Source organism: Georgenia muralis (assembly GCF_003814705.1).
GTDB classification, from domain to species: domain Bacteria; phylum Actinomycetota; class Actinomycetes; order Actinomycetales; family Actinomycetaceae; genus Georgenia; species Georgenia muralis.
Genome location: NZ_RKRA01000001.1, coordinates 2,732,509 through 2,790,179, shown reverse-complemented (window position 1 = coordinate 2,790,179; position 57,671 = coordinate 2,732,509). Strand labels below are relative to the sequence as shown.

The 57,671-nt window shown below is 71.4% G+C and carries 44 protein-coding genes and 3 rRNA genes (2 of these 47 only partly in view); 12 read left to right on the top strand and 35 right to left on the bottom strand.

Features of this window, described 5'->3' with window-relative positions; all coding sequences use genetic code 11:
- Together EDD32_RS12515 and EDD32_RS12510 are read left to right on the top strand one after the other, a co-directional pair.
- Positions 1–1,093: the 3' portion of a bifunctional copper resistance protein CopD/cytochrome c oxidase assembly protein gene (locus tag EDD32_RS12515; RefSeq protein ID WP_123917963.1), read on the top strand. 1,070 nt of this gene lie to the left of the window's left edge; only the last 1,093 of its 2,163 coding nucleotides appear in the window; its start codon lies beyond the left edge, outside the window; it ends in the stop codon at positions 1,091–1,093.
- Between the two features lie 214 nt (positions 1,094–1,307).
- Positions 1,308–2,681 (top strand): IS1380 family transposase, encoded by a 1,374-nt coding sequence (locus EDD32_RS12510; protein ID WP_425459484.1) that lies wholly within the window; start codon positions 1,308–1,310, stop codon positions 2,679–2,681.
- Positions 2,682–2,832: 151 nt separating this feature from the next.
- On the opposite strand, the gene EDD32_RS12505 is transcribed toward EDD32_RS12510, so the two are convergent.
- Positions 2,833–4,047 (bottom strand): IS110 family RNA-guided transposase, encoded by a 1,215-nt coding sequence (locus tag EDD32_RS12505; RefSeq protein WP_123914369.1) that lies wholly within the window; start codon positions 4,045–4,047, stop codon positions 2,833–2,835.
- Between the two features lie 227 nt (positions 4,048–4,274).
- Between EDD32_RS12505 and EDD32_RS12500 the strand changes: the two genes are divergently transcribed.
- The 4 genes from EDD32_RS12500 to ccsB are packed head-to-tail and all read left to right on the top strand — an operon-like array spanning position 4,275 to position 8,410.
- Complete coding sequence (locus EDD32_RS12500; RefSeq protein WP_123917961.1) at positions 4,275–4,862, top strand: TlpA family protein disulfide reductase; 588 nt, start codon at positions 4,275–4,277, stop codon at positions 4,860–4,862.
- A gap of 1 nt (position 4,863) precedes the next feature.
- On the top strand, positions 4,864–5,685 hold the full coding sequence (locus EDD32_RS12495) for a cytochrome c biogenesis CcdA family protein (protein ID WP_342771406.1): 822 nt from the start codon (positions 4,864–4,866) through the stop codon (positions 5,683–5,685).
- Between the two features lie 5 nt (positions 5,686–5,690).
- A complete protein-coding gene (gene resB, locus EDD32_RS12490; protein ID WP_123917959.1) occupies positions 5,691–7,424 on the top strand; it encodes a cytochrome c biogenesis protein ResB in 1,734 nt (577 codons plus the stop codon).
- Positions 7,424–8,410, top strand: a complete 987-nt coding sequence (gene ccsB / locus EDD32_RS12485; RefSeq protein WP_123917957.1) for a c-type cytochrome biogenesis protein CcsB — start codon at positions 7,424–7,426, stop codon at positions 8,408–8,410. Before resB ends, ccsB begins: the two co-directional genes overlap by 1 nt.
- 34 nt (positions 8,411–8,444) lie before the next feature.
- Here the strand turns inward: ccsB and EDD32_RS12480 are convergent, their stop codons facing one another.
- Positions 8,445–8,897, bottom strand: a complete 453-nt coding sequence (locus tag EDD32_RS12480; RefSeq protein ID WP_123917955.1) for an arsenate reductase/protein-tyrosine-phosphatase family protein — start codon at positions 8,895–8,897, stop codon at positions 8,445–8,447.
- A gap of 186 nt (positions 8,898–9,083) precedes the next feature.
- On the opposite strand from EDD32_RS12480, the gene EDD32_RS12475 reads away from it, so the two are divergent.
- Positions 9,084–10,235, top strand: coding sequence for a heparan-alpha-glucosaminide N-acetyltransferase domain-containing protein (locus EDD32_RS12475; RefSeq protein ID WP_123917953.1), 1,152 nt, complete (start codon positions 9,084–9,086; stop codon positions 10,233–10,235).
- Positions 10,236–10,258: 23 nt separating this feature from the next.
- Here EDD32_RS12475 and EDD32_RS12470 read toward each other — a convergent pair whose 3' ends face one another.
- The 12 genes from EDD32_RS12470 to EDD32_RS19805 form a co-directional block, all read right to left on the bottom strand.
- Complete coding sequence (locus EDD32_RS12470) at positions 10,259–11,713, bottom strand: IS256 family transposase (protein WP_123917951.1); 1,455 nt, start codon at positions 11,711–11,713, stop codon at positions 10,259–10,261.
- Positions 11,673–15,269 carry a MobF family relaxase gene (gene mobF / locus EDD32_RS12465; RefSeq protein WP_123917949.1) on the bottom strand — a complete coding sequence of 1,199 codons (3,597 nt, stop codon included), beginning with the start codon at positions 15,267–15,269 and terminating at the stop codon, positions 11,673–11,675. The genes EDD32_RS12470 and mobF overlap by 41 nt, the downstream gene beginning before the upstream one ends.
- An 840-nt stretch (positions 15,270–16,109) precedes the next feature.
- Positions 16,110–16,322 carry a MerR family transcriptional regulator gene (locus EDD32_RS12460; RefSeq protein WP_123917947.1) on the bottom strand — a complete coding sequence of 71 codons (213 nt, stop codon included), beginning with the start codon at positions 16,320–16,322 and terminating at the stop codon, positions 16,110–16,112.
- A gap of 33 nt (positions 16,323–16,355) precedes the next feature.
- Positions 16,356–17,675 carry a site-specific integrase gene (locus EDD32_RS12455; protein WP_170175280.1) on the bottom strand — a complete coding sequence of 440 codons (1,320 nt, stop codon included), beginning with the start codon at positions 17,673–17,675 and terminating at the stop codon, positions 16,356–16,358.
- Positions 17,676–17,924: 249 nt separating this feature from the next.
- Positions 17,925–18,272: a metal-sulfur cluster assembly factor gene (locus EDD32_RS12450; protein WP_123917943.1), complete on the bottom strand. Its 348-nt coding sequence runs from the start codon at positions 18,270–18,272 to the stop codon at positions 17,925–17,927.
- Entirely contained in the window at positions 18,269–18,757 is a 489-nt protein-coding gene (sufU, locus tag EDD32_RS12445) for a Fe-S cluster assembly sulfur transfer protein SufU (protein ID WP_123917941.1), read from the bottom strand. Before sufU ends, EDD32_RS12450 begins: the two co-directional genes overlap by 4 nt.
- A complete protein-coding gene (locus EDD32_RS12440) occupies positions 18,750–20,075 on the bottom strand; it encodes a cysteine desulfurase (protein ID WP_123917939.1) in 1,326 nt (441 codons plus the stop codon). Before EDD32_RS12440 ends, sufU begins: the two co-directional genes overlap by 8 nt.
- Before the next feature lie 16 nt (positions 20,076–20,091).
- Complete coding sequence (gene sufC, locus EDD32_RS12435) at positions 20,092–20,850, bottom strand: Fe-S cluster assembly ATPase SufC (RefSeq protein WP_123917937.1); 759 nt, start codon at positions 20,848–20,850, stop codon at positions 20,092–20,094.
- A gap of 27 nt (positions 20,851–20,877) precedes the next feature.
- On the bottom strand, positions 20,878–21,228 hold the full coding sequence (locus EDD32_RS12430; RefSeq protein ID WP_123917935.1) for a non-heme iron oxygenase ferredoxin subunit: 351 nt from the start codon (positions 21,226–21,228) through the stop codon (positions 20,878–20,880).
- Positions 21,225–22,433, bottom strand: a complete 1,209-nt coding sequence (gene sufD / locus EDD32_RS12425) for a Fe-S cluster assembly protein SufD (protein ID WP_123917933.1) — start codon at positions 22,431–22,433, stop codon at positions 21,225–21,227. The genes EDD32_RS12430 and sufD overlap by 4 nt, the downstream gene beginning before the upstream one ends.
- Positions 22,433–23,878: a Fe-S cluster assembly protein SufB gene (gene sufB / locus EDD32_RS12420; protein WP_123917931.1), complete on the bottom strand. Its 1,446-nt coding sequence runs from the start codon at positions 23,876–23,878 to the stop codon at positions 22,433–22,435. Before sufB ends, sufD begins: the two co-directional genes overlap by 1 nt.
- Complete coding sequence (locus EDD32_RS19805; protein ID WP_123917929.1) at positions 23,878–24,648, bottom strand: helix-turn-helix transcriptional regulator; 771 nt, start codon at positions 24,646–24,648, stop codon at positions 23,878–23,880. Before EDD32_RS19805 ends, sufB begins: the two co-directional genes overlap by 1 nt.
- A 271-nt stretch (positions 24,649–24,919) precedes the next feature.
- Between EDD32_RS19805 and EDD32_RS12410 the strand changes: the two genes are divergently transcribed.
- The 3 genes from EDD32_RS12410 to EDD32_RS12400 are packed head-to-tail and all read left to right on the top strand — an operon-like array spanning position 24,920 to position 27,709.
- The gene (locus EDD32_RS12410) at positions 24,920–25,903 is read left to right on the top strand and encodes an ABC transporter ATP-binding protein (protein WP_447926012.1); all 984 of its coding nucleotides are present in this window, start codon (positions 24,920–24,922) and stop codon (positions 25,901–25,903) included.
- A complete protein-coding gene (locus EDD32_RS12405; RefSeq protein WP_123917925.1) occupies positions 25,900–26,706 on the top strand; it encodes an ABC transporter permease in 807 nt (268 codons plus the stop codon). The genes EDD32_RS12410 and EDD32_RS12405 overlap by 4 nt, the downstream gene beginning before the upstream one ends.
- 25 nt (positions 26,707–26,731) lie before the next feature.
- Positions 26,732–27,709, top strand: coding sequence for a COX15/CtaA family protein (locus EDD32_RS12400; RefSeq protein WP_123917923.1), 978 nt, complete (start codon positions 26,732–26,734; stop codon positions 27,707–27,709).
- A gap of 706 nt (positions 27,710–28,415) precedes the next feature.
- On the opposite strand, the gene EDD32_RS12395 is transcribed toward EDD32_RS12400, so the two are convergent.
- From EDD32_RS12395 to argH, 20 genes are all read right to left on the bottom strand, one after another.
- Positions 28,416–28,760 carry a NifB/NifX family molybdenum-iron cluster-binding protein gene (locus EDD32_RS12395; protein WP_123917921.1) on the bottom strand — a complete coding sequence of 115 codons (345 nt, stop codon included), beginning with the start codon at positions 28,758–28,760 and terminating at the stop codon, positions 28,416–28,418.
- Positions 28,761–28,812: 52 nt separating this feature from the next.
- Positions 28,813–29,442, bottom strand: coding sequence for an NUDIX domain-containing protein (locus tag EDD32_RS12390; RefSeq protein WP_123917919.1), 630 nt, complete (start codon positions 29,440–29,442; stop codon positions 28,813–28,815).
- Complete coding sequence (locus EDD32_RS12385; protein WP_123917917.1) at positions 29,439–31,211, bottom strand: CTP synthase; 1,773 nt, start codon at positions 31,209–31,211, stop codon at positions 29,439–29,441. Before EDD32_RS12385 ends, EDD32_RS12390 begins: the two co-directional genes overlap by 4 nt.
- Positions 31,212–31,302: 91 nt before the next feature.
- Positions 31,303–32,484: a glycosyltransferase gene (locus tag EDD32_RS12380; protein ID WP_123917915.1), complete on the bottom strand. Its 1,182-nt coding sequence runs from the start codon at positions 32,482–32,484 to the stop codon at positions 31,303–31,305.
- Positions 32,485–32,528: 44 nt separating this feature from the next.
- Positions 32,529–34,130 carry a murein biosynthesis integral membrane protein MurJ gene (gene murJ, locus EDD32_RS12375; RefSeq protein WP_123917913.1) on the bottom strand — a complete coding sequence of 534 codons (1,602 nt, stop codon included), beginning with the start codon at positions 34,128–34,130 and terminating at the stop codon, positions 32,529–32,531.
- Positions 34,127–34,996, bottom strand: a complete 870-nt coding sequence (locus EDD32_RS12370; protein WP_123917911.1) for a hypothetical protein — start codon at positions 34,994–34,996, stop codon at positions 34,127–34,129. The genes murJ and EDD32_RS12370 overlap by 4 nt, the downstream gene beginning before the upstream one ends.
- Positions 34,993–36,105 (bottom strand): copper transporter, encoded by a 1,113-nt coding sequence (locus EDD32_RS12365; RefSeq protein WP_123917909.1) that lies wholly within the window; start codon positions 36,103–36,105, stop codon positions 34,993–34,995. Before EDD32_RS12365 ends, EDD32_RS12370 begins: the two co-directional genes overlap by 4 nt.
- Before the next feature lie 20 nt (positions 36,106–36,125).
- Positions 36,126–37,328, bottom strand: a complete 1,203-nt coding sequence (steA, locus tag EDD32_RS12360; RefSeq protein WP_123917907.1) for a putative cytokinetic ring protein SteA — start codon at positions 37,326–37,328, stop codon at positions 36,126–36,128.
- 4 nt (positions 37,329–37,332) lie between these two features.
- The gene (gene recN / locus EDD32_RS12355) at positions 37,333–39,054 is read right to left on the bottom strand and encodes a DNA repair protein RecN (protein ID WP_123917905.1); all 1,722 of its coding nucleotides are present in this window, start codon (positions 39,052–39,054) and stop codon (positions 37,333–37,335) included.
- On the bottom strand, positions 39,051–39,890 hold the full coding sequence (locus tag EDD32_RS12350) for an NAD kinase (RefSeq protein ID WP_123917903.1): 840 nt from the start codon (positions 39,888–39,890) through the stop codon (positions 39,051–39,053). The genes recN and EDD32_RS12350 overlap by 4 nt, the downstream gene beginning before the upstream one ends.
- Entirely contained in the window at positions 39,887–40,837 is a 951-nt protein-coding gene (locus tag EDD32_RS12345; RefSeq protein WP_123917901.1) for a TlyA family RNA methyltransferase, read from the bottom strand. Before EDD32_RS12345 ends, EDD32_RS12350 begins: the two co-directional genes overlap by 4 nt.
- A gap of 1 nt (position 40,838) precedes the next feature.
- The gene (locus EDD32_RS18850) at positions 40,839–41,000 is read right to left on the bottom strand and encodes a hypothetical protein (RefSeq protein WP_170175279.1); all 162 of its coding nucleotides are present in this window, start codon (positions 40,998–41,000) and stop codon (positions 40,839–40,841) included.
- A 38-nt stretch (positions 41,001–41,038) separates the two neighbouring features.
- A complete protein-coding gene (locus tag EDD32_RS12340) occupies positions 41,039–42,112 on the bottom strand; it encodes an HAD-IIA family hydrolase (protein WP_123917899.1) in 1,074 nt (357 codons plus the stop codon).
- On the bottom strand, positions 42,109–43,059 hold the full coding sequence (locus tag EDD32_RS18845) for a hypothetical protein (protein WP_211338810.1): 951 nt from the start codon (positions 43,057–43,059) through the stop codon (positions 42,109–42,111). Before EDD32_RS18845 ends, EDD32_RS12340 begins: the two co-directional genes overlap by 4 nt.
- Positions 43,060–44,434: 1,375 nt before the next feature.
- Positions 44,435–44,551 (bottom strand): 5S ribosomal RNA (rrf, locus tag EDD32_RS12330).
- 140 nt (positions 44,552–44,691) lie between these two features.
- Positions 44,692–47,807: ribosomal RNA gene (locus EDD32_RS12325) — 23S ribosomal RNA — on the bottom strand.
- A gap of 295 nt (positions 47,808–48,102) precedes the next feature.
- Positions 48,103–49,626 (bottom strand): 16S ribosomal RNA (locus EDD32_RS12320).
- The 16S, 23S and 5S rRNA genes sit together here, the layout of an rRNA operon.
- 852 nt (positions 49,627–50,478) lie before the next feature.
- Positions 50,479–51,753 carry a tyrosine--tRNA ligase gene (gene tyrS, locus EDD32_RS12315; RefSeq protein ID WP_123917897.1) on the bottom strand — a complete coding sequence of 425 codons (1,275 nt, stop codon included), beginning with the start codon at positions 51,751–51,753 and terminating at the stop codon, positions 50,479–50,481.
- 128 nt (positions 51,754–51,881) lie between these two features.
- Positions 51,882–52,532, bottom strand: a complete 651-nt coding sequence (locus EDD32_RS12310) for a DNA-3-methyladenine glycosylase (RefSeq protein ID WP_123917895.1) — start codon at positions 52,530–52,532, stop codon at positions 51,882–51,884.
- Positions 52,529–54,025: an argininosuccinate lyase gene (gene argH / locus EDD32_RS12305; RefSeq protein ID WP_123917893.1), complete on the bottom strand. Its 1,497-nt coding sequence runs from the start codon at positions 54,023–54,025 to the stop codon at positions 52,529–52,531. Before argH ends, EDD32_RS12310 begins: the two co-directional genes overlap by 4 nt.
- A 300-nt stretch (positions 54,026–54,325) precedes the next feature.
- On the opposite strand from argH, the gene EDD32_RS12300 reads away from it, so the two are divergent.
- Positions 54,326–54,628, top strand: a complete 303-nt coding sequence (locus EDD32_RS12300) for a hypothetical protein (protein WP_123917891.1) — start codon at positions 54,326–54,328, stop codon at positions 54,626–54,628.
- Here EDD32_RS12300 and EDD32_RS12295 read toward each other — a convergent pair.
- Positions 54,606–55,937, bottom strand: coding sequence for an ISL3 family transposase (locus EDD32_RS12295; protein WP_425459468.1), 1,332 nt, complete (start codon positions 55,935–55,937; stop codon positions 54,606–54,608). The two genes, EDD32_RS12300 and EDD32_RS12295, sit on opposite strands and share 23 nt — an antisense overlap.
- A gap of 144 nt (positions 55,938–56,081) precedes the next feature.
- Between EDD32_RS12295 and EDD32_RS19535 the strand changes: the two genes are divergently transcribed.
- Positions 56,082–57,671, top strand: the 5' portion of a protein-coding gene (locus EDD32_RS19535) for a cupredoxin domain-containing protein (protein ID WP_246006115.1). The gene runs 198 nt beyond the window's last position; 1,590 of the gene's 1,788 nt are visible here — the first part of the coding sequence; its start codon is at positions 56,082–56,084; the stop codon falls past the right edge of the window.

Here is a 57,671-nt window from a genome sequence, read left to right as displayed (position 1 = left end):
CACGCAGTGGCGACCAGAACCGCTGACCGCGTTCGCCGCCCTGGCCGGTCTGGTCGTCTATCTACGCTGGGCGCGACGCCTGGCCCGCCGGGGCGACGCCTGGCCCGCCGCGCGCACCGTCAGCTGGGTCGCGGGTCTGCTGCTTTTCTTCTGGGTCACCAACGGCGGACCCGCGGCCTACGGGAGCGTGCTGTTCAGCGGCCACATGGTCCAGCACATGCTGCTGGCCATGGTCATGCCCATCTTCCTGGTGCTCGCCGCCCCCGTCACCCTGGCCCTGCGGGCCCTTCCGGCCCGCAGGGACGGCTCCCGCGGGCCTCGGGAGTGGCTCCTGGCGGTGGTGCACTCCCACTTGGCCAGATTCTTCTCCCACCCGGTGATCGCCGGCGTGAACTTCGCCGGGTCGCTGGTCGTCTTCTACTACTCCCCCCTCTTCGAGTACGCCCTGACCAGCCACGTCGGGCACCTGCTGATGGTCGTGCACTTCACGGCCGCCGGGTATCTCTTCGCCAACGCCCTCATCGGCGTCGACCCCGGCCCCGCGCGTCCGTCCTACCCGCTGCGCCTGCTGCTGCTGTTCGCCACGATGGCCTTCCACGCCTTCTTCGGCATCTCCCTGATCTCCCAGACCACGGTCCTGGCGGCCGACTACTTCGGCCAGCTGAACCTGAGCTGGGGCGGCGACCTTCTCGCCGACCAAGAGACCGGCGGAGCGATCACCTGGGGCATCGGCGAGATCCCCACCCTCGCCCTGGCCATCGCCGTGGCCCTCGCGTGGGCGAAGGAGGACGACCGCGCCGCCAGACGCTCCGACCGCAAGGCAGAGCGCGACGACGACGCCGAGCTGCGCGCCTACAACGACATGCTCGCCGCCCGCTCGGGACACCCGGCACCCGAGGCAGACCACGATGATCCCCCCAACAACCCGGGCCACCAACATGACCGCCGAACACCTCCGTCGCGCATGTCACCGAACCAGCCCGTCCGGCGGACCGTTGACCGTGCAGTAACCCCCTCCCCCGCCGGACAAGCCCGCCGCCGACCCCGAGCGGGCACACCGCCACCGACCCACCCACACGAGAGTGAGAGATGACACACCCACCGGCGCCCAGCCGAACGAACGCCACGCACGACACCGACGAGGAGACGACCTCGAGCGCCACTGCCCGGCCGCAGCGGTCCCTCAGCCCTGATCCACCGGTGTGGGTCGGTGGGTGAGCGTGGCGTAGAACGAGAATGCCCTCCTGAGCAGGGAGGATCGGGATTGCGACGTCTCGATCAGCCTGTCCAGGAGGGACACCTCGTAAGTGAAACCTTCTCACACGATTCGACCGGTCTTCGATGAGTCCAATCTGGTGTCGGCGGCGGGTCTGGTCCCGGCGTTGCGGCTGGCGGAGTCCGCGGGTTTGTACGGCCTGCTCGAGGGGTTGACGGTGCCCTCGCCCAACGCGGGGGTCAAGACGGCGGGCGTGGTCGGTGGGATGCTCGCCGGTGCGGACTGCATCGATGACCTGGACCTGCTGCGTCATGGCGGGATGGGCCGAGTCTTCGCCGGGGTCCGGGCGCCCTCGACGCTGGGCACGTTCCTGCGCTCGTTCACCCACGGTCACGTCCAGCAGCTCGACAAGATCAGCGGCGCGCTGCTGGCAGGGCTCGCTCGGAAGGTTCCCGCCCTGGTGAGCGGCGCTGGCACGGAGGACATCGCGTTCGTCGATGTCGATGACACGATCCGGGAGGTTCACGGGTACGCCAAGCAGGCCGCGGCGTACGGCTACTCCGGGGTGCGTGGCCTGAACGTCCAGCTCGCCACCGTCTCCACGGAGGTGGCGGCGCCGGTGATCGTGCGGGCCCGGCTACGGCGCGGGAACGTCGCCTCGCACACCGGGGCCGGCCAGCTCCTCGCCCAGGCCCTGGGGACCGCCCGGACCGCGGGCGTGGCCGGACCGGTGCTGTGCCGGGCGGACTCGGCGTACTACGGCCACGCCTTCGTCGCCACCGCCCTGCGCCACGGGGCGTGGTTCTCGGTGACGGTGCGGATGAACCCCCAGGCCAAGGCGGCCATCGCGGGCATCGGCGAGGACGCCTGGACCCCGATCAAGTACCCCCATGCGGTCTGGGATGAGGCCGAGCAGCGGTGGGTCTCCGACGCCGAGGTCGCCGAGGTCCCCTTCGTCGCGTTCACCCGTCGCCGCAAGGCCGAGCGCGTGACCTGCCGGCTGATCGTGCGCCGCGTCCGACGGCTCCAGCCCCTGGCCAGTGACGGCAGCGAGCAGGGCGAGCTGTTCGCGACCTACCGCCACCACGCGTTCATCACCAACTCCGACCTGGACACCATTCAGGCCGACCAGCGCCACCGCGGGCACGCGGTCATCGAGCAGGTCATCGCCGAGCTCAAGGACGGGCCCCTGGCGCACCTGCCGTCGGGGAAGTACGCGGCGAACGCGGCGTGGGTGGCGATGGCGACGATCGCGTTCAACATCGCCCGAGCCGCCGCCGTCGCCGCGAACATGGCCACGGCCCGGTGGGCCACCCTGCGCCGCCGGATCGTCAACGTCCCCGCCCGGATCGCCTCCACCGGCCGCCGGCTCATCCTGCACCTGCCCGCCCACTGGGCCTGGGCACAGGCCTGGACCGCGCTCCACACCGCCGCCACCGGACCACCACCGGCCACCGCGACCTGACCACCCAGCCCCCACGGGCACGAACCGAGGAACCCGACGTGGAAGAGCCGGCACAAACCGGCAGCCCCACCACGCCCAAAGACCCGCGATCCCGAGCACGCCACCAGATCAGCGACCACCCCACCACGTCGGTGGATTCTCAATGACTTTGTCAAGCCGTTTGGGCCATCGGTTCTCGCGAGGGTGGGGCGAGTTCGAAGGGTCGGTTGTCGCGGAGCAGGGCCCATAGGACGTCGACGCGTCGGCGCGCCAAGGCGATGAGCGCTTGGACGTGCCCGTGGCCTTGTCCGCGCTTCTTGAGGTAGTAGTCGCGGTTGGGGCCCTCGCGCATCATGGCGGCTGAGGCGGAGAGGTAGAACACTCTGCGCAGCTTGCGCGAGTAGCGCATCGGCCGGTGCAGGTTCCCGGTGCGCCGGCCAGAGTCCCGCGGGACCGGGACAAGCCCGGCGGCCGAGGCGAGCCGTCCGGCGTTCGCATAGGCGGCAAGGTCCCCTGCGGCGGCTACCAGCTCGGCACCGAGGATCGGTCCCATGCCGGGCAGGGACTCGATGATCTCGGCCTGGGGGTGCGCGCGGAAGGTGGTGGTGATCCGGGCGTCGAGGTCGGAGATCCGCGCGCCGAGCGCCAGGAGCTGAGCGGCGAGGTCGGCCACGATGCTGGCCGCCACATCCTGCCCGGGCACGACGGTCTGCTGGGCCTTGGCCGCACCGAGCGCAGCTGCAGCGATCTGGTCGGCGCTGCGCACCTTCCGCTTGACCAGCCATGCCCGCAACCGCGACTCACCCGTCCGGCGGATCGCCTGCGGCGTCTGGTAGCCCGTCAGCAGGACCAACGCACCCCGGCTATGGGCGTAGTCGAAGGACCGCTCCAGCGCAGGGAAGTAGCCGCTGAGCACGTCGCGGAGCCGGTTGACCACGCGGACCCGGTCACCGACCAGGTCGGTGCGGTGGGTCACCAGTAGCCGCAGCTCGGTCACCAGCGCGGTGGCGACCTCGACGTCCTGTAGATCGCCGCGGTGTCGCAGGGTCTCGGCGATGACGTAGGCATCGCGGGCGTCGGTCTTGGCCTCACCGCGGTAGGCGCTGGCCATCTGGTTCACCGTGCGGCCGGGGACGTATCTCACCCGCTGACCGTGGGCTGCCAGCAGTGCCAGCAGCAGTCCCGACATGGTCCCGGTGACGTCTACTCCCCAGACGACCTCGTCGGCGTGGCCAAGGACGCCGGCGATCGCGTCGAGGATGGCGGCCTCGTCGTTGACCACCTTCGTCGACCAGACTGTGGTGCCGGCCTCGTCGATCAGGCAGATCCAGTGATGACCCTTACCGACGTCGACACCAGCCCACCCGGGCGCGATCCGTTGCTTCATCAACTCCTCCTTCGAGCACACGAGCGATTGCCATGGCCCGAAGGAACACCCCGCCGACAGATCCGTAAACAGCGACCAGGACGCGCATCTCAATCAGCAGTCAAGGCGCCCCAGGAGGAACCGGGCGGCCAATCCATCGGAGCCATCAACGGGCGATCAAGGCTCAGCCACACCCAGCCCTCCCGGGCCACCCAAGAACTTACGGATCAGGGCTCAGTCGCCGTGCCGTGATCAGCGCCGGCCTCGGGGCAGCCGCCGCGTTCGTGCTCGCATCCTGCGCCCCGGGCAGCGGCACACAGTCCCCCGCCGCGGCCGCGGCCGCCGCCTCGGACGCCGGGTACGTGGCCGGGGACGGCACCTTCGCCACCTGGGCCCCGGACCAGCGCGCCGACCCCATCTCCCTGGTCGGCACCACCTACTCCGGGGAGAGGCTCGACCTGGCGGACTGGCGCGGTGACGTCGTGGTGGTCAACTTCTGGTACGCGGCCTGCCCGCCATGCCGCGCCGAGGCACCGGACCTGAAGGCCATCCACACCGACTACACCCCGCAGGGGGTGAAGATGCTCGGGATCAACCCCCGCGACGACGTCGGCACCGCTCAGGCCTTCGAGCGCACCTTCGAGGTGCCCTACCCCTCCCTGCACGACCAGGACGCCCGCGGGGTCGCCGCCTTCGAGGGGCTCGTGCCCCTGCAGGCCATGCCCACCACCGTCGTCCTGGACCGGCAGGGGCGGGTCGCCGCCCGCATCCTGGGCCAGATCGACCCGACCATCCTGCGAGGACTCATCGACGACGCCCTGACAGAGGAGGTCTGAAGTGAGCCTGGACCAGATCGGTGACGCATTCGCGAACCTAGTGCTGACCGGGCCGATGCTCGCGGCCCTGCCGATCGCGGCCATCGCCGGGGTCGTCTCCTTCGCCTCCCCCTGCGTCCTGCCGCTGCTGCCCGGATACGTGGGCTACCTGGGCGGGATGGCCGGCGCGACAACGGGTCCCCGCGCCGCTCTGACATCGCCAGCAAGCACAGTCACCGGCCGTCGAGGACCGTCCCGACGCGCCGGCACCGCCCAGCTGCTGGCCGGGGTCCTGCTCTTCGTGGCCGGCTTCACCGCGGTGTTCGTGCTGCTCGGCGTGGTGTTCTCCTGGGCCGGCATCCTCCTCGCGCCGTGGCTCGACGTCGCCACCCGGGTCCTGGGGGTCTTCGTGATCGTGATGGGTATGGCATTCCTGGGGCGCCTGCCCGTGCTGCAGCGCGAGGCCCGCATCCACACCCTGCCCCGCCAGGGCGTGTGGGGTGCCCCGCTGCTCGGGGTCGTGTTCGGGCTGGGGTGGGCACCGTGCATGGGCCCCACCCTGGCCGCTGTCCTGACCCTGTCCTTCGGGGAGGCCGACCCGGCCCGCGGCGCCGTCCTGGTGCTGGCCTACAGCCTCGGGCTGGGCGTGCCCTTCGTGGTCCTGGCCATGCTGCTCTCCCGCTCCACCCGCGTGCTCGCCCTCCTGCGCCGGCACCGCCTGACGATCCAGCGCCTCGGCGGGGCCCTGCTCGTCGTGCTTGGGATAGCCATGGTCAGCGGACTGTGGGGCCTGCTGTCGGGATATCTCCAGGGCCTGGTCGCCAACTCCCAGACGCTGGTGTGAGAAGAATGAAGACCACAACCGAGGTCGACGCGACCAACCTGAGCTCCAAGGAGGGGCAGGGACAGCAGGACCCCCAGGGCGCCCCGGCCCCGCCGGAGGGGGCGCGGCTCGGCCTGGCCGGTTGGCTGCGATGGATGTGGCGTCAGCTGACCAGCATGCGGGTCGCGATCATGCTGCTGCTGCTCCTGGCCGTCACCGCGCTGCCCGGGTCGCTCTTCCCCCAGCAGCCGCAGGACCCCGCACGGGTGGACGAGTACTTCACCACCTACCCGCGCCTGGCTCCCTGGCTCGAGCGGCTCGGCTTCTTCGACGTGTACAACTCGCCCTGGTTCGCCGCGGTGTACCTGCTGCTGTTCACCTCGCTGATCGGGTGCATCGTGCCGCGCATCCGGGTGCACTGGCGGGCCCTGCGTGCCCAGCCGCCGCGTGTGCCCCGCAGCTTCCACCGGTTCCCAGTGCGGGAGGAGCGCACGGTCACCGAACCCCGCCCCATGGTGCAGGCCAGCATCCTGGCCGCCCTGAAGGGTCGCTACCGTGCGGCAGTGACCACCGAGGGCATCACCGCCGAGCGGGGGTACCTGCGCGAGAGCGGCAATATCGTCTTCCACCTCTCCCTCATCGGCGTCCTGCTCTCCCTGGCGGCCGGGCAGCTCTACAGCTACCGCGGGCAGTTCATCGTCGTCGAAGGCGAGTCCTTCGCCAACTCCGTCCTCGACTACGACACCTTCGACCCGGGCACCTTCTTCGACCCCGACTCCCTCGAGCCCTTCACCTTCACCCTGGAGGAGTTCCAGTCGGAGTTCACCGTCGACGCCCTGGCCCGCGACTTCGCCGCCACCGTCCGCGTGACCGAGCCGGACGGCACGACCCGCCGGGAGGTCATCAAGGTCAACGACCCCATGAACGCCGGCGGTGCGAACGTGTACCTGATGGGCAACGGCTTCGCCCCGAAAATCACCGTGCGCGACGGTGCGGACGAGGTGGCCTTCTCCGGGCCGGTCCCGTTCCTGCCGCAGGACTCCGTCTACACCTCCAGGGGCGTCATCAAGGTCCCCGACGTCAGCGCCGGCGAGCAGCTCGGGCTCACCGGGGCCTTCCTGCCCACCGCCATGATGGCTGAGGACGGCTCCGGGGCATACTCCGCCCACCCCCAGCCCAACGCCCCCCTGCTGGTGCTCACCCTCTGGGCCGGTGACCTCGGCCTGGACGAGGCCGTGCCCCAGAACGTCTACGTCCTCGACACCGACGACATGCGCCAGGTCTACGAAGAGGCCGAGGACGGCTCCCCCGGCTCCGCCGACGGCGGCCAGCAGCCGGTGACCCTGTTCCTCTCCCCCGGTGAGAGCGTGGAGCTGCCGGAAGGGCTCGGAACCGTGACGTTCGAGTCGCTCCCCCGCTTCGTCGGCCTCGACCTGCGCTACGACCCCTCCCTGCCCTACCTGCTGGGCTCCTCCGTCGCAGCCATGCTCGGCCTGTTCGCCTCGCTGTTCGTGCCGCGCCGACGCCTGTGGGTCAAGCTGGCCGACACCCCCGACGGCGGCACCGTGGTCTCGGGAGCGGCACTGGCCCGCGGGGACGACCCCGGCCTGGCCCGCGACCTCGCCCGGGTGCTGCAGCACGCCGGCACCCCGGCCGACCCATCGCCCAGCACAGCATCGGCAGCGCAGGACAGGGCCGGGGCACCCGAACCCACTCCCTCCAACCCCGCCGGCAACAGCCCGGCCCGGAAAGGACACTGATGCCCGAGACCGCCCTGGGCCAGATCAGCCTGGTACTGATCTACGGAGCGATGGCCGCCTACCTCGTCGGCTTCATCGCCTTCGCCATCGACCTCTCCGGCTTGCGCGAGAGCGGTCCCCGCGACCGGCGCCGCCGCGCCGCCGGCATCGCGATGACCACCACCTGGCTCGGCTTCGCCCTGCACCTGCTCGGCGTCATCACCCGCGCCATCGCCGCCGCCCGGGTGCCCTGGGCCAACATGTACGAGTTCTCCATCCTCTTCACCCTCGTCGCGATGGTGATCTTCCTAGCGCTGCAACGCGGCCGGGACATGCGCTTCCTCGGCACCTTCGTCCTCGGCCCCGTGCTCCTCATGCTCGGTATCGCCGTCTCCATCCTCTACGTCCGCGCCGACGGCCTCCAACCGGCCCTGCAGACCTACTGGCTCGTCATCCACGTCTCCATCGCCACCCTCGCCGTCGGCGTCTTCTCCATCGCAGCGACCCTTTCGACACTCCAGCTCGTCCAGGAACGCGCCGAGCTCCGCCGGGCCCGCACAGCCACTCCACCCCAGTCGCCCACCTCCCCCGGGTCAGAAGCCGACGGTGCGACGGTGACGGCCACTCTGGCCCAGGAGGAAGGGCGGACCAGGTCCCGCGGTCTCTGGGGGCGTCTGCTCGACGTCGTGCCCTCCTCCGACGAGCTCGAACGCCTCGCCTTCCGGCTCAACGCCGTCGGCTTCATGATGTGGACCTTCACCCTCGTCGCCGGCGCGATCTGGGCCGAGCACGCCTGGGGCCGCCCCTGGGGCTGGGACGCCAAGGAGACCTGGTCCTTCGTCATCTGGGTGATCTACGCCGCCTACCTTCACGCCCGCGCCACCCGCGGCTGGGAAGGACGCCGGGCCGCCTACCTCTCCATCGCCGGCTTCGTCGCCATCCTCGGCAACTACTTCCTCGTCAACCTCGTCTTCAACAGCCTCCACTCCTACAGCGGCATCGGATAGCCCCGACGTGCGCGGACGTACCGGCGCGGGGAGGTCACCCGGCAGAGCCAGCTGTCGCAGCATCTGGCGGAAGGACCGGCGGGGCAACAGCAGGAAGGTCAGTCAGAAGGCCCTCGACCCGGAGCCGGATCTCCTGACGTACGGCCCGCACGCACTCCATGTCCTTGACGGCCGGGTCCTCGAACTCCCAGTCCTGATACCGCACGCCATGGAAGTAGGGGCAGACGTCCGCGCCACCCACGGTGATCACGACGTCGGACGCCACGACGTCGGAAGGGGAAAGGACGCTCGGCCTCACGGCGCCGAGGTCGATGCCTTCCTCGGCCATGACCACCACCACCACGGGGTCGACCTCGTCGGCATGCTCAGCGCCGGCCGTGCGCACGTCCACCCGCCCGCCGCACAGAGCTCGCAGGTACCCACCAGCCATCTGGGAACGGCCAGAGTTGTGGGCACCGACGAACAGGACCGGACAACGGCCGGACACGACCCCTCCCTCCGCAAATCCGAACGAGGCTCCTCCTGTCTCTATGGTGACGCCGGTAGTCGCTCAGCGGGTACCGCACCTGCGCCAAGACTTCGACGCCGCCCCGCACCCCATGGGTAGCCCCGACGGCTCAGGCCGCGTCACGAATGGTCTGCCCGCCAGCCGTGGTGGACCGGGGCAGCAGGGGTGAGCCGTCCGGCCGGCGGAGCTCTCCCGCCGCGCCTGGTGGGCATCGACCTGGCGCGCGGTCTGGCGGTCCTGGGCATGTTCGTCGCCCACCTTGGTGACGAGGGGCCAGGCGGTCGGCACGACCCGGAGTGGTTCGTCATCGCGGACGGGCGCTCCTCCGCGCTCTTCGCGTTGCTCGCCGGCGTCTCCCTCGCACTGACCAGCGGCCGCCAGGTCCTTCCCTCGGGGGTGGGGCTGATCCGGGCGCGGCTCGCAGCGCTTGTCCGCGCGGGAGTTCTTCTTCTCATCGGCGTCTTGCTCGTCGCCCTGGGCACCCCGGTGCTGGTCATCCTGCCGGCGTACGCGGTGCTGTTCGCCCTCGCTATCCCCTTCTTACGTCTGCGTCGTCGGTGGCTGGTGGTGGGCGCCGTCGCCGCCGCGGTGATCTCCCCGACGGTGATCTTTGCTCTGACCACCCCGACCGCTGACGGCCTGCCGAGTGTGCTCGCGCGCCTGATCGGCCTGTCCGACCCGGTCCGGCTGCCGATGGACGAACTCGTCACCGGCCCCTACCCCGCGCTCGTCTTCCTGGCCTACGTCCTCCCCGGCATGGCTGTGGGCCGCAGCGACCTGTCCCGGGTCCGGACCCAAACGGTCCTGGTGGGTGCCGGCATCGCCCTCGCATGCCTTGGATGGGGCACCTCGCGCCTCGCGCAGGACTCCCTCGAGCCCGATGCCGCGCCCCTGACGCGGCGTCTGGTCAGTGCCGCGGCGCACGACAACTCCACCCTTGAGGTGATCGGAAACGGCGGCACCTCCCTCGCGGTCATCGGTCTTTGCCTGCTGCTGACCCGGCCGACGGCTAGGTACGGTCGGGCCCTGGCCAGCGGTCTCGCCCCGGTAGCAGCCACGGGAGCCATGCCGCTGACCGTGTACTCCCTGCAGGTCGTCGCCATCTTCCTGCTCGGCAACGACGTGGTCTGGAACCCTCAGTCGAACGCGGTCTTGGTCTGGTTCATCGTGACCGCCCTGACCGGCGCGTGGTCGTGGCGGCACTTTCTGGGGCGCGGGCCGCTCGAGCGCCTCCTCAAAGCGGCCGTCGAGACGGCCCTCGCCAGCCCGCCCCCACCGTCGGGACGCAGCGGCCCGCACTCGGGCGAGCGACGATGACCACGTCGCCCCTCCGCCAGCACCTACGTGCTGCGACACGACGTGGTGCCGCTCGCGGGGTCTGTCCGACTAACGGTGTATGCAGCGGTCCTCATCAGTGGTTCTCTGCCCTTAGGCATCCGATCGCCGAAGGTGATCGCGAATGCGTTGAGCGCTGGCTTCCAGCGCACGGTCCATCGTGTCTGCCCGGTTCCTTTGGGGTCCAGTGACCTAGTCACCAGGTAGAGACACTTCATCGCCGCCTGCTCGGTCGGGAGGTGGCCCCGGACGGTGACCGCGCGCCGGTAGCGGGCGTTCAGCGACACGACTCGATCGCGTTCGTCGAGCACAGCACGGTGCGGATCTCGGCGTCGCAGTCCAAGAACGGCACGAACTGCTCCCAGGCGTCTGCGCCACAGCTGCCCGATCGCTGGGTAGGGCTTGTCCCACTTCTGCTCGAACTTCTCAAACGCCGCCCACCCGGCCTCCCGTGAGGGGGCTCGGTAGATCGGCTTGAGGTCGGTAGCGATCTGGCCCCAGTACTTCTTCGAGGCATTTCGGAAGGTGTTGCGGATCAGGTGGATGATGCAGGTCTGCACCACCGCCTGGGGAACCACCGCACCGACCGAGTCCGGCAGCCCCTTGAGACGGTCGCAGACGACGAAGAACACATCCTCGACGCCCCGGTTCTTCGGCTCCGAGAGGACCTGCAGCCAGAACTTCGCCGACTCCCCGCCACCGGCGCCGGCCCAGATTCCGAGGACGTCCTTGTGGCCGGCCAGGTCGACGCCGATGGCCGCGTAGAAGGGCCGGTTGGCGACCTGGCCGTCGCGGACCTTGACGTAGATGGCGTCGATGAACACCGCGGCGTAGACCTTCTCCAGCGGCCGCGCCGCCCAGTCGGTCATCTCGGTCAGCACCCGGTCGGTGATCCGACTGATCGTGTCCTTGCTCAGCGAGGCGCCGTAGATCTCCTCTAAGTGCGCTGAGACCTCGCCGGTGGTCAACCCCTTGGCGACCAACGACAGCACGATCGTGTCGACCCCACCGAGACGCCATTGGCGCTTCTTGACGATGACGGGGTCGAAGGTGCCGTCGCGGTCCCGAGGAACCTCGATCTGCACCAGTCCGACGTTGTCGGTCAGCACCGTGTTGACCCGGTCCCCGTTGCGGGAGTTGCCACTCCCGCGGCCGGTCGGCTCGTGCTTCTCATAGCCGAGGTGATCGGTCAGCTCTTCGCCCAGGGCGGTCTCAATCACCATCTTGGTCAACGCCTTGAGCATCCCGCCCGGCCCGGTCATCGCGACCCCACGCGCCCGAGCTGAACGAACCAGCTCTCGGGCAATACCGAGTTCTTCCGTCGAGGGCTCTGCCAGTTCACCAGGACCGTCGACATCTTCGCTGCCCGCGGCGCCGGCCACGGCCGCCTCCGCGAGCGAGGGCTGCTCGAGCAGCTCCTCAGTACTCGATGGGCTCACGCCCGCCAGTGTTTCGGTCATCACTGACCCCTCCTCGCCAACCAGCCGGTCGGCGTGTCGAGCCACTTACACCGTTGTTCGGACAATCCCCCGAAGAGCCGATATGGGCGCGGTGAAGGGCTTGGGCGGCTCGGTGCCGGTCGCGTCCCTGGGCGAGGGTCTGGGTGGAGGCGCCGAGCGGTGCGGGGCTGGTGATGGCGTACCGGTCGCGGTAGGCGGCGATGACGGCCAGCTCGGCCAGCCACCGTTCCCGGTCGCCGGCACTGTGCGGCCTCCCTCCGATGCGGGACACCCAGGCTGCCCGGTCGCGAACCGCGGCTTCGGCGAGGGTTTGAGCGCGGGTCTCGATGAGCTGGCGGCGTTCGGCCAGGGCGCGGGCGAAGTCGGCGGGCATCGGCCCGGACGCGGCGGGGAAGATGCCGGCGACGAGATCTGGGGTCGTCCCGGGAGCGGGCCGCGCCGTGGCTCGGGCGAGGCGGGCGGTGAGGACGGCGGCGATGTCGTCGGCGTCGAGCAGGGTGCGCTGGGCGACGAGGCGCGGCAGGAGGGTGTCGACGTCGTGGTGGTTGGCCTCGGCGCGGCGCAGCTCGGCGGTGAGGACGGTGAAGGCCTCAGACTCAGTGGCCTGGGCGGCTTCGGCCGTCGTGAGCCCGCCCGCGCCGGTGAGAGTGTCGGTGACGAGCCGGGTCCAGCGGTCCTGCTGGGTGGTGGTGGCGATGGTCTCGTACTCGGCGGCGAGCTGGGCGATGCCGGTCCAGCGTTCCTGTTCGGCGGTGGTGGTCTGGTGGGCGGAGAGCTCGAGCCCGGAGTGGTTGAGCACCCCGAACAGCACCGTGCGGGCGGAAGTGCCGGTCTCGGCCGGGGTGGCGTGGAGGGGATCGGGCTGGTCGAGGGCGACGTAGGCGGTGTTGGCGTGGCGGCCGCGGGTCATCGACACGTACAGGTTCTCGCGGGTGGTCGACGGAGAGACGACCACGTGCGCGGTGTCGACGGTCAGGCCCTGGGCGCGGTGGGCGGTGACGGCGTAGCCGAGGTCGACGTGCCTGGCGACGTACCCGGCCGGCAGCCTCACGCTCGCGCCAGCAAGGTCGGCGGCTCGGTGGACGTCGAGCGTCCCGTCGCGGCCGACGTGGGTGACGGTCCAGCGGTCGCCGTTGCGGACCCAGGTGCCTTCGCTGGTGCGCAGGCGCCGGTCGTTGCGGCGCGTGATGACCACATCACCCACCGACGCGCGAGCCTCCTCCCGCAGCCCGACCTCGCGCAGCGTGGACGTGACGCCCGCCTGGATGCGTTCGGCGCGGGCCCGCTCGTTAAGCTGCCGCACGGACTCCGCAGCCTCGGTCACCAGGATGGACGACATCCCCGTCTGCAGCTCGTGCTGCCACGCCTGGTAGGCGGCGTCGACCATGGCCTCGGTGGTGCCCTCGAGGATGCGGCGGTGGGCGGCGTACGCGTCGATCGCGGTCGGGTCGCCGTCACGCAGGGCGAGGGAGGCGTGCTTCTCCCACTCGTGGACGAAGCGCCGCACCTCCACCAGCTGTGCCAGGTCGCCGTCGCGGGCCTGGACGAGCATGTTGAATGCTCCGCCGGCGTCGACGGACTGGAGCTGGGCCGGATCGCCGACGAGCACGACCTTCGCCCCGACCTCTCCTGCGCGGGTGGCGATGGTCTCCACGGTGCGGGTGGAGGCGAGGGTGGCCTCGTCGAGGATGACGAGCTGGCGTGGGCGGAAGTCCGCCCTGCCGCGGGCGTGGTCGTGGACCCACTTGGCGGTGTTGTCGCACCCGAGGCCGATGTCCTGGGCGAGCACCTGCGCGGCGGCGGCCGACGGCGCCATCCCGACCACGGACCCGGGCCCGTGCGCCGCGGTCCAGGCACCGGCCAGGGCGGCCATCGCGGTGGACTTCCCGGCCCCGGCCGGACCGACCAGCACGTCCAGCCGCCGCCCCGAGGACAGGACACGGGCGAGCGCGGCGGCCTGCTCGCCGTCGACCACCGCACCGCCACCCCGGCCGCCAGTCACGGTCTCGACGACGTGGCCAGCGACGACAAGGGACGAGGTGCGGTCCTCGGCCAGGGTGAGCAGCCGGTCCTCCGCGGCGAGCAGCCGCTCGCTCGAGTAGTACATGGAGTGCCGGGGCCGCAGGGTGCTGGTGCCGTCGCCGCCCCGCATCCCGGTCGGGGTGGTGGCGACCTCGGCGGGCGTCAAGACCACCGACCGCCGGGTGGCGGCGTCGGTGATGAGCGCGACCGCCTGTTCGCGGTCCGCGGCGGTGGCGAAGCGCCAGCCCATGGTGCGGCGCGACGCCTCGGCCCACAGGTTCCAGTGCCGCCAGGTCGACCGTCGGTCCGACACGGCGTCCACGACGTCGGCGGCGGCCTGGTCGATCAGGAACATCGGCACCGACTCCAAGGTGAGCGCCCGCGCCGGCTCTCGGGTGGTGAGAGTGCGTGTCCACTCGGTCGGGTCACCCCGGAGGATCTGCTGCGCGCGTGTCCGCCACTCGGCAGTCAGCTCAGACAGGGCGCGGATGGTCTTCTCGGGGCGGGTGTCCAGGGTGGCCTCCGCACGCAGCTGGACGATCCGCCGCCCGGTGGGGCGGTGGCCGTGCTCGGCCACGTAGGCGGTGATCTTCGCGTCGGTGGCGACGTCGATCGCCCGGGCCCGGCTGGAGAACTCACCGATCAGGGCTTCACTGACGCCGCGGATCTCCCACTGGCCGGTGCGGTCCTCACCGCGTTCGCGCCGCTCCCAGGACAGCCCGAACGTGCCGGTGAGCCGGTCGGCCAGTACGGCGTTGTAGTGCTCAGACAACGCGACGATTGCGTGGTGGACGGCCCGGGAGTCCAGGGTCCGCCACCGCCCGTCATGGGCGGCCATGACCTTGTTCGACACCACCACGTGCGTGTGGAGCTGCGGGTCGTTCGCGCGCGAGTCCCAGTGGTCGTACGCCGCCGCGGCGACCCCGACGACCGGCACCTGCGCGATCCCGGCGTGGCCGGTGCGGGTCGCGGCGACCTCCCGCTCGAACAGGTCGAGCACCTCGGTCACGGCGACATGGTGCGCCGCGACGATCAGCTCCTGGGTGTTCGCGTCCGCCAGGCCCCACAGCACGGACACCGACTTCGGGACGGAGAACGTCAGGTCGAAGCCGGCGGTTGCGGTCTGCGACCCGCGGACGGCCTGCTCGGCCTGGATCCGAGTCACCTCGGCTTCGAACTCCCCCGCCGGCAGGAACCGGTCCACCCGCGCGGTCAGCGCCGCCGTGCGCTCCGCCACGGACGGGTACTCCCGAAACGGCAGGCCGAGGCTCTCCCCGGTGACGGGGTCGTTGCCGCGGCCCAGCAGCGTCTGCAGCTGCTCGGGTGTCACCGTCATGCCCGGGCGCAGCTCGCCGGTTCCGAAGTACGCGACGCCCTTTCCCAGCCACACCCCCGGCGGGGTGCCGGCCTCGGCGAAGTACCGCGTGAGCGCGGTCGCCCGGGCGGCGTCCCCGTCGCCCCGCACGACCGACCGGAGCAGGTACCCGTACCCCTTGCCCGCCGAGACCACCCTCATCGAGACCGTCACACCCACCAGGTGCGCCTCGGGTGCCAGAGGTGTGAAGACCACAACCACGAGGCCGTCTCGAACCACGCCGACCGAGTGGCCGAAGACGCAGGCGAGCCGTCCACGCAGGGGTCGGCTCCGCCACCGCGTCTCCGGTCGGCGCCGGACGTCCGGCAGACACGGTGGCTTGGCCTCTGGCGTGGGCGGCACACCTGGTAGTCGAACAGGCCTTCTCGGGCGCCGTTTGCCGGCATGGGCGCGCTGGTCGACGAGCTACCGCAAGAAGGCGGAGAGGAGGGAACTTCAGTCCGGTCACCAACACACGCCGACCTTCTCCCCGTACGCACCCTGACCTGGGCCGATATGCGCCGTCATGGTGCGTACGGGGTGCGTACGGGGTGCGTACGGGGTCAGCCACCCCGTACGTTCTCGGCAACGCACCCACGCGAGAGTAAGTCCCATGCAACCCGAGATCGCACACGCGAGCCGGACACCAGCAACGCGATGCACGCCGACGCCGGCCACCGCGGGGGAACAGACGGTGGTGATGAGTCATCACGACCGCGGACGCACAGCCGTCCGCCGGGCAGGCGACCCGCTTTGGTGGAGACGCCGACCTCGGGGGAAGAGAACGGTGGTGACGACTCGTCACCACCGCGAACGCGGCCACCACCCCCGCCAAGTGCGCTTCAGTGGAGACGGCACCTCGGGGGAAGAGAACGGTGGTGAGGACTCCTCACCACCACGTCCGGCGTTCACCTCTCGTCGTTGCCGCTGTCACGAGGAGCGAGTGACTCGATGATCTCGGCGGTCACCGGGGCGGGTGCTGCCTCGTGACCTTGAAGGACGAGACGCCGGGCGCGGCTTTCACCGCGCCGTCGGGATCTTGATGACGAGCGCCCGGCGGAGCTCCTCGAGGTCGACCCGGATGACGCGGCCGACCTTGTATCCGGTGACCGTGCCGTCGGCGATGCGTCGCCGGATTGTCTTGGTACAGACGCTGAACTCTGCAGCGGCGTCGGCGAGTGCGACGAGCTTGCCGCTCGGCACCCGCGTGGTCGCCGGACGATTCGTGCCCATCTGGTGCCTCCTGGTGGTGTGTGGACCGCATTGTCAGTCCGTCACATCGGAGGTGTGCGCCCCTGCCCCTTGGGGCCCTCCCTGTCCGCCTGAGCCCACCGACCGCGCAACCCCTTCCACGCCCGTCACACGCCGAGCACGCCGCTGGGCGAGCTCGTCGGTGAAGGCCGCCCCCACCTTCTCGGCGATGGCGTGGCGACGTTCCTCGTCGCCGATGTGCTGATAGCGCAGCGCGATGGTGGGGTTCTTGTGGCCCGCGATCGCCATCAGCTCAGCCAACGTCGCACCCGAACGCGCGGCCCATGTCAGCGCCGTGTGCCGCAGGTCGTGGATGTGCAGGTCGTCCAATCCCACCTGCTTGCGCACGGTCTGCCAGTTCGACTCGACGACGGACGCGTGCAGCACGGCGCCTTTCCGTCCGACGAAGACGAAGCCGTCGTCACCGGGCTGTGCGTGATTCTCGAGGTGAGCCTGCAGGATCGGCACGACGAACGACGGGATGGCTACGTCCCGCCGGGATGCCTTCGTCTTGGGTTCTCCGATCTCGTTGAACCTGCCACGGACCCTGTTGTTGGCCGCGGTCCCCCGCACCTGCACGACGGCGCGTGCCGGGTCGCGCAGGTCCAGGTGCCGGCGCCGCAGTGCCCGCAGCTCACCGTGACGCAGCCCGGTCGTCGCCGCCAACGGCACCAGTGCTGCTAGGTAGTCCGGCATCAGCTCGTGCAACGTCCACATCTGCTCCGGTGTCAGCACCACGGGTTCGTGGACGGCGTCGTACCGCAGTGCCCCCTTGACGCGGGCCGGCGAAGTTTCAAGGAGCTCGTGGTCGACGGCGTCGTTCAGCACCGAGGACAGCACCTGGTAGGCGGAGAACGCCGCCCCACGGCCTTCGCCCTTGCGCTGTGCGGCCCTCGCCTCGGCGGCCAACTGAGCCCGCATCTTCGTGTACCAGTTGGTGACGTCCAACCGCGACAGGTCCCGCAGCGGGATGTCGCCGAGATCGGGCAGCACGCGTTTGCGCAGTGTCTGCTCGTACCGATAGCGGGTCGAGGGGCGGAGCTGCTTGCCGGCGATGGATCGTTCCGCCCACTCGGCGAACGTGATCCCGCGCTGGGCAGCCAGCCGGGCGCGGCGCTCACGGTCGCGCGGTGGGGTCCACAGGTCGCGGTCGATCAGGAGCCGCTCGGCGTTGAGCCAGGCCTCGGCGGCCATCTTGTCGCCGAAGTTGCGCGAGTGGCGCATCAGGTCGGGCCCGGTGTAGCGGGCACGCCAGCCGGTGACCGCGCCAGCCTGCCGGCTCTTGCGCCGCTCGAGCTCGCCGAAGGTCCGCTTTCGTCCGTGCTTCTCGGTCATGGGTGTGCCTCCACCCATCAGGTGTCCCGCCGGGACCTCCTCTGGTGGGGGAATCGCACACCCGACAGCGCCGACGATCTGGGCTCCGGCCTGCGCAAACGGACCGAGATCTGTGGGGGAACTGTGGGGGAATGAAGTGCCCTGACAGGGCCTTTCAGTCCACCTGGGTCCCCGACGGAAAAGGGTATCGTCGCAGGTCAGGCAGCATCTTCGCTGATCAGGCGATCAGCGGGACACCGTCTAAAAATCTCAGACGTTGAAGCCGAGCGCCCGCAGCTGCTCACGGCCGATGGGCGTGATCTTCTCCGGGCCCCACGGCGGCATCCACACCCAGTTGATCCGCTGGCCGGTGACGAGGCCCTCGAGGGCCACGGCGGCCTGGTCCTCGATGACGTCGGTCAGCGGGCACGCGGCCGAGGTCAGCGTCATGTCGATGATCGCCTCGTTGTTCTGGTCCACGGTGACGCCGTAGACGAGGCCGAGGTCGACGACGTTGATCCCGAGCTCGGGGTCGATGACGTCGCGCAGAGCCTCCTCGACGTCGGCGGCGGTGGTGGGCGACGGGCCGGCCGCCGTGGGGTTCGTGGTCTCGGTCATGAGTCCTCCTTCTGGGTGGACGGCTCGGCCGTCAGGGCGTGGGCGAGCGCGTCGCGCAGGGCCATCCAGCCCAGCAGCGCGCACTTGATGCGGGCGGGGTAGCGTGCCACCCCGGTGAGGGCGGCGGCGTCCTCGAGGGACTCCTGCCGCCCGGTCTCGAGCGGGACGCCCCGACCGTGCATGAGGTCGCGGAACGTCTCGCCCAGCCGGTCGGTCGTGGCGACGTCCTGTCCGGTGACCAGACCGGTGAGGATGGACAGCGAGGCCTGCGAGATCGAGCACCCCTGACCGACCCAGCCGACCTCGGCGATACGCGGGGTCGGGGTGGAGTGGTCCATGCGCACGCGCAGGGTGACCTCGTCCCCGCAGGTGGGGTTCACCTGGAAGGACTGCCCGTCGAAGGGCTCGATCTCCCCCGCGCCGTGCCGGGCGCGGGAGTGGTCGAGGATGACCTGCTGGTAGAGCTGCTCCATCGCGTCAGCCATGGTCCACCCCGAAGAAGTGACGGACCCGCCCGAGGGCCTCGACGAAGGCCTCGATCTCCTCGGCGGTGGTGTACACCCCGGCCGAGGCCCGGGCGCTGGAGGGCACCCCGAGCCGGCGGTGGACGGGCTGGGCGCAGTGGTGCCCGACCCGCACGGCGATGCCGGAGTCGTCGAGGACCTGCCCGACGTCGTGCGGGTGCACGCCGTCAACGGTGAAGGAGACGACGGCGAGCCGGTCGGCGGCGTCGGCGGGCCCCACGATCCGCACCCCGGGGACGGAGGCGACGCCGTCGAGCAGCAGCCGGGTGAGCCTGGCCTCGTGCTCGGCGACGGCGCCCATGCCCAGCTCGGCGAGGTAGCCCGCGGCGGCGCCGAGCCCGACGGCCTGGGCGACCATCTGGGTGCCGGCCTCGAACCGCGCGGGGGCGTCGGCGTACGTCGAGGACTCCATCGTCACGACCTGGACCATCGACCCGCCGGTGAGGACCGGCGGCATGGCGGCGAGGAGCTCACGTCGGCCGTAGAGGACGCCCACCCCGGTGGGGCCGAGCATCTTGTGCCCGGAGAAGGCAGCGAGGTCGACGTCGAGGGCGCGCAGGTCGACCGGCAGGTGCGGCACGGACTGGCAGGCGTCGAGGACGACCAGCGCACCGACCCCGCGGGCCAGGGCGACGACGTCGGCCACGGGGCTGACGGCGCCGGTGACGTTGGAGGCGTGGGTCAGCGCCACGACCCTCGTCCGCTCGGTGATGACGCCGTAGGTGGCCGGGTCGAGCCGGCCGTCGTCGGTCAGCCCGATCCAGCGCAGCGTCGCCCCGGTCCGGGCGCACAGCTCCTGCCACGGGACGAGGTTGGCGTGGTGCTCGGCCTCGGTGACGACGATCTCGTCCCCGGGCCCCACCGCGAGGCGCCGGGCAGCCTCTCCCCCGCGGCCGAGGGAGGCGTTGGAGATCGCGTAGGTGACGACGTTGAGCGCCTCGGTGGCGTTCTTGGTCCAGACGATCTCGTCGGGGTCGACCCCGACGAACGCCGCGACGGCGGCCCGGGCGCCCTCGAAGGCCTCGGTGGCCTCCTCGGCGAGGGCGTGCGCCCCGCGGTGGACCGCGGCGTTGTGCCGCTCGTAGAACTCGACCTCGGCGTCGATGACGCACTGCGGCTTCTGCGCGGTCGCGGCGCTGTCGAGGTAGACGAGCGGGCGCTCGCGCACGGTCCGCCCCAGCACGGGGAAGTCGGCGCGCACGGCCGCCAGCTCCGCCGCGCTCAATGAGCGGGCGGGGCCGGCGGCCTCACGGCCGGCCAGGGAGGTCCCGGCGGTCATGTGGTGGTCAGACCCTTCAGACCGCGGGGGTGAGGAAGCGGTCGTAGCCCTCGGCCTCGAGCCGCTCGGCGAGCTCGGGGCCACCCTGCTCGGCGATGCGGCCGTCGACGAAGACGTGGACGAAGTCGGGCTTGATGTAGTTGAGGATGCGCGTGTAGTGGGTGATGAGCATGACGCCCAGCCCGGTCGCGGCGTGCACGCGGTTGACGCCCTCGGAGACCACGCGCAGGGCGTCGACGTCCAGGCCGGAGTCGGTCTCGTCGAGGATGGCGAACTTCGGCGCGAGGAGCTCCATCTGGAGGATCTCGTGACGCTTCTTCTCACCGCCGGAGAAGCCGTGGTTGACGTCGCGCTGGGCGAACTCGGGGTCCATGCGGAGCTTGGTCATGGCGTCCTTGACGTCGCCGACCCACTTGCGCAGCGGCGGGGCCTCGCCGGAGATGGCGGTCCGGGCGGTGCGCAGGAAGTTCGACACCGTGACGCCGGGGACCTCGACCGGGTACTGCATGGCGAGGAACATGCCGGCGCGGGCGCGCTCGTCGACGCTCATCTCCAGCACGTTCTCCCCGTCGAGGAGCACCTCGCCGTCGGTGACGGTGTACTTGGGGTGCCCGGCGATGGAGTACGCCAGGGTGGACTTGCCCGAGCCGTTGGGGCCCATGATGGCGTGGATCTCGCCGGAGGAGATGGTCAGGTCGACGCCGCGCAGGATCGGCTTGGGGCCGTCGTTGGTCTCGACGCTGACGTGGAGGTTCTTGATCTCAAGGGTGGACATGCGTCTCTTCTCTTCTCTTCGAGGCGGTCAGCGGGCGGGGACGTCGACGGGGGCGTCGACGTCGACCAGCACACGCGGGCCGTCCAGGGTCACGGGGTAGACGGGCACCGGCTGGGTGGCCGGCAGGCTCAGGGGTCGGCCGGTGCGCAGGTCGAAGGTCGACCCGTGCAGCCAGCACTCGATCGCGCAGCCCTCGACTTCGCCGTCCGAGAGGCTCACCTGCCCGTGGGAGCAGATGTCGGAGATGGCGTGGAAGTCGCCGTCCTCGTCGCGCACGAGCGCGACGGGAAGGGGCCTTCCGTCGGCGTCCTCGAGGTCGAGGCGCATGGCCTCGCCGGGCTCGAGGTCGCCGGTGTCGCAGGCGTGCTGGGCGCTCATCGGGCGGCGGCCTCCATGGTCTTGTCGAGCTCGGCCTCGATGGCCGCCATGAGGCGCTCCTGGACGAGCGGGACGCCGATCTGGTTGATGAGCTCGGCGAAGAAGCCGCGCACCACGAGGCGGCGGGCGTCGGCCTCGGGGATGCCGCGCGAGCGCAGGTAGAACAGCTGCTCGTCGTCGAAGCGGCCCGTGGCGCTGGCGTGCCCGGCCCCCTCGATCTCGCCGGTCTCGATCTCCAGGTTCGGCACGGAGTCCGCCCGTGCGCCCTCGGTCAGCACGAGGTTGCGGTTGAGCTCGTAGGTGTCGGTGCCCTCGGCCTCCTTGCGGATGAGGACGTCGCCCACCCACACCGAGTGCGCGCCGTCACCCTGCAGGGCGCCCTTGTAGGTGGCGCGGGACTTGCAGCTCGGGACCGCGTGGTCGACGAAGAGCCGGTGCTCCTGGTGCTGGCCGGCGTCGGTGAAGTACAGCCCGAGCAGCTCCACGTCCGCCCCGGGCGCGGTGAACGCCGCGTCGGTGGTGACCCGGACGACGTCGCCGCCGAGGGTGACGACGATGTGCCGGAGGTGCGCGTCGCGGCCCATGCGGATCCGGTGCGCGGCCAGGTGCACCGCGCCCTCCTCCCAGTCCTGGATGGAGACCAGGGTGAGGTGGGCGCCGTCGCGGACGTCGACCTCGACGGTCTGGGCGAGCTCGGCGGTGCCGGAGTGGTCCAGGACCACGAGGGACTCGGAGAGCTCCTCGGCGACGACGAGCAGGTGCTCGGCGGCCGGGTCGGCGCTGTCGCCGTTGACCGCGAGGTAGGTGTGCCGGCCATCGACGTGCCCGCGCGGGACCGTGACGACGGTGGCCTCGCCGAAGGACTCCCACGCGGCGGCCGCCACCCGGTCGCCGGGGGCGCCGGTCACGCCCAGGCGGGCGTCGTCGCGCCCCACGCGCTCGACGGTCACGGCGGTGTCCTTCTCCGCGGTGACCACCGGCCCGGCGCCGGTGAGGGCGCCGGCGAAGAGCCGCTGGAGACGGTCGACCGGGCTGAAGCGCCAGTCCTCCTCGCGCCCGGTGGGCACGACGAAGTCGGCGAGCGCGAAGGAGCTCTTCCGGTCCGCGCGGGAGGCCTCGGGGGTGCCGCCGCGGCCGTGGCTGTGCGCGCCGTCGGCGACGGCCCGGGAGTGGTCGGTGGTCAGGTTCTCGGTGGTCGCGGTCATCAGCCGACGGCCCCTTCCATCTGCAGCTCGATGAGGCGGTTGAGCTCGAGGGCGTACTCCATGGGGAGCTCGCGGGCGATCGGCTCGACGAACCCGCGCACGATCATCGCCATGGCCTCGGACTCGGGCATGCCCCGGGACATGAGGTAGAACAGCTGGTCCTCGCTCACCTTCGAGACGGTGGCCTCGTGGCCCATCTCGACGTCGTCGACGCGCACGTCGACGTAGGGGTAGGTGTCCGAGCGGGAGATCTGGTCCACGAGCAGGGCGTCGCACAGCACGTTGGACTTGCTATGCGTGGCGCCCTCGAGGACCTGGACGAGGCCCCGGTAGGACGCGCGGCCGCCGCTGCGGGCCACCGACTTCGACACGATCGAGGACGAGGTGTTCGGCGCCAGGTGGACCATCTTGGACCCGGTGTCCTGGTGCTGGCCCTCGCCGGCGAAGGCGATGGACAGGGTCTCCCCGCGGGCGTGCTCGCCCATGAGGTAGACGGCCGGGTACTTCATGGTGACCTTGGAGCCGATGTTGCCGTCGATCCACTCCATGGTGCCGCCGGCCTCGACCGTGGCGCGCTTGGTGACGAGGTTGTACACGTTGGTCGACCAGTTCTGAATGGTCGTGTACCGCACCCGGGCGTCCTTCTTGACGATGATCTCCACGACGGCGGAGTGCAGGGAGTCCGAGTCGTAGATCGGCGCGGTGCAGCCCTCGACGTAGTGCACGTAGGAGCCCTCGTCGGCGATGATGAGCGTCCGCTCGAACTGGCCCATGTTCTCGGTGTTGATGCGGAAGTAGGCCTGCAGCGGGATCTCGACGTGCACGCCCTTGGGGACGTAGACGAACGAGCCGCCGGACCACACCGCGGTGTTGAGCGAGGCGAACTTGTTGTCCCCGGCGGGGATGACCGAGCCGAAGTACTCCTCGAAGATCTCCGGGTGCTCGCGCAGGCCGGTGTCGGTGTCGAGGAAGAGCACGCCCTTGGCCTCGAGGTCCTCACGGATCTGGTGGTAGACCACCTCGGACTCGTACTGCGCGGCGACGCCGGCGACGAGGCGCTGCTTCTCCGCCTCGGGGATGCCGAGCCGGTCGTAGGTGTTCTTGATGTCCTCGGGCAGGTCCTCCCAGCTGGTGGCCTGCTTCTCGGTGGACCGCACGAAGTACTTGATGTTGTCGAAGTCGATGCCGGAGAGGTCGGCGCCCCAGCTGGGCATGGGCTTCTTGTCGAAGAGGCTCAGCGCCTTGAGCCGGCGCTTGGTCATCCACTCCGGCTCGTCCTTCAGGGCGGAGATGTTCCGCACGACGTCGGCGTCGACGCCGCGACGCGCGTTCATGCCGGCCTCGTCGGCGTCGTGCCAGCCGAACTTGTAGTTGCCGATGGAGGCGATCGTCTCGTCCTGGGTCATCGGCGCGGCCGTGACCTCCTGCTGGGTGGGACTGGTCATCAGATTCCTTCCGTGACGTCGCCGGTCGGCGGCGTGGTGGTCCGGGCTGCCTCCTGCGCGCCGCCCACCCGCGTGGTGCGCGGCCGGACGGCGGTCAGAGGGACGTGTGTGGTGCAGACGTGCCCGCCGCCCGCGAGGGTGGCCAGGCGCTGGACGTGCACGCCCAGCAGGCGCGAGAAGGCCTGGGTCTCGGCCTCGCACAGCTGGGGGAACTCCTCGGCGACGTCCTGCACCGGGCAGTGGCCCTGGCACAGCTGCAGGGCGAGCCCGGCGGTGCCTGCGGTGCGGGTGGTGGCGGCGTAGCCGTCGGAGGTCAGGGCTTCGGCCAGGGCGTGGACCCGCTCGGCGGGGGCGGGGCCGGCGGACTCGAGGATCGAGGCGTAGCGCTTCTCGAGCTCGCTCACCCGCGAGGCGGCGAACGCCTCGACGGCGTCGGCGCCGGCCACCTGGCGGAGGAACGCCAGGGCGTGGGTGGCGAGGTCGGAGTACGCGTCGGACAGGACCGCCCGTCCGGCGTCGGTGGCCACGTAGTGACGCGCGGGCCGGCCCCGGCCGCGGGCACCGAGCCCGGCGGGGTCGTGGACGACGACCTGGCCGTGGTCCTCGAGGTGGGTGATGTGGCGGCGGACCGCCGCGGGCGTCAGGTGCAGCACCCGGGCGAGGGTGGCGGCGCTGACGGGGCCCTGCTCGACGACGAGCTCGAGCACCCGCTCGCGGGTGGAGGCCTCGCCGTCGTGCGGCGCGACGGGACGTGACTCCGGGACGCTCATGGGCGCGGACCTCCCCTCGTGGGCGTGCGGTGCTTCGACGTGCGGTCGCCGGCGACGACACGCAATAGGAAACATTGTCGTGCCTTAAATGGATCGAGGCAAGCAAGGGGAACCTCACCCGGCCGTGCGGTCCGTCACCGGCCGCGCCCCCGCCTACTCTGGGCCCGTGCCCGCCCTCGACCCTGCCGCCGGCGACGTCCTCAGGCCCGCCCAGGACACGCCCACACCCGCCCCGGCGGGCGCGCCCGCCCCGGTGCGCACGAGCGGTCCACTGGCGGGCCCGAGCGGCCCACCGGCGGGCGTGGGCTCCCCCGCCCCGCCCGCCGCCGCCCTGCGGGTGCGTGGCCTGCGCAAGGCGTACGGCCCGCGCGAGGTCGTGCGCGACCTCGACCTCACCGCCGCCGCCGGGCGCATCACCGCCGTCCTGGGCCCCAACGGTGCGGGCAAGACCACCACGGTGGAGTGCTGCGAGGGGCTGCGCCGTCCCGACGGCGGCACCGTGGAGGTCCTGGGGCTCGACCGGGCCGCGCCCGGGGCGGCCGCCCGGCTGCGCGAGCGGGTGGGCGTCATGCTCCAGGACGGCGGCCTGCCGATGGCCCCGCGCGCCGGCGCGGTCCTGGACCACGTCGCAGCCCTCCACACCGACCCGGTCGACACCGGCGGCCTGCTCGCCCGGCTCGGCCTGACCGACGTCCGCGGGACCCCCGTGCGGCGTCTGTCCGGTGGTCAGCGCCAGCGCCTCGCCCTCGCCGTCGCCGTGGCGGGACGGCCCGAGCTGGTCTTCCTCGACGAGCCGTCCGCCGGCCTGGACCCCCAGTCACGACTGGCCGTGTGGGACCTGCTGCGCGAGCTCCGCGCCGCCGGCACCTCGATCGTCCTGACCACCCACCTCATGACCGAGGCCGAGGAGCTGGCCGACCACGTCGTCGTCATCGACGACGGGCGCGTCATCGCCGAGGGCACGCCGGCCGAGCTGACCGGCGGCTCCCAGGTGGTGGTGAGCCCGCCGCCGGGCACGGCGCCCGAGGACGTGCGCGGCGCGCTGGAGGCCCTTCCGGGGGTGGAGGTGGCCGTCGCTGCGGGCCTGGTCCGGGTGTCCGTCGCTGGGCCGCTGGACGCGGGCGCCCTCTCCGCCGTCACGGCGGCGCTGGTCGCGGCCGGCCTGGGCGCCGCCGGGGTCACGGTGCACCGGCGCACCCTCGAGGACACCTTCCTCGACCTGACCGGTCGCCGGCTGCGGGAGGAGGACCGATGAGCACCCCGAGCGCGCCCGTGCGGGAGCCCACGAACCGGCGCTCGCGCCATGGAGGCTCCGGGCGCCGGCTCGCCGCCCGACGCGCCCTCGCCCAGATGCGGTTCGAGACCGCGGCCGTGCTGCGCAACGGCGAGCAGCTCCTGCTCACCTTCGTCATGCCCGTCATCGCCCTCGTCCTGCTCGTCGGTACCGAGGTCGTGGCCCTGCCGGGCGAGACCCGGCACCCGGCCGCCCTCGCCGGTGCGCTCGCCCTGGCCGTGGCCTCCACGGCGTTCACCTCCCAGGCGATCGCGGTGGCCTTCGACCGGCGGTGGGGCGTCATGCGGATGCTGGCCACCACCCCGCTCGGTCCGCGCGGGCTGCTGGCGGGCAAGCTCGGCGCGGTGCTGGCCGTCCTGGCGGTGCAGGTCCTCGTCCTCGCGCTCACCGCGGTCGTGCTGGGCTGGCGCCCGGGCCTCGACCCGGGTGCGGTCGCCGGGACGGCGCTGCTGCTCGCGCTCGGGTCGGCCGCGTTCGTGGCGCTGGCGATGCTCGTCGGCGGGACGCTGCGGCCCGAGGCGGTACTCGCCGTCGCCAACCTCCTGTGGGTGCTCATGGCGGCCGGCGGGGGGCTGCTCACCCCGCTCGGCGCGCTGCCCGGGCCGCTGCCCGCCGTCGTCGCCGTGCTGCCCTCCGGTGCGCTCGGTGAGGGGCTGCGCACCCTTGCCACCGCCGGCACGCTCGACCTCGGTGCCGTGGCCGTGCTCGGCCTCTGGGCGGTCGTCGGGGGCACGCTGGCGGCGCGGTGGTTCCGGTGGGACTGACCCGGCGCCGCCGTACCCTGGTGCCGTGAGCTCCGCGACCGACGCCACCCGCCGCACCTCCCCCCGGCCCGGGCGCGACGCCCGCGACGCGCGGGTGGACCGCCTCACCTGGGGGCTGGCGGTGGCCAACCTCCTCGCCCAGGTGGGGATCATCGTCACCGGCGGCGCGGTCCGGCTGACCGGCTCCGGCCTGGGCTGCTCGCAGTGGCCCCTGTGCGAGCCAGGGTCGTTCACCCCCGTCTTCCACGAGGCGACCTCGATCCACCCCTACATCGAGTTCGGCAACCGCACGCTCACCGGCGTGCTCTCGGTCATCGCCGTGGCGCTGCTGTGGGCGGTGTACCGCCGCGAGCCCACGGCCTCGCGGCCGGCGGTGCGCCGCCTCGCGTGGTGGCCGCTGGCCGGGATCGCCCTGCAGGCGGTCGTCGGCGGGATCACCGTGTGGGTGGACCTGCACCCGGCCGTCGTCGGCTCGCACATGCTCATCTCGCTGGCCCTCGTGGCGCTGTCGACCTACCTGCTCGTGCGGCTGCGCTCGGCCGACGCGCCCGCCGTGGCCCTCGCCCCGCCGGCGCTGCGGTTGTGGCCCCTGGCCCTGGCAGTGCTCGCCGCCGCCGTCGTCAGCCTCGGCACCGTCGTCACCGGTGCCGGCCCGCACTCGGGGGACGCCGACGAGCCGTCCCGGCTCGCGCTGGACCCCTACCTCGTCACCCGGCTCCACTCCGGGATGGTGTGGCTGTTCGTCGGGGTCGCGGTAGGTGGCGGCGTCCTGCTGAACCGTGCGGGTGACCGGCCCGAGCTCGGCCCGGCGCGCCGCGCCTGGACGTGGCTGCTCGCCACCGTCGCCGCGGAGGGCGTCATCGGCTACGTCCAGCACTTCACCGGCCTGCCCGAGGTGCTCGTCGGCCTGCACATGCTCGGCGCGGCACTGGTGGTCGTGGCCACGACGTCGCTCTGCTCGGCGATGTACTCCCGCGAGGCCGTCCCGGCCGCCGTGCGCTGAGCAGTGGGCAGGCCGCCGCTCAGCAGCGGCTGCGGACGACGTCGGTGACGACGTGCTCCTCGTCCGGCCCGAACGTGCGGCCGCGGAACTCGTGGGCGACGGCCGAGACCAGTCGCCCTCGCCAGCTCGCGAGGGATCTGTTCGTGCCGTTCGCCGCCCGGCACGCCTCGACGACCTCCGGCGCGGCGCTCGCGCGCAGGTACGCGTTCGCGATGGCGGGGGCCGCTCGTCAGGGGTGCTCCGTGCGGTCCTCGCCTCGGGGGCCCGGGGCGTCGCCGCCGCGTTCGTCGGGGGCGTTCCCCCGGCGGACCGGGACCTCGGACGGTCGCGGATCCGGGTCGCCGGTCGGTAGCTCCACAGCGGAGCGGCCCGACGGCACGTCCTCGGTGCTGCCCGGGACCTCGGCGGCGGGCTCGTTGTGGGTTGGCGCCGGGCCGGTCGGGACAGCAGCGCCGGTGACCACCGGGCCGGGGCGTCGAGAACGTCGGCGAACGCCAGGCCGCCGGCGAGCACCACCCGTGCGGCGGCCGAGACCACCGTGACCGTGCGCAGCGACGCCCTCATCGGCCCTTCCCGTCCCGGTCGCGCCTCGGGAGTGACCCGAGCGCGCCGTGGCACGAGCCTAGGGCGGTGACGGGGCCCACGTGGGCGTACGTGACCCCCGACGCCGGTGACGACGCGGGTCCCGCCGGGAGACCGGCCGTTCTCAGGCCGAGGCGCCGAGCTCCGCCAGCGCGGCCTCGAGGGCGATCCGGGCGTCCCCCTCGGCTCCCAGGACCGTCGGTAGGCCCATGGTCGTGAGCATGCGGGTCATGCCCGGCCCCATGTGGTTCGCGACGACGGCCTCCACCTGCTGCTCGCGGAGGAACCGGGCCACCCGCGCGTGGTGCGCACCCTCGCCGCCCTCGTCGTGCAGGTGGTCCCAGGAGACCTCGTGCTCGTGCCAGTCGGTGACCGCGCCGCCGGCGACGGTGGCGACGGCGATGAGGTGGGCCCGGCCCCACCGCGGGTCGAGGTGTCCGGTGCCGGTGACGGGCAGTGCGACTCTCACAGTTCCTCCTCGGTCTCGCCGCGCCGCGGCGGTGCGGCCTCGGTGGCGCTCATCAACGCATCCACGGGTCCGTCACCGCGCGCAGCGGTGCCCAGCCGCGCGTGCGGGCGCTGTCGGCGGCGAGGATCCCCACGACCGCGGACGGGTTGTGCAGGCGGCCCTCGTGGACGGCGGCGACGGCCTCGCTCAGCGGCACCCATGCCTTGGGCATGTCGCGCTCCTCGTCCTCCCGCTCGTGCTGCTCGTGGTCGGGCACCTCGGTGAGGTCGCGGGCGAGGTAGATGCGCAAGGACTCGCTCGAGCCGCCGGGCGAGGTGAAGTAGTCGACCAGCACGTCCCACCGCTCGGCGCGGAGGTCGGCCTCCTCGTACAGCTCACGGGCGGCCGCCTCGCGGTGGTCCTCGCCGTCGACGTCGAGCAGCCCGGCGGGGATCTCCCAGAGCAGGGCTCGTACGGGGTGGCGGTACTGGTGGACGAGCAGCACCTCCTCGGCGCCGGCGTCCCCGCGCAGGGCGACGACGGCCACCGCGCCGGGGTGGTCGACGAACTCGCGCAGGACGCCGCCGGGGTCCGCGGGGCCCAGACGGACCTCCTCGCCGACGAGGTCGAAGACGCGGCCGTCGTGGAGCCGGGTGCGCCGCAGGACCTCGCGCCCGGTGTCCTTGACGTCCTCGACGCTCACAGCTCCTCGCCCGCCGGTGTGAGCACCCCGGGCTCGTCGTGGGCGGGGGTCGCGCCGTCGTCCTCGGGGGTCTCGACCTCGAGGAGCCGGCCGGCGCGCTGACGCTCGAGCGCCGCACCGACGAGGCCGGCGAAGAGGGGGTGGGCGCGGGTGGGCCGGGACTTGAACTCGGGGTGCGCCTGGGTGGCGACGTAGTACGGGTGCTTGGTCCGGTCGAGCTCGACGAACTCCACCAGCGAGGAGTCGGGCGAGCGGCCGGAGATCTTCAGTCCGGCCCCGTCGAGCGCGTCCCGGTAGGTGTTGTTGACCTCGTAGCGGTGGCGGTGCCGCTCGCTGACGCGCTGGGCGCCGTAGACCTCGGCGGCCAGGGAGCCGGGCTCGAGGACCGCCTCGTAGCGGCCCAGGCGCATCGTGCCGCCGAGGTCGCCCTCGCCGCCGACGATGGCGAGCTGCTCCTCCATCGTGGCGACCACCGGGTCGGGCGTGGCGGGGTCGAACTCGGTCGAGCTCGCCCGGTCCAGGCCGAGGAGGTTGCGGGCGGCCTCGATGACCATGCACTGCAGGCCCAGGCAGATGCCGAGGGTGGGGATCTGCTGCTCGCGGGCGTGGCGCAGGGCGCCGACCTTGCCGTCGATCCCCCGCACGCCGAACCCGCCGGGGACGAGGACGGCGTCGACCCCGGCGAGCGCCCGGCGGGCGCCCTCGGGGGTCTCGCAGAGGTCGGAGGCAACCCAGCGGATCTGCACGCGGGCGCGGTGGTGGAAGCCGCCGGCACGCAGCGCCTCGGTCACCGAGAGGTAGGCGTCGGGCAGGTCGATGTACTTCCCGACGAGAGCGACCTCGACGGTCTCGGTGGGGTGGCGGACCCGCTCGAGGAGCCGGTCCCACTCGGTCCAGTCGACGTCGCGGAAGCTCAGGCCGAGCCGCCGGACGACGTAGGCGTCGATGCCCTCGCGGTGCAGGACCGCCGGGATCTCGTAGATGCTCGACGCGTCGGGGCAGGTGACGACGGCCTCGCGGTCGACGTCGCACATCGCGGCGATCTTGACCTTGACGCCCTCGGGCAGGTCGCGGTCGGAGCGGCACACGATGGCGTCGGGCTGGATGCCGATCGAGCGCAGCTCGGCCACGGAGTGCTGGGTGGGCTTGGTCTTGAGCTCACCGCTCGCGGCGATGTAGGGCACGAGCGAGACGTGGAGGAAGAAGACGTTGTCCCGCCCGAGCTCCTGACGGACCTGACGGGCCGCCTCGAGGAAGGGCAGGGACTCGATGTCGCCGACCGTGCCGCCGATCTCGGTGATGATGACGTCCGGCGGCTCCTCGCCGTCGACCGGGTCGGCCTGGGCGCGCATCCGCGCCTTGATCTCGTCGGTGATGTGCGGGATGACCTGGACGGTGTCGCCGAGGTACTCCCCGCGCCGCTCCTTGGCGATGACGGTGGAGTAGACCTGCCCGGTCGTCGCGTTGGCCTTGCCGGAGAGCTCGACGTCGAGGAAGCGCTCGTAGTGGCCGATGTCGAGGTCGGTCTCGGTGCCGTCGTCGGTGACGAAGACCTCCCCGTGCTGGAACGGGTTCATCGTGCCGGGGTCGACGTTGATGTACGGGTCGAGCTTCTGCATGACCACGCGCAGGCCGCGGGAGCGGAGGAGCTGGCCCAGGCTCGAGGCGGTGAGCCCCTTGCCCAGCGAGCTGACGACCCCGCCCGTGACGAAGATCTGGCGGGGGGTGCTGGACTGGTTCCCGGGGAGCCGGGCGGAATGGTTCACCACGGACTTCGACACTAGCAGCCCCGCGCCCCACGCACCCGGTCCGGCGGCGTGCCGCCCGTCACCGGCGCGCCGCGCGTCGGGAGCGGGCCCCTCAGGAGGTGTAGACGCGCAGGAGCTGCGCCCGGACCTCCGCCGGCCCGGGCAGGGCGGCCGCCCGGTCACGCGCGGCGGCCCGCAGCGCCCGGGCCCGGGCGGGGTCGGCCAGGACCTCCGCGACCCCGGCGGCGAGCGCCGCGGCGTCGCCCGCGGGGACGAGCACCGCCGCGTCGCCGGTGACCTCCCGGGTCCCGCCGACGTCGGTGGCCACGACCGGCGCGCCGGCCCGCAGCGCCTCCTGGACGGCGATCGGCTGCCCCTCCCAGGTGGCGGTGGAGACGACGACGTCGGCGGCGGCGAGGAGCTCGGGGACGTCCTCACGGCGTCCGGCCAGGATCACCGGAAGACCGGCGTCGCGGACCCGGTCGGTCAGCCGGGCGCGAAGCGGCCCGTCGCCGACGACCACCCAGCGCCAGGAGTGGGTGCCCGCGGCGTGCCGGCCGCGTCCGCCGTCCGGAGGGCCGCCGTCGGAGGGGCGGCCGTCGAGGAGGGCCGCGGCGTCGACGAGCAGGTCCAGGCCCTTCTGCGGCGCGAGGCGGGCGACGGTGAGGACCAGACGCTCCCCCTCGGCGAGGCCGAGGGAGGAGCGCAGCTCGGCTGCGTCGACGTCGCCGGTGGCGACCCGCGCCGGTGCGGGGACGAGGGCCCGCTCCACCTGCCGGGCGCCGCGGTCGCGCATGCGCTGGACGAGGTCGCCGCTCACGCCGAGCACGACGTCCGCTCCGCGGGCGACGAGACGTTCGAGCGCGGCGGCGACGGCCCGGACGCGCGGTCCGCCGACGGGCAGGTTGTGGACCGTCACGACCAGCCGCGGGCGCGGGCTCAGGGCGCGCATGGCCAGGACGGTCAGCGCGCCGGCCCGCAGCCCGTGGGCGTGGACGACGTCCGCGTCCGCGGCGAGGCGGCGCAGGGCCGCGACGGCGGCGAGGTCCTGGGCGCGCGGGCGGTCGGCGATCTCCACCTCGCGGGTGCGCACGGCCCGCGCCCCCCGGGTGCCGTCGTCGGCGAGCGGGGCGAGGACGTCCGCGGGCCCGGCGAGGAGCACCCGGACCTCCTGCTCGCCGGGGCCGGGCAGGGTGCCCAGCGGCCGGGCGCCGGCGGCGAGGAGGCTGCTGATCTCCCGGGCGTGCCGGGCCACGCCGCCCGCGCTCGAGCCCGTCACCTGCAGCACCCGCATGGTCTCCCCCTCGTGTCCGGTCCGCGCCAGTATCCCAGCGGGGGCTACGCCGCGCCGCCGGACCGGCCCAGGCCCGCCCCGCGCACGGTGCCGCGGTCCCCGGCCAGGACGGCGACGGCGGTCACGGCCGTCGCCACCACGGCGCCGACGACGGCGGCGCCGGCACCGGCGAGCGGTCCGCCGTCGCCGGTGAGCAGGGCGTCGACGACGAGTCGTCCCCCGGCCGCCCCCGCAGCCGCCCCGACGCCCGCGACGACGACCGTGCGCACCGTGCCTGCCAGCGCGCCCGCGCCGCCGGCGCTCCGCAGCGCCAGGAGGAGCAGGACCCCGGCGAGGGTCATCCCGAGGGACGACGCGGCCGCCAGGACCGTGAGGGTGGCCGGCCCGTCGCCGCCGTCGGGTACGAGCAGGCGCACCCCCGCCCAGGACGCCAGCGACACGGCCGCCCAGCCCGCGGCCGTGGCGACGACGGCGGCGCGGGCGCGGTCGAGGGCGTACAGCGCCCGGGAGAGGTGGAAGACGAGGGCGTAGCCCACGACGCCCGGAGCGAACCAGGTGATGGCCGCGGTCATCCCGGGCATGTCGTCCGCGGCGGAGAACACGGCGGTCGCGGCCGGCGCGACGGCGACGAGCACCGCGAGCCCGACCAGCCCGCCAGCGAGCACCAGCCGGGTGGAGCCGGCGGCCAGCGCCGCGAAACCGGTCCGGTCCCCCGTGCCGGCGCGCTCGGACAGGCGCGGGAAGACGGCTGTGGCCAGCGGCACCGCGAGGACGGCGTAGGGCAGGAAGTACACGGCCTGGGCGTAGCGGTAGACCGTGATCGTGCCCGTCTCCCCCGCGGTGGTGGCGAGGTAGAGGACCACGACGACACTGACCTGCTGGGCCAGGAGCGCCCCCAGCCCCGCCCCGGCCAGGGTCAGGGCCCGCCGCGCCACCCCGGGGGGGAAGCCGGTGCGCGGGCGCAGCCGCACCCCCGAGCGGACGACGGGGACGAGCTGGGACATGCTCATGGCGGCCACGCCGGCCGTGGTGCCCCAGGCGAGCCACGCGACGGCCGCCCCGGGCAGGTCGGCGGGCCGGTCCTGCGCGCCCTGGGCGAGCGCCCCGAACGCCAGGTACGCACCGATGACGACGAGGGAGGAGAGCAGGGGCGCGAACGCCGGCCAGAAGAACCGCTTCTGGGCCTGCAGGACCCCGGAGAGGATGACGCCGACGCCGTACAGCGGGACCTGGAGCGCGAAGATCCGCAGCATCGTGGCGGTGAGTCTCGTGATCTCCGCGTCGCCGGCGTCGAAGAGGCCGGCGATCGGCCCGGCGAGCGCCGCCAGCACGCCCGCGAGCGGCACGAGCACCACGAGGGTCCACGTCAGCAGGGCCGAGGCGGTGCGGTCGACGTCGTCGCGCAGGTGCCGGGCGAGCGGGACGGCGAGCAGCGGCACGACGGCCCCGGCGAGTGCGCCGCCCGCGGCGACCTCGAACAGGACGTTCGGGACGGTGTTGGCGGTCTCGTAGGCCTGGGAGGTGGCGGAGGAGCCTAGGGTCCAGGACTGCACGAGCCACCGGACGAAGCCCACCCCGCGGGAGAGGAGCGTGATGAGCGAGATGAGGCCGGCCGCGCCGAGGGCGCCGCCGAGGAGGCGTCTCACCGCTGCGGGGCGCGGCGGCCCAGGTCGTCCAGCCGGTGCAGCGCCGGCGTGGAGTCGATGACCGCGGAGAAGCTGACCCGCTCGCTCGCCAGCGTCAGCGCCACGACCGCGACCAGGGCGCTCCCGCGCAGGACCCGGGAGGGGTGCGCGGCCAGGGCGGTGCCGACGAGCGCGCCGACGGCGTTCGCACCGGTGTCGCCGAGCATGGTGCGCTCGGCCAGGTCGGCCGGCAGGGCGGCGCCGACGACGCCGAGGGTGCAGGCCCCGATCGCCGCGGTGGGGGCGGCGGCGAGGAGCATCGGCGCGGCCAGGGCGGCGGCGACCTTGAGCGACCGGCCCGGACGCAGGTCGAAGAGGTTGTGCAGGTTCGCCGTCCCCGCGACGAGGGCGGCGCCGGCGAGGGTCCCGGTGAGCCGGCTCGTCCCGCGCCCGGGCGTGACCAGGGCGGCGGCGAGGAGCGCCCCGGCGCCGATGCCGGCGATCTTCAGGGACCCGGTGGTGACCTGCCCGCGGGCGAGCGCCCCGAGGTGCCCCCGCAGCCCCTTGGCCCGGGCCGCGTCCGCGGGGCCCTCGCCGAGGTCGTCGACCAGGCCCATGCCCGCCCCGGCACCGGCCGCGAGCGCGGCGGCGGCGAGGGTCCGGGCGACCGCGGGCTCGCGCGTGACCAGGGCAGCGGCGAGCGGTGCTGCCACCGCCCCGGCCCCGACGGCGGCCCCGCCGAGAAGGCTCACGTCCCGGCCGGCGAAGTTGCGCCGCTCCCACCGCCCCGGCCCGCCGGGTGGGCGGGACCGCAGGACCGTGGCCGCCGCCGCGGTCGCGCCGGCCCCGAGCAGGGCGGGGGCGAGCACGTCCCGGGCCAGGCTCACGCCGCCCCGTCCTCCCCGTCGGCCGTGGCGTCCTCCGCGGGGGCGGAGGTCTCCTCCCCGGCGGTGGTCTCCTGCCCGGCGGTGGTCTCCTCCACCCCGGCGGTGCCGTCCTGCGACGGCTCGGCAGGGGTGACGTCCGGGGCGAGGAGGGGCAGCTCGACCCGCGGCGGGACGGGAACCTCGGCCCCGAGCCCGAACCCGTAGGCGTCGACCGCGCCGGAGATCGACACGGCGAGCGCCAGGGGCGCGGAGATGGCGGCGGTGACCTCGCCGACGGAGTCGACGGTGGTCGCGGCACCCGCAGCCGCCTCGTCGTCGCGCACGGCGGTCACGAGGTCGCGGTCCGAGACGGCGGCACCCACGGTGACCGACGGAGCGGCCTGCGCGAGGGCCTCGGCCAGGCGCACGTGCCCGGCCAGGGTCTCGGCGGCGGCCTCGACCTCCTCGGGGTCCTCCTCCTCCGTGGGCAGCTCGGCGGGCCGGGGGCCGACCAGCACGGTGGCGTGGGCGGGCACGGCGGGCTCCTCGGTGAGGGTGATGAGCGGCGCCTCGGCGGAGGTGAGGAGGTCGACCAGGGTGGCGGCGTCCTCGGAGAGCTCCTCGCCCGTCCCGGTCAGCGCCTGGGCGAGGGCGGCGCCGAAGATGGCCTCGGCACCGGCGTCCTCGGCCGGGGCGTCGTCCATGTAGCCCAGCAGCTGACCGGCGAAGGTCTGGCGGAAGGAGAGCGTGTCGGCGTCGGTCCACGCCTCGGTGACGGCGACCTCGCCGACCACCTCGGCCCCGGCCCGCGCGAGACGGTCACGAAGCTCCTCGACGTCCTCGGTGACGGTCCCGGGCAGCGTCACCACCGTGACCCGGCGGTCGGTGAGGGTGTTCTCGAGCAGGACCGGCGCGGACTCCTCGAGGTAGGTCGTCCGCTCCGTGACGTCCCGCTCGGCGGTCTCCAGCGAGACGCGCAGCTGGTCGCGGTCCTCGCGCAGGTCCTGGACCTGGCCCGTGAGGGTGTCGCCGATGGAGTCGCGCAGCGGACCCGCACCCAGGACGATGCCGACCGAGAGGGCCAGGAACACCGCGATGAGGGAGACGATGTGGTAGCGGAAGTCGATCATCGAAGCGTGTCTCCAGCGGGTCAGGTGGTCGGTTCCGGAGCGATGCCCACGAGCGACCGGAAGAAGTTCACCAGGTCGTCGAACCACGCCCCGGACAGCCCGAAGATGGTCTGGCCGACGTTGGTGGCGGCGAGGGCGACGAACAGGGCGAGCAGGCCGACCACGGCCAGCAGCACCAGCTGCCAGGAGGAGATCCGCGTCCGGTACAGCTGCGAGACCCCCTTGGCGTCGATGAGCTTGCTGCCCACGCGCAGCCGGGTGAGGAAGGTCGAGGCCATGCCGGAGCGACCCTTGTCGAGGAACTCGATGAGGGTGTCGTGGGTGCCGACGGCGACGATGAGCTCGGCGCCGGAGTCGTCCGCGAGCAGCATGGCGATGTCCTCGCTCGTGCCGGTCGCGGGGAACACGACATGCTCGACACCGAGGTCCTCGACGCGTCGCTGCCCCGGGGCCCGGCCGTCCCGGTAGGCGTGGATGACGATCTCGGCGCCGGACCGCAGGGCCTTGTCGGAGACGGAGTCCATGTCGCCGACGATCATGTCCGGGGAGTGGCCGGCCTCGATGAGCGCGTCCGCGCCGCCGTCGACCCCGATGAGGAGGGGGCGGTACTCGCGGATGTAGGGCCGCAGCATCGCCAGGTCTTCCTTGTAGTGGTAGCCCCGCACGACGATGAGGACGTGCCGTCCCTCGAACCGGGTGCGCACGACCGGCACGCCCACCCCGTCCAGGAGCAGGTCGCGCTCCTTGCGGACGTAGTCCATGGTGTTGGTCGCGAACGCCTCGAGCTGGACCGACAGCCCCTCGCGGGCCTGGGCCTGGGCGGCCTCGACCGTGTCGGCGTCCTGGGCCGTGCCCTCGGCGACGAGGACGTCGCCGGCGCGGACCTCGTCGCCGTCGACGGTGAGGACCTGACCCTCCTTGACCGCCATGACCGCCGAGCCCAGGTCGTCGACCAGCGGGATGCCCGCCTCGACGAGGATGCCCGGACCGAGGTTGGGGTAGCGGCCGGAGGTCGAGCGGGCGGCGTTGAGCACGGCGGCCGGCCGGCACGCGACGAGCGCCTCGGCCGAGACCCGGTCGAGGTCCTCGTGGTCGATGACGGCGATCTCGCCCGGACGCAGACGCTTGGTGAGGTTCTTCGTGCGGGCGTCCACGCGCGCCGGCCCGGTCGTGCCAGGGCCGGTGTCGGCCTGCTGGCGGCGACGTCGGAAGTGTGGACTCACCGGCTCATGGTGCCACGGTCGCCCGCTCCAGGAGCTCAGCGGCGTGCCGCAGGGCGGTCTCGGAGTCCTCCTGACCCGAGAGCATCCGGGCCAGCTCCCGCACCCGGTCGGGGCCTTCGACGCTGCTGACGTCGGTGGCGGTCACCACGGCGCCGCCTTCTGTGTCCTTGCTCACCACGAGGTGGCGGTCGGCGAACGCGGCCACCTGCGCCAGGTGGGTGACGACCACCACCTGGGAGCTGCGGGCCAGCAGGGCCAGCCGCCGGCCGACCTCGACGGCGGCCCGGCCACCCACCCCGGCGTCGACCTCGTCGAAGACGAAGGTCCTCGGGTCGGTGGCCTCCTCGGCGGGCGCGGCGGTGGCCAGCGCCACCTCGATGGCCAGCATGACGCGGGAGAGCTCACCGCCGGAGGCACCCTGCCCCAGGGGGCGCGCGGGGGCGCCGGGGTGGGCGGCGAGCAGCAGCTCGACGTCCTCGCCGCCGTGCGGACCGGGCTCGGGCAGCGCGCTGAGGCGCGCGGTGAGGTGGGCGCCCTTCATCGCCAGGCCCGCCAGCTCGGCGTCGACCGACCGGGCGAGGTGCTTCGCCACGGCGCGCCGGGAGTCGGTCAGCGCGGCCGACGCCGCCCCGGTGGCGCGCTCCGCCGCCGCGAGGCGCTCGCGCAGCCGCTCCCCGGTGTCCTCGGGGCCGTCGAGGTAGGCGAGCCGCTCACGGGCCTGGTCCGCCCAGGCCAGGAGCGCGTCGACGTCGGGACCGTGCAGCCGGGTCGCCTCGGCCAGGGCGGCGCGCCGCTCGTGGACGACGGCGAGCCGGGCGGGGTCGGCGTCGAGGGACGTGAGGTAGGACGCGAGCTCGGTGGCGACGTCGGAGACGAGGTAGGCGGCCTCGGCCAGGCGGGCGGCCCAGTCGCCCAGGGCCGGGTCGTCCGCGGCGCCGTGCTCGAGGCTGCGCCGGGCCTCCTCCAGCAGGGCGGCGGCGTCGACCCCGCCCGGGGCACTGTCGTCGGCCCCGGTGAGCGCCTGGTGGGCGCGTCCGGTCGCGGTGCGCAGCTCCTCGACGTGGCCGAGCCGCTGGGCCTCCTCGCGCAGCGCGACGTCCTCGCCCGGCAGGGGGGCGAGGGCGTCGACCTGGTCGAGCCCGGCCCGCAGGCGCGCGATCTCCTCGGCGCGGGCGCCGGCCGAGCGCTCCCACTCGGCGAGCTCGGCGCGGACCGCGACGAGGTCGGCCCAGGCCCGGCGGAAGGTGTCGAGGAGGGCCGCGTGGTCCGCGCCGCCGAACGCGTCGAGCGCGGCACGCTGCTGCGCCGGGGCGCGCAGGCGCAGCTGCTGCGACTGCCCGTGGACGGTGACGAGCTGCTCGCCGATCTCGGCCAGGACGCCCTGGGGCACGGTCCGGCCGCCGAGGTGGGCCCGGGACCTCCCGCCCGCCGGCACGGTACGGGCGACGATGAGGGCGCCGTCGTCGAGCTCGGCGCCTGCCTCCTCCGCCCGGCCGGCGGCCACGCCGTCGGGGGCGACGGTGAAGGTGCCCTCGACGACGGCGCGGTCGGTGCCGGTGCGCACGAGGGCGGGGTCGGCGCGGCCGCCGAGCAGCAGGTCCAGGCTGGTGAGGACCATGGTCTTGCCCGCCCCGGTCTCCCCGGTGATGACGGTGAAGGTCGGGGCGAGGTCGAGCTCCGCGGAGGCGATCACCCCGAGGTTCTCGATGCGGACCTGCTCGATCACGGCACCTCCCGCAGGTTGCGCCACCCCTTGACCGGCAGGTTGAACTTGGCGACGAGCCGGCCCGAGAACGGTGCCTCGGTCAGGCGCGCGAGGCGGACGGGACGCTCGCCGCGGCGCACCTCGATGCGCGAGCCCGAGGGGGCGTCGAGGAGACGCCGGCCGTCGCACCACACCACGGCGTGGGTCTCCTCGTAGGGGAGGATCTCGACCTCGAGGACCGAGCTCGGTCCCACGACCATGGGGCGGGTGAACAGCGCGTGGGCGGCGATGGGGACCAGCAGCAGCGCCTCGACGTCGGGCCAGACCACCGGTCCCCCGCCCGAGAAGGCGTAGGCGGTCGAGCCGGTGGGGGTGGCCAGGATGATGGCGTCGCAGCCGAAGGAGGACAGCCCCCGGCCGTCCACCCCGATCGTGGCGACGACCATGCGGGCCCGCTCCCCCTTCTCCACCGCGGCCTCGTTGACCGCCCAGCTGCGCTGGACCCGCCCGTCCGGGGTCGTGACCTGGACGTCGAGCGTCATCCGCTCCTCGACCGAGTAGTCGCGCGCGACGATGCGCGCCACCACCTCGGGCAGCGCCTCGGGCTCGGCCTCGGCGAGGAACCCCACGTGGCCCAGGTTGACCCCGAGGACAGGGACGTCGTGGTTGCGTGCTTCCTCGGCCGCCCGCAGGATCGTGCCGTCGCCGCCCAGGACGACGACGAGCTCGACCCCCTCGGCGCTGCCGTTGCGGACGGTCTCGATCCCGTGCTCGCGCAGGTCGTCGCTGACGCGGTCCGCCGCGCGGACGGCGTCGTGGCGCCCCTCGTGGCACACGACGAGGATGCGGCGGCTCATGGGCTCTCCTGCTCGGGGGTGGGGGGGTCGAGCGGTTCAGCGGGCGGCGTGGTCCCGCCGGCAGCGGGCGGCGTGGTCCGGTCGGCTCCGGGCGGCGTGGTCCGGTCGGCTCCGGGTGTCCCGCCGGCCCCGGCCGGCCCGGTGCGGACCGCCTCGGCTGCGGCGTCGGCCAGGGCCTGTCCGCTCAGGGCCCGGGGGTGGTCGCGGCGCATCGCCAGAAAGTACTCGACGTTGCCGGACGGACCGGGCAGCGGGCTGGGGACCACGGCCCACGTGTCGAGGCCGACCTCGGCCGCGGCGGCCGCGACGGTGAGGACCGACTCCACGTGCAGGGCGGGGTCGCGCACCACCCCGCCCGAGCCGAGCCGGTCCTTGCCCACCTCGAACTGCGGCTTGACCATGAGGAGGAAGTCCGCGTCCGGGGCGGCCGCCCCCGCCAGGGCAGGCAGGACGAGGGTGAGAGAGATGAACGACATGTCGCCCACGACGAGCTGCGGCGCCGGCGCGACCGCCTCCGGCGTGAGGGTCCGCACGTTGGTGCGGTCCAGCACGCTCACCCGCTCGTCGGTCTGCAGCGACCACGCGAGCTGGCCGTAGCCGACATCGACGGCGACGACGTGGGCGGCGCCGCGGCGCAGCAGCACGTCGGTGAACCCGCCGGTGGAGGCCCCGGCATCGAGGCACCGGCGACCGTCGACGACCGGCGCGTCGGCCCCGAGCGCGTCGAGGGCCCCGGCCAGCTTGTGGGCACCGCGTGAGACGTAGTCCTGGGCGTCCGGCACGTCGACGAGCAGGGCCTGGGCCGGATCGACCTGCCGGGCGGGCTTGGTGACGACCTCGCGGTCGAGCCGGACGTGACCGGCCGCGAGGAGCTCGGCGGCGTGCTGGCGCGATCGGGCCAGACCTCGTCGGACCAGCTCGGCGTCGATGCGTACGCGGCGCGCCACGTCAGCTCTCGGCGCTTCTCAGCCGCGCCGAGAGGTGCGAGTGGATGGCGTCGAAGACGGCGACCTGGTCCGCGAGGGGGAGCTCGTCGATCTCGCTCAGCCTCTCGAGGGGGTCGGCGGCCACCGGACGGGCCGCGGGGAGGTCGGCGGGGGTCACGTCCATCGTCGTCTCCTCTCCGGGTCCTTCAGGCACCGGTCAGGCTATCGCGGCGAGACGACCTCCAGCACGGGCACCCGCTCCGGTGTGAGTACCGTGCCGCCGTCCGCAGCGTCCCAAGCTGCCGCGGTGAGGCAGCGCCAGGCGTCGAGGGAGACCGTCACCGGCTCGGCGTCGGAGTCCAGGTCCAGCGTCCGGTCGCCCACCCGCAGCTCGAGGTGCGGCTCGGAGCCGGCGACCCGGGCCGCCGCCGCGCCGCACCGCCACCACCCCTGGGGGTCGCGGTGGGGTGCTGGGTGGGGCTCGGCGAGGCCGCGAAGGTCGACGGCGAGGAAGCTCGGCCGCTCGTGGGGCTCGGCGAGGACCACCGAACGGGCGTCGCTCACCCCCGTCAGGACGTGGAGCCCGGGGATGCCCGCCGCGCGAGCCCCGGCCAGGTCGGTGTTGAGCCGGTCGCCGACGGCGAGCGGGCGGGTCCCACCCGCGCGCGCCACGGCCTGGTGGAAGATCTCGGCTTCCGGCTTGCCGGCGGACAGCGGCGTCACCCCGGTCGCGTTGACGACCGCTGCGACGAGGGAGCCGTTGCCCACGGCGAAACCCCGCTCCGTGGGCAGGGTGGAGTCGAGGTTGGTGGCGACGTAGCGCGCACCGGCCGCGATGGCATAGGCCGCCTCGGTCAGCTCTGCCCACCCGACCTCGGGCGCGAACCCCTGCGCGACGGCGACGGGGTCGTCCGCTGCGGTGTCCGTCACCCGGAGTCCCGCCTCGAGGAGGGCGGAGCGCAGCCCCGCCCCGCCGACGGCGAGTACGAGCGCGCCCGCCGGGAGGTCCTGCGCCAGGACGGCCGCTGCCGCCTGTGAGGACGTCATGACCTCCTCGGGCTCGGTGGGGATCCCGAGGGAGCTGAGCTGGTCGGCGACCGTCTGGGGCGGCCGGTTGGCATTGTTGGTGACGAAGAGCATCCGCATGCCGAGGTCCCGTGCGGACGCCACCCCCTCGTCCGCGTGCTCGACCGGCTCGGCCCCCCGGTAGCAGACGCCGTCGAGGTCCATGAGGGCGAGGTCGTACTCCTCGGCAAGAGCGCGCGTGCTCGCGAGCAGCCCCGTGGACTCGGTCATCGGCGCTCCTCCTCGTCGATCCCGGTCCCGAGATCGAGCGCCCCCTGCTCGAAGTCCTCGGTCGTGTCGTCGCCCTGGGCGACAGCCGGCTCCAGCTCGGAGTCCGGCGCCGCATCCGACTCGGGCTCAGGCTCCACCTCCGGCTCCGACTCCGACTCCGACTCCGGCTCCGGCTCCACCTCCGGCTCCGGCTCCGGCTCCGACTCCGGCTCCGACTCCGGCTCCGGCTCCGGCTCCGGCTCGGGCTCCGCAGCCGACTCGGGCTCCAGCTCCGGCTCCGAGCCGGCAGTCTCGCCGTCCTCGTCGTCAGCGTGCGTCTCGTCCTCATCGGAGTCCGCGAGGTCGTGGACCACGATCTCTTCCTCCTCGATCGGCTCCGGACCGACCTCGGCACGCAGAACCTGCGCCTCCTCCATTCGGCCGAGCTCGTCGAGGCGCTCCGCCCGCACGAGCGCGAGACGACTCCGGAGGGCAGGGTCCGCCACACGCTCGACAAGCGCCGACTCGAGCACCATGAGTGCCGCTTCGTGCTCGCCGAGGTCAGCGCGTGCGCCGCTCGCCACGATCGCCAGCTCGACACGGTCGTCCTCGGTGAGCTTGCTGACATCCGTCTCCGCGACGATGGCCAGCGCCCGCTCCGGTCGCCCGAGCCCTCGCTCGCAGTCGGCTTCCATCGGCCGATGAGCGTCGATACCGGAAAGCCTTCGCACGGTCCGAAGCTCCCTCAAAGCCTCCGCGTAACGGGCAGTGGCATAAGCGGTCACCGCCACGCCTTCCCGCACGATGTCAACGCGTCCGGCGCGGCGAGCCGCCGCCTGGGCGTGCTCGTACGCGGTCTCCGGATCGGTGTCGAGGAGACGACCCGCCATGACGAGGTGCCTCGCGACGAGCTCGGCATTGGTCTTGCCGAGAGTTCGCAGGCGCGTGCGCGCCGTGCGGTCCATCATCTGCGGAATGACGTCGTCCGGGATGTGCGGCTCCGCAGGTCGGTCCGGCCGCGGGTCGCGACGCGCTGAGTCCTGAGGACCGTCCCGGAACGGACGGCCGTCGGCTCGGTCTCCTGCCGGGCGTCCTCGGTCACCGCTCTCGCGGCGGCCCTGGTATCCACCCTCGCGGGGACCGGCACCCTCACGGCGGCCCTGGTATCCACCCTCGCGCGAACCGGCACCCTCACGGCGCCCCTGGTAGCTACCCTCGCGGGGAGCAGAACTGCGGTAGCCGCCCTCGCGACGGTCCTGGTATCCACCCTCGCGGGGAGCAGAGCCGCGGTAGCCGCCCTCACGACGGTCCTGGTATCCACCCTCGCGCGGGCCCGAGCCCTCACGGCGACCCTGGTACCCACCCTCGCGGGGAGCAGAACTGCGGTAGCCGCCCTCACGACGGTCCTGGTAACCGCCCTCGCGCGGGCCCGAGCCCTCACGGCGACCCTGGTACCCACCCTCGCGGGGAGCAGAACTGCGGTAGCCGCCCTCACGACGGTCCTGGTACCCACCCTCACGGGGACCGGAGCCCTCACGGCGCCCCTGGTATCCACCCTCGCGCGGGCCCGAGCCCTCACGGCGACCCTGGTACCCACCCTCGCGGGGAGCAGAACTGCGGTAGCCGCCCTCGCGACGGTCCTGGTACCCACCCTCACGGGGACCGGAGCCCTCACGGCGACCCTGGTACCCACCCTCGCGGGGAGCAGAACTGCGGTAGCCGCCCTCGCGACGGTCCTGGTACCCACCCTCACGGGGACCGGAGCCCTCACGGCGACCCTGGTAACCACCCTCGCGCGGGCCCGAGCCCTCACGGCGACCCTGGTAACCACCCTCACGCGGGCCGGAGCCCTCACTGCGACCCTGGTAACCGCCCTCACGCGGGCCGGCACCCTCACGGCGACCCTGGTAACCGCCCTCACGCGGGCCGGCACCCTCACGGCGCCCCTGGTAACCGCCCTCACGCGAACCGGCACCCTCACGGCGCCCCTGGTACCCACCCTCGCGGGGAGCAGAACTGCGGTAGCCGCCCTCGCGACGGTCCTGGTACCCACCCTCACGGGGACCGGAGCCTTCGCGGCGCCCCTGGTACCCGCCCTCACGGGACGATCCGGTGCTGGGTCCTTCTCCCCTGCCGGAGCTACGGCCGGCGTCATTTCCACCCGCACCGTCCGAACGGCTGGCACCCGAATACGGCCGCTTACCGCCACCGCGCCGCGGCGACGAACCCTTATCGCGCTCGTTGTCCTCGGTCGCCATGATTGCCTCTATTCCTGATGTGCCGTTGTCCTGCATAAACGCCAAGGAGGCCGCAACATAAAGTTGCGGCCTCCTTGGAATGGGTGTTCGGCGGTGTCCTACTCTCCCACACAGTCTCCCGTGCAGTACCATCGGCGCTGAGGGGCTTAGCTTCCGGGTTCGGAATGGGACCGGGCGTTTCCCCCTCGCTATGACCGCCGTAACTCTGTCGAGTTGTCGCAACCGTTCCGTCACCCCGTGACCACCAGCTGGCCCCCGTGTGGGGGTGTGGTGGGTGGGGTGCCGGGGTGCGTTACCCGGGAACCGTACAGTGGACGCAAGCAGCTGTTTGATGCTTTGTGTTGTGGCAAGTTGTCGGCCAATTAGTACCGGTCAGCTTCACGAGTCGTTAGTCCTCGCTTCCACATCCGGCCTATCAACCCAGTGGTCTGCTGGGGGCCTTCCCAGGACAAGCCTGGTGGAAACCTCATCTTGAAGCAGGCTTCCCGCTTAGATGCTTTCAGCGGTTATCCCTCCCGAACGTAGCCAACCAGCCGTGCTCCTGGCGGAACAACTGGCACACCAGAGGTTCGTCCGTCCCGGTCCTCTCGTACTAGGGACAGCCCTTCTCAAGTTTCCTGCGCGCGCAGCGGATAGGGACCGAACTGTCTCACGACGTTCTAAACCCAGCTCGCGTACCGCTTTAATGGGCGAACAGCCCAACCCTTGGGACCTACTCCAGCCCCAGGATGCGACGAGCCGACATCGAGGTGCCAAACCATGCCGTCGATATGGACTCTTGGGCAAGATCAGCCTGTTATCCCCGGGGTACCTTTTATCCGTTGAGCGACGGCGCTTCCACAAGCCACCGCCGGATCACTAGTTCCGACTTTCGTCCCTGCTCGACCTGTCAGTCTCACAGTCAAGCTCCCTTGTGCACTTGCACTCGACACCTGATTGCCAACCAGGCTGAGGGAACCTTTGAGCGCCTCCGTTACATTTTAGGAGGCAACCGCCCCAGTTAAACTACCCACCAGGCACTGTCCCTGGTCCGGATCACGGACCGAGGTTAGATGTGCAGTACGACCAGAGTGGTATTTCAACGATGACTCCACACTCACTGGCGTGAATGCTTCACAGTCTCCCACCTATCCTACACAAGCCGTACCGAACACCAATACCAAGCTATAGTAAAGGTCCCGGGGTCTTTCCGTCCTGCTGCGCGTAACGAGCATCTTTACTCGTAGTGCAATTTCGCCGAGTTCGCGGTTGAGACAGCGGAGAAGTCGTTACGCCATTCGTGCAGGTCGGAACTTACCCGACAAGGAATTTCGCTACCTTAGGATGGTTATAGTTACCACCGCCGTTTACTGGGGCTTAAATTCTGAGCTTCGCCTTGCGGCTGACCCGTCCTCTTAACCTTCCAGCACCGGGCAGGCGTCAGTCCGTATACATCGTCTTGCGACTTCGCACGGACCTGTGTTTTTAGTAAACAGTCGCTTCTCCCTGGTCTCTGCGGCCCTCAAAGGCTAGCCAGCAAGTGGCTTCACCCCTCAGGCCCCCCTTCTCCCGAAGTTACGGGGGCATTTTGCCGAGTTCCTTAACCACGATTCTCTCGATCGCCTTGGTATACTCTACCTGACCACCTGAGTCGGTTTAGGGTACGGGCGGCTAGTCCCTCGCGTCGAGGCTTTTCTAGGCAGCATAGGATCACCCTACTTCCCCCCTACGGGGTCACTATCGGATCTGAGGCTCATATGGGGTGCGGATTTGCCTGCACCCCGCCCTGCATCCTTAGACGTGCATTGCCATTAAGCACGCGGTGGCTACCTGTCTGCGTCACCCCTGTTAACACGCTTACCTACTACCGGATCGGGTCCCACGCGCCCTCGCCGCCCGGCCCGAAGGCCAGAAGACAAGTTTGGGTGGTCAGCATCACCGGGCTCGGTATGGTCGGTCCTTCGCCGGTACGGGAATATCAACCCGTTGTCCATCGACTACGCCTGTCGGCCTCGCCTTAGGTCCCGACTTACCCAGGGCGGATTAGCCTGGCCCTGGAACCCTTGGTCATTCGGCGGACGGGTTTCTCACCCGTCATTCGCTACTCATGCCTGCATTCTCACTCGTGTGGGATCCACCACTGGGTCACCCCGCAGCTTCACCTCCCACACGACGCTCCCCTACCCATCCACGCCCCTGAACACCCATCAAGTAGGTGCTGGGGTATGCGTGAATGCCACAGCTTCGGCGGTGTGCTTGAGCCCCGCTACATTGTCGGCGCAGAATCACTTGACCAGTGAGCTATTACGCACTCTTTCAAGGGTGGCTGCTTCTAAGCCAACCTCCTGGTTGTCTGTGCAACTCCACATCCTTTCCCACTTAGCACACGCTTGGGGGCCTTAGCTGGTGGTCTGGGCTGTTTCCCTCTCGACTACGAAGCTTATCCCCCGCAGTCTCACTGCCATGCTCTCACTTACCGGCATTCGGAGTTTGGTTGACGTCAGTAACCTTGTAGGGCCCATCGGCCATCCAGTAGCTCTACCTCCGGCAAGAAACACATGACGCTGCACCTAAATGCATTTCGGGGAGAACCAGCTATCACGGAGTTTGATTGGCCTTTCACCCCTACCCACAGGTCATCCCCTCAGTTTTCAACCTAAGTGGGTTCGGTCCTCCACGCGGTCTTACCCGCGCTTCAACCTGCCCATGGGTAGATCACTCCGCTTCGGGTCTAGAGCACGCGACTAAAGACGCCCTATTCGGACTCGCTTTCGCTACGGCTTCCCCACACGGGTTAACCTCGCCACATGCCACTAACTCGCAGGCTCATTCTTCAAAAGGCACGCCGTCACCCCAACCATGGAGGCTCCGACGGATTGTAAGCATCCGGTTTCAGGTACTATTTCACTCCCCTCCCGGGGTACTTTTCACCTTTCCCTCACGGTACTAGTCCGCTATCGGTCACCAGGTAGTATTTAGGCTTACCAAGTGGTCTTGGCAGATTCACACGGGATTTCACGGGCCCCGTGCTACTCGGGATACCTCCAAGGAGGCCGCGATGTTTCGTCTACGGGGGTCTCACCCACTACGCCCGGCCTTCCCAGACCGTTCGACTACACCACGACTTTCTCACTCCACACCGCCCCGGCAGAGACGGTAAGCAGGTCCCACGACCCCGAAGGTGCAACGCCCGCCGGCTATCACACACCCCCGGTTTAGCCTCATCCGCTTTCGCTCGCCACTACTCACGGAATATCTCTTCCTGTGGGTACTGAGATGTTTCACTTCCCCACGTTCCCCCCACACGCCCTATATATTCAGGCGCGGGTAACCAGACATGACTCTGGCCGGGTTTCCCCATTCGGACACCCTCGGATCACAGCTCGTTTGCCAGCTCCCCGAGGCTTATCGCAGGCTACAACGTCCTTCTTCGGCTCCTGGTGCCAAGGCATCCACCGAATGCTCTTAAAAACTTGCCACAAAAGATCAAAGATGCTCGCGTCCACTGTACAGTTCTCAAACAACGCACCAACACCCGCCCGAACCCCCCAACCAACACGGGGGACCGGACCAGGAATGGTCACCAGAAGGCCAGCCACCACACCCACCGGCACAACCGGTCGGCGCGGGCCTGTTCCCTCAGGACCCAACAGCATGCACAAGTCCTTGACGTTCCACCCGTGAGCGAACTGCCCGGTGAACACTCGCCACCGACAGCAGCCACAAACACCCACCCCCCGAACAGGGACGCGGATGCGCTGTGAAGCTCCTTAGAAAGGAGGTGATCCAGCCGCACCTTCCGGTACGGCTACCTTGTTACGACTTCGTCCCAATCGCCAGTCCCACCTTCGACGGCTCCCCCCTACAAGAGGTTGGGCCACCGGCTTCGGGTGTTACCGACTTTCGTGACGTGACGGGCGGTGTGTACAAGGCCCGAGAACGTATTCACCGCAGCGTTGCTGATCTGCGATTACTAGCGACTCCGACTTCATGGGGTCGAGTTGCAGACCCCAATCCGAACTGAGACCGGCTTTTTGGGATTCGCTCCACCTCACGGCATCGCAACCCTTTGTACCGGCCATTGTAGCATGCGTGAAGCCCAAGACATAAGGGGCATGATGATTTGACGTCATCCCCACCTTCCTCCGAGTTGACCCCGGCAGTCTCCCATGAGTCCCCGGCATAACCCGCTGGCAACACAGGACAAGGGTTGCGCTCGTTGCGGGACTTAACCCAACATCTCACGACACGAGCTGACGACAACCATGCACCACCTGTACACCGACCTTGCGGGGCACCCATCTCTGGATGTTTCCGGTGTATGTCAAGCCTTGGTAAGGTTCTTCGCGTTGCATCGAATTAATCCGCATGCTCCGCCGCTTGTGCGGGCCCCCGTCAATTCCTTTGAGTTTTAGCCTTGCGGCCGTACTCCCCAGGCGGGGCACTTAATGCGTTAGCTGCGGCACGGAACCCGTGGAATGGGTCCCACACCTAGTGCCCAACGTTTACGGCATGGACTACCAGGGTATCTAATCCTGTTCGCTCCCCATGCTTTCGCTCCTCAGCGTCAGTAACGGCCCAGAGACCCGCCTTCGCCACCGGTGTTCCTCCTGATATCTGCGCATTCCACCGCTACACCAGGAATTCCAGTCTCCCCTACCGCACTCTAGTCTGCCCGTACCCACTGCAGGCGCGAGGTTAAGCCTCGCGTTTTCACAGCAGACGCGACAAACCGCCTACGAGCTCTTTACGCCCAATAATTCCGGACAACGCTTGCGCCCTACGTATTACCGCGGCTGCTGGCACGTAGTTAGCCGGCGCTTCTTCTGCAGGTACCGTCAACCCGAAGGCCTTCTTCCCTACTGAAAGAGGTTTACAACCCGAAGGCCGTCATCCCTCACGCGGCGTCGCTGCATCAGGCTTGCGCCCATTGTGCAATATTCCCCACTGCTGCCTCCCGTAGGAGTCTGGGCCGTGTCTCAGTCCCAGTGTGGCCGGTCACCCTCTCAGGCCGGCTACCCGTCGTCGCCTTGGTAGGCCATCACCCCACCAACAAGCTGATAAGCCGCGAGCCCATCCCCAACCGATAAATCTTTCCACACACCACCATGCGATAGCGCGTCATATCCGGTATTAGCCACGGTTTCCCGCGGTTATCCCGAAGTCAGGGGCAGGTTGCTCACGTGTTACTCACCCGTTCGCCACTAATCCACCAGCAAGCTGGCATCATCGTTCGACTTGCATGTGTTAAGCACGCCGCCAGCGTTCGTCCTGAGCCAGGATCAAACTCTCCGTTAAAAAACACTCGCCAAACCACACCCAAAAGCGCGGCCGACAAACCATACGAAGAGCACACCCCCAACCCACCAAAGCAGGCCAAGAGCAAACCCATGACTACACACACCCAGACCCAACCGGAGGCCAGGACCAGGCGCGATAACCAAAACAAAACAAAGACCCCAGACACCACAACCAACCCCCCCACCCACGAAAGGCAGGAAGACCAGCCACGACACCCAGAATCAAATGGCATCAAAAACTTGGCACACTGTTGAGTTCTCAAGAAACAGACACACACCACCCAGACCCGAAACAACCCCCGGACCCGAACTGGGGCAACCTCTCAATCCTAACCATCTCGGCCTGACCCGTCAAACTCGCCGCAATCTCTTGCGACCGAGCGGGACGATCCGCCTCGCTGGCACCTGGGTCGTCCGAGGACCGGCAGCTAGCCGGCTCGATCGACTCAGGTTCTCGCGCCTCGGGACCGGCCTGCAGCTCTCTCGAACCGCTTGTCCGTGCTCCCCGTCCGGCGCAGCAAGAAGAACACTACGTCGCCTCACGGAGCAGGTCAACTCCGTACAGCTGCCCCCGGACGGCAGCCTCCGCAACTCTCTGACCTGCCGTTTTGTTACGGACGCACGTGGCAGGCACCGGGGAACCTCTGCTGCTGACGGCTGAGACCTGACCCACAGAAGGCTCTGGGCGCGGCGCCTTGCGCGAGGAGACCTCGCTGCTCCCCTCTCAGTCGATTGAGGGGAGTGCGGGAGGGGGCGAGGCACGTTTCCTGCGGGCCGGCGCACGCACCCGTCGCGCGTCCCTGGAGGATGAACCGTGTCCGGATGGCAGCGCCCGCCGGCTGCGCCGCGGTCAGCCCGCGGACCCGACTGCGGCCACGACCGCCAGGTTGCGCCGTCCCTTGCGGAGAAGCACGTACCCGCCGTCGAGGACGTCACCGGTCGCGAGGACGCGGTCCTCGTCCTCGATCTTCTCGTTGTTCAGGTACGCCCCGCCGCTCGCGATGGTCCGTCGCGCAGCCGAGCGGCCGCCCTCGAGCCCCGTGGCGAGCAGGAGGTCGACCATGGTCGCCTCGCCGACGACCGCCTCCCCGGTCGGCAGCTCCGCGACCGCGTCGCGGAGCGTGACGGCGTCGAGCTCGCGCAGGTCGTCCCGCCCGAAGAGCGCCTGGGACGCTCGGCGGACCCGGTCCGTCGCGTCGGCGCCGTGGACGAGGGTCGTGACGTCTTCCGCGAGGATGCGCTGGGCCTCTCGGGCCTGCGGGCGCGCGGCCACCGCCTCGGCCAGCTCCTCGATCTGCTCCCGCGTCCGGAACGTGAAGACCTTGAGGTAGCGGACCACGTCGGCGTCGTCGGTGTTGAGCCAGAACTGGTAGAACGCGTACGGGCTGAACATCTCCCCGTCGAGCCAGATCGCCCCGCCCTCGGACTTGCCGAACTTGGTGCCGTCGGACTTCGTGATGAGCGGGGTGGTCAGGACGTGGACGCTTCCCCCCTCGGCCTTGTGGATGAGGTCGACGCCGGCGAGGAGGTTGCCCCACTGGTCGTTGCCGCCGGTCTGCAGGGTGCAGCCGTGGCGGCGGTAGAGCTCGAGGAAGTCCATGCCCTGCAGGATCTGGTAGCTGAACTCCGTGAAGGAGATGCCCTCCTCGCTGGCCAGCCGCCTGGCGACGGTGTCCTTGGCGAGCATCGTGCCGAGCCGGAAGTGCTTGCCGACGTCCCGCAGGAAGTCGATGGCCGTCAGCCGGCCGGTCCAGTCGAGGTTGTTGACCATCTGCGCCGCGTGGGGACCGTCGAAGTCGAGGAAGGTCGAGATCTGCCCACGGAGCCGGTCCGTCCAGCCGGCGATGGTGTCCTTGTCGTTGAGGACGCGCTCGCCCGACATGCGGGGGTCGCCGATCATGCCTGTGGCGCCGCCCACCAGGGCGATCGGGTTGTGACCGGCGAGCTGGAGGTGTCGCATGACGACGAGCTGGACGAGGTGACCGTGGTGCAGGCTCGCCGCCGTGGGGTCGAAGCCGCAGTAGTAGGTGATCGGACCCTCGGCCATCGCCGCCCGGAGGGTGGCGATGTCGGTGGACTGGGCCAGCAGGCCCCGCCACTGGAGCTCGTCGAGGATGTCGGTCACGTTCCTGCCTTTCGTCTTCCGGCCCGGCTCCGGGCACGGGGACCAGTGTGCCGTGCCCGGCCACCCGGCCGCGCACCGGCCCACGGGCGGGCCGGGCGGGGGCACCGCGCCGTCGGACGACGCGGACGTCACCGCCGGCGGGGCACCGCGGGTCGGTAGACGGAGACCGTCGGCTCGTTCACGAGGTGGAAGCGCCACGGGAACCGTTGCCCGTCGCCTCCGGGTCCGGCCACGCCCACCCTGGGGCCCGAGCGGACCAGGTCCGCGGCCGCAGGATCGGGACGGAGCTCCGCCCGGCCACCGGGTCGCAGCAGGAGCCCGCTGTCCGCACCGGTGAGCCCGAGCGCCTGGGCGAGACGCGCGGGACCGCGGGCGAGGTCGCGGTCGCTGCGCGCGGCGGGCCGCCGTGACCGGGCGACGTCGTGCCCTGACACGACCTCACCCCCTCGCAGGAGGACGGCGGACGCCGTCCCCTCGGGGCCGCAGACGAGGTTGGCGCACCAGTGCATGCCGTAGGTGAAGTAGACGTAGAGCCGACCGCCCGCCGCAAACATCGGTGCGGTCCGGCTGGTGCGTCCCCGGAAGGCGTGCGATCCCGGGTCCACCTCACCGGAGTACGCCTCGACCTCCGTGAGCCGGACGGCGACCTCCTCGCCCGTGCTGCTCTCCTCCCCCGGACGCCCGCGGACCGTGAGGACCGCCCCGAGGAGCAGCGGGGCGGCCTCGACGGCGGGACGCGCCAGGAGGTCCGTCCACGGCGTCGCCGACGCGTGCGTCACTCCCCCGCCGGCTCCACCGGAGGCTCCGCAGCCCCGGGCGCGTCCCCGCCTGCCCAGCGCCGGAGGTCGGCCGACAGTGCCGCCGCTCGTGCCAGCTGCTCGACCACCCGCACCGGCGCCGTCCCGCCGTGCCCGTCCCGCGAGGCGATCGACCCCTCGACCGTGAGGACGTCCCGCACGCCGGTGGTGAGGTGCTCGCTGATGGCCGTGAGCTCGTCGTCGGTGAGGTCCCACAGCTCCTTGCCCTGCTCCTCGCACTCGCGCACGCAGGCGCCGGCGACCTCGTGCGCGGTGCGGAAGGGCACGCCGGTGCGCACGAGCCACTCGGCGACGTCTGTGGCCAGGGAGAAGCCCTGCGGCGCGAGCTCCGCCAGTCTCGCGGTGTCGAACCTGAGCGTGGCGACCATCCCGGCCACCGCCGGGAGGAGGAGCTCGAGGGTGTCGACGCCGTCGAAGACCGGTTCCTTGTCCTCCTGGAGATCACGGTTGTAGGCCAGCGGCAGCCCCTTGAGGGTGGCGAGGAGACCGGTGAGGTCGCCGATGAGACGACCGGACTTTCCCCGCGCGAGCTCGGCGACATCGGGGTTCTTCTTCTGCGGCATGATGCTCGAGCCGGTGGAGTAGGCGTCGTCGAGACGGACGAAGCCGAACTCCTTCGTCGCCCACAGCACGACCTCCTCGCTCAGGCGGGAGAGGTCCACCCCCGTCATGGCGACGACGAAGGCGAACTCGGCGACGACGTCGCGCGAGGCGGTCCCGTCGATGGAGTTCTCCACCGAGGCGTCGAAGCCGAGCTCCGCGGCGACGGCGTCGGGATCGAGGCCGAGGGAGGAGCCCGCCAGGGCGCCCGAGCCGTACGGGGAGACGGCGGCGCGCGCGTCCCAGTCGAGCCACCGCTGGACGTCGCGCATGAGCGGCCAGGCGTGGGCGAGGAGATGGTGGGCCAGCAGCACCGGCTGGGCGTGCTGGAGGTGCGTGCGCCCGGGCATGACGGCGTCCGGGTGCGCGGCGGCCTGGTCGATGAGGGCGTCGACGACGTCGAGGACTCCGCCGGCGAGCTCCCGCGCGCTGTCGCGCAGGTAGAGCCGAACGAGCGTGGCGATCTGGTCGTTGCGGGAGCGTCCCGCGCGGAGCCGTCCGCCCAGCTCCGGCCCGGCCCGCTCGATGAGGCCGCGCTCGAGGGCGGTGTGGACGTCCTCGTCGTCGGGGCCCGGACGGAAGGAGCCGGCCGCGACGTCGCCGTCGAGGCGGTCGATCGCGTCGACCATGGCCGCCAGGTCGTTCTCGGAGAGGAGCCCCGCCGTGTGCAGCACCCGCGCGTGGGCCCGCGACCCGGCGAGGTCGTAGCGGGCGAGCCGCCAGTCGAAGTGGGTGGAGCGGCTCAGTGCTGCGAGGGCGTCGGCGGGTCCCCCGGCGAAGCGGCCGCCCCACAGGCTGAGGTGCTCCTCGGCTGCAGGCAGGTCGTCGCTCGTGGGCGGGGCGGAGTTGTCCATGGGGCGATCTTGCCGTGCCGGGGCGTCGGGTCGCACATGGCGTCCGTGACGGTGCGCCGTCACCGCGATCAGGCCTGCCCATCGGAATCCGCCCGGAGGTATTTCCGTTCCGGGTCTTCTGGGCGATTCCCAATTGTTCCACGAAGGCCCTTTAACGCATTTCGGGAGGTTAATCCTAGGACTTAGGTCCCTTCCCTGCGTAGACGATTGTCGTGGATCTTGGACCCCACGGCTCGACGACTTGGGGGAAGGCCGCCGCGTCCGAGTGGGGGGGAAATCCCGACTCGGCAGGAGATCGCAATGAAGCATCGGTCAGTCATGGCCGCACTCGTGGCCATCGCCCTCTTACCCCTCGGGGTAGGAACAGTCTCGGCAGCCAGTCCACCAAGCCAGGCGACGTCCGTCGCCACGGCCGGTGTGGACGCCGCCCGCCCCGCCGCCCCTGCGGCAGCCAAGGACGACGCGAAGCGGTACGAGGAAAAGGCCGCCAACGTCCAGGAGAAGATCGAGAAGAAGATCGACCAGGCGGACCGCGACGCCGCGGCCGCCCGCGCCCTCCAGGAGGGTGCCCTCAACCGGCTCATCGGAGAATCGGTGGGGTGAGGCCGCCTCCGACGAGGAGCATCCTGAGTCGGTAGTTGTCCTTGTTGCGGAAGCCGCGGGCGATGCGGCGGTGGAGCTCGATGATCCCGTTCAGGGCCTCGGTGCCGCCGTTGCTGGCGCGGTTGGTGGTGAAGTAGCCGAGGAACTGGGTCTTCCACCGGCGCAGGGTCCGGCCCAGGCGGGCGACCTCGGGGACCGGGCAGGTGTGGAAGGTGGCGACGATGTGCTCGGCGACCTTCCTCGCCTCCGCGAGGTCGGGAAGGTGGTAGACCGAGCGGAGGCGCTGGTAGCACTGCCAGGCCAGGAGGACCTCACCGTCGGGGTCGCCAGCGGGTAGGTCCCGTTCGAGGCGGTCCCACTGCCGGCTGGTGAGCCGGTCCGCGCCGGCGCGCAGGACGTTGCGGACCTTGTACAGCGGGTCGTCCCGGCGGCCGCGGTGGCCGGTGGTGTGCTGCTGGACGCGGCGGCGGACCTCGTCCACGACGTCGACACCGAGCTTGGTGACGTGGAAGGCGTCCAGCACCGCGGCGGCGTCCTCGAGCTCGGCGTCGATGGCGTTCTGGTACCCGCGGAAGGGGTCCAGGGTCGCGACCTTGACCCCGGCGGTGAAGGTAGGCCCGCGGTCCTGGAGCCACTTCTCGTAGACCTTCCCCGACCGGCCTGGCACCAGGTCGAGCAGCTTCGCCCGGGTGCGGCCCGTGGCGTCGCGGGTCAGGTCGACCATCCCGGTCATCTCTTTGGGGCCCTTGTCCTTGATCCGGTGCGGGGTGTGGTGCCACACGTGCTCGTCCACTCCCAAGGCGTTGACGCCGGCGAAGCGGGACTCGTCCTTCGCCATCGCGTCGAGCTCGGGGCGGACGGTGTCCCACAGGGTGTGCCAGTCGACGCCGAGCTGGCGGGCCAGGCCGGCGATGGAGGCGTGCTCGCGGCGCAGCTGTCCGATCGCCCACCGCACCGCCCGGGCGGTCAACTTGGCCCCACCGATGACGAGGTCGGCGACGTCCTCCGAGAACGAGCCGGCCGGGCAGCCCGGGTCCGGGCACACCCAGGTCCGCCGCCGCCACACCACCGTCACGGGCGCGGCGTGGGAGGGGACGTCGTGCAGGACCCGGACCCGCCGGCCGTGCCCGACCGCGACCACACCGCACCGTCGGCACCCCTCGACCCGCGGCGGTGTCTCGACTGTCAGCACCAGACCGGTCTCGGTACGTCGGACGTCTGTCACATGCACGCCCGCGATGCCGAACAGGGTGTCAGTACGCGAGCAGTAGGTGCCGCCGCGAAGGCAGCACGACGTAGGGTGATCCACCGTCGAGGTCCTCTTCGAACAGGTTGCTTGGTCGCTCCTGATCGTGAGGACCTCGACCCCTATTCAGATGGAACTCGTCCCAGTCGGCGTGTCACCCCACCCCACCGATTCTCCGAAGAGCCCCTCAACCCGCTCATGGTGGACATGGCGGCCGCCGTCGCAGCTCCCGGCGAAGCGCCGCGGTACTTCAGCCACCCGAACTACGCCAACAGCCCGCTGCCCGAGGTCTCCACGACGCCCGGAGCCACAAGCTACGTGGGCAACCCGCTGGTGGACCGGGCCTATGCCACCGACAACGCGTCCGGCGTCTTCGTCGTGCTCGACGACGCCCCTCTCCCCGCCGGCATGCTCACGTCGTTCGAGACCTGGAACCAGGCGACGGCGGGCGGAAGCTTCCAGCCCTCTGCCGGCCTCACCTTCCACGCGTACCTGCTGCGCCCCACCGGCGCCGCGAACGAGTACACCGTGGTTTTCGACTCCGGCGCCCTCGACGTGCCGGCGCTCGCGACCGCAGGGACGAGCGAGCGCGTCACCTTCTCTGTGGCCAACCTGACCGTCCGGACGGGCGACCTCGTGGCCTTCTACGGCCAGGGCGTCCCGCTCGACATCGGGGCCGGCGGGGACGCCGTGGCGTACCCCGCGACACAACCGCTGCAGGACACCACCGTCGCCCTCGGCTCGGCCGACTACCCCGACCTGGGGCAGGCTCGCACCTACTCCTTCGGCGCCAACGTCGTCGCTCCGGACGAGATCACCGGCGGTCTCCGCAAGTTCGTCGACCCGCTGCCCGACCTCAGAGACCTCGTTGCCACACCGGACACCACCAGCTATCCCGGAACGGACTTCTACCGGATCGGGCTCGTCGAGTACACGTCGCAGATGCACAAGGACCTCGCCAATCAGACGCAGCTGCGAGGCTACGTGCAGCTGAACGCCGACGGCACCCCGATGGGAGATCCGAGCTACCTCGGCCCGGCCATCGTGGCCGAGAAGGGCAAGCCCGTCCGGGTCGAGTTCCGCAACCTGCTGCCCACGGGCGCCGGTGGAAACCTGTTCCTGCCCGTTGACACCACCGTCATGGGATCCGGCATGACGCCGGTCGGCAATGAGCTCATGGAGGCGAACCCCGAGACGGTGGACCCGCAGGTCCCCATGTGCAACGACCCCGCCACCAAGCCCTCGATGGTCGCCGATGGCTCCTGCTACCCGGTCAACCGGGCCACCCTCCACCTCCACGGCGGCATCACCCCGTGGATCTCCGACGGAACGCCGCACCAGTGGATCACCCCAGCGACCGAGGACACCCCGTTCCCCCAAGGTGTCAGCGTGCAGAACGTGCCGGACATGAACCCGGAAGCCGTGGATGACCCGGCCGACGGCGTCCAGACCTTCTACTACACCAACGCCCAGAGCGCGCGGCTGATGTCTACCACGACCACTCATGGGGCATCACGCGCCTCAACGTCTACGCCGGCGAGGCCGCGCCGTACATCATCACGGACGACACCGAGCAGGCGCTCGTCGACGCCGGGACGATCCCCGGGGCCGACGCCACTCTTCCGCTCGTCTTCCAGGACAAGACCTTCGTGCCGAACGATGCCCAGCTCGCCCTCCAGGACGAGACCTGGGACAAGGCGGCCTGGGGCGGCGAGGGCAACCTCTGGCTGCCGCACGTGTACTCGCCGGCGCAGAACCCGGGTGACGCCTCCGGCGTCAACGCCTACGGTCGCTGGG

Bases quoted from the DNA above. Each gene is read 5' to 3' on its own strand.
- EDD32_RS12505 (WP_123914369.1), bottom strand. From the start codon at position 4,047: ATGAAGCAACGGATCGCGCCCGGGTGGGCTGGTGTCGACGTCGGTAAG.
- resB (WP_123917959.1), top strand. From the start codon at position 5,691: ATGAAGACCACAACCGAGGTCGACGCGACCAACCTGAGCTCCAAGGAG.
- ccsB (WP_123917957.1), top strand. From the start codon at position 7,424: ATGCCCGAGACCGCCCTGGGCCAGATCAGCCTGGTACTGATCTACGGA.
- EDD32_RS12470 (WP_123917951.1), bottom strand. From the start codon at position 11,713: ATGACCGAAACACTGGCGGGCGTGAGCCCATCGAGTACTGAGGAGCTG.
- EDD32_RS12460 (WP_123917947.1), bottom strand. From the start codon at position 16,322: ATGGGCACGAATCGTCCGGCGACCACGCGGGTGCCGAGCGGCAAGCTC.
- EDD32_RS12455 (WP_170175280.1), bottom strand. From the start codon at position 17,675: ATGACCGAGAAGCACGGACGAAAGCGGACCTTCGGCGAGCTCGAGCGG.
- EDD32_RS12450 (WP_123917943.1), bottom strand. From the start codon at position 18,272: ATGACCGAGACCACGAACCCCACGGCGGCCGGCCCGTCGCCCACCACC.
- sufU (WP_123917941.1), bottom strand. From the start codon at position 18,757: ATGGCTGACGCGATGGAGCAGCTCTACCAGCAGGTCATCCTCGACCAC.
- EDD32_RS12440 (WP_123917939.1), bottom strand. From the start codon at position 20,075: ATGACCGCCGGGACCTCCCTGGCCGGCCGTGAGGCCGCCGGCCCCGCC.
- sufC (WP_123917937.1), bottom strand. From the start codon at position 20,850: ATGTCCACCCTTGAGATCAAGAACCTCCACGTCAGCGTCGAGACCAAC.
- EDD32_RS12430 (WP_123917935.1), bottom strand. From the start codon at position 21,228: ATGAGCGCCCAGCACGCCTGCGACACCGGCGACCTCGAGCCCGGCGAG.
- sufD (WP_123917933.1), bottom strand. From the start codon at position 22,433: ATGACCGCGACCACCGAGAACCTGACCACCGACCACTCCCGGGCCGTC.
- sufB (WP_123917931.1), bottom strand. From the start codon at position 23,878: ATGACCAGTCCCACCCAGCAGGAGGTCACGGCCGCGCCGATGACCCAG.
- EDD32_RS19805 (WP_123917929.1), bottom strand. From the start codon at position 24,648: ATGAGCGTCCCGGAGTCACGTCCCGTCGCGCCGCACGACGGCGAGGCC.
- EDD32_RS12405 (WP_123917925.1), top strand. From the start codon at position 25,900: ATGAGCACCCCGAGCGCGCCCGTGCGGGAGCCCACGAACCGGCGCTCG.
- EDD32_RS12380 (WP_123917915.1), bottom strand. From the start codon at position 32,484: ATGCGGGTGCTGCAGGTGACGGGCTCGAGCGCGGGCGGCGTGGCCCGG.
- EDD32_RS12365 (WP_123917909.1), bottom strand. From the start codon at position 36,105: ATGATCGACTTCCGCTACCACATCGTCTCCCTCATCGCGGTGTTCCTG.
- EDD32_RS12350 (WP_123917903.1), bottom strand. From the start codon at position 39,890: ATGAGCCGCCGCATCCTCGTCGTGTGCCACGAGGGGCGCCACGACGCC.
- EDD32_RS18850 (WP_170175279.1), bottom strand. From the start codon at position 41,000: ATGGACGTGACCCCCGCCGACCTCCCCGCGGCCCGTCCGGTGGCCGCC.
- EDD32_RS12340 (WP_123917899.1), bottom strand. From the start codon at position 42,112: ATGACCGAGTCCACGGGGCTGCTCGCGAGCACGCGCGCTCTTGCCGAG.
- EDD32_RS18845 (WP_211338810.1), bottom strand. From the start codon at position 43,059: ATGATGGACCGCACGGCGCGCACGCGCCTGCGAACTCTCGGCAAGACC.
- argH (WP_123917893.1), bottom strand. From the start codon at position 54,025: ATGGACAACTCCGCCCCGCCCACGAGCGACGACCTGCCTGCAGCCGAG.
- EDD32_RS12300 (WP_123917891.1), top strand. From the start codon at position 54,326: ATGAAGCATCGGTCAGTCATGGCCGCACTCGTGGCCATCGCCCTCTTA.